This window comes from Vulcanococcus sp. Clear-D1 (genome assembly GCF_014654725.1).
GTDB lineage: Bacteria > Cyanobacteriota > Cyanobacteriia > PCC-6307 > Cyanobiaceae > Vulcanococcus.
The window spans coordinates 55,141-112,241 of the sequence record NZ_JACVZV010000037.1 but is presented as its reverse complement, the minus strand read 5'-3'; the positions used below and the strand labels follow the sequence as shown (position 1 = coordinate 112,241).

At 65.3% G+C, this 57,101-nt stretch carries 54 protein-coding genes (2 of these 54 only partly in view); 28 read left to right on the top strand and 26 right to left on the bottom strand.

Annotated features, from left to right (window positions below; genetic code table 11):
• The 4 genes from H9532_RS14510 to H9532_RS14495 form a co-directional block, all read left to right on the top strand.
• Positions 1-83, top strand: partial view of a hypothetical protein gene (locus tag H9532_RS14510; RefSeq protein WP_296369802.1) — the 3' end only. It extends 400 nt beyond the left edge of the window; the window shows 83 of its 483 coding nt (coding positions 401-483); the start codon falls outside the window, past its left edge; the stop codon is at positions 81-83.
• Between the two features lie 48 nt (positions 84-131).
• Positions 132-632 carry a hypothetical protein gene (locus tag H9532_RS14505; protein ID WP_296369800.1) on the top strand — a complete coding sequence of 167 codons (501 nt, stop codon included), beginning with the start codon at positions 132-134 and terminating at the stop codon, positions 630-632.
• Between the two features lie 65 nt (positions 633-697).
• Complete coding sequence (gene trpS, locus H9532_RS14500; protein ID WP_296369799.1) at positions 698-1,726, top strand: tryptophan--tRNA ligase; 1,029 nt, start codon at positions 698-700, stop codon at positions 1,724-1,726.
• 352 nt (positions 1,727-2,078) lie between these two features.
• Positions 2,079-2,606 carry a glycoside hydrolase family 104 protein gene (locus tag H9532_RS14495; protein WP_296369892.1) on the top strand — a complete coding sequence of 176 codons (528 nt, stop codon included), beginning with the start codon at positions 2,079-2,081 and terminating at the stop codon, positions 2,604-2,606.
• Here the strand turns inward: H9532_RS14495 and H9532_RS14490 are convergent.
• Positions 2,597-2,974 carry a DUF2605 family protein gene (locus H9532_RS14490; RefSeq protein WP_296369797.1) on the bottom strand — a complete coding sequence of 126 codons (378 nt, stop codon included), beginning with the start codon at positions 2,972-2,974 and terminating at the stop codon, positions 2,597-2,599. The genes H9532_RS14495 and H9532_RS14490 overlap by 10 nt on opposite strands.
• Positions 2,975-3,187: 213 nt before the next feature.
• Here H9532_RS14490 and thrS point away from each other — a divergent pair, with 213 nt between their 5' ends.
• From thrS to H9532_RS14460, 6 genes are all read left to right on the top strand, one after another.
• The gene (gene thrS / locus H9532_RS14485; protein WP_296369890.1) at positions 3,188-4,900 is read left to right on the top strand and encodes a threonine--tRNA ligase; all 1,713 of its coding nucleotides are present in this window, start codon (positions 3,188-3,190) and stop codon (positions 4,898-4,900) included.
• Entirely contained in the window at positions 4,900-5,898 is a 999-nt protein-coding gene (locus H9532_RS14480) for a glucokinase (RefSeq protein WP_296369794.1), read from the top strand. The genes thrS and H9532_RS14480 overlap by 1 nt, the downstream gene beginning before the upstream one ends.
• 31 nt (positions 5,899-5,929) lie before the next feature.
• Positions 5,930-6,907, top strand: coding sequence for a homoserine kinase (gene thrB, locus H9532_RS14475; RefSeq protein WP_296369791.1), 978 nt, complete (start codon positions 5,930-5,932; stop codon positions 6,905-6,907).
• A gap of 128 nt (positions 6,908-7,035) precedes the next feature.
• Complete coding sequence (locus H9532_RS14470) at positions 7,036-8,658, top strand: NAD(P)H-quinone oxidoreductase subunit 4 (RefSeq protein ID WP_296369789.1); 1,623 nt, start codon at positions 7,036-7,038, stop codon at positions 8,656-8,658.
• A gap of 65 nt (positions 8,659-8,723) precedes the next feature.
• A complete protein-coding gene (locus H9532_RS14465; RefSeq protein WP_296369786.1) occupies positions 8,724-10,859 on the top strand; it encodes a M3 family metallopeptidase in 2,136 nt (711 codons plus the stop codon).
• Between the two features lie 38 nt (positions 10,860-10,897).
• Positions 10,898-12,298: an arginine repressor gene (locus H9532_RS14460; protein ID WP_296369784.1), complete on the top strand. Its 1,401-nt coding sequence runs from the start codon at positions 10,898-10,900 to the stop codon at positions 12,296-12,298.
• On the opposite strand, the gene H9532_RS14455 is transcribed toward H9532_RS14460, so the two are convergent.
• The 8 genes from H9532_RS14455 to H9532_RS14420 all read right to left on the bottom strand — a co-directional run bounded on the left by H9532_RS14455 (position 12,237) and on the right by H9532_RS14420 (position 22,253).
• A complete protein-coding gene (locus tag H9532_RS14455; protein WP_296369782.1) occupies positions 12,237-13,337 on the bottom strand; it encodes an alpha/beta hydrolase in 1,101 nt (366 codons plus the stop codon). The two genes, H9532_RS14460 and H9532_RS14455, sit on opposite strands and share 62 nt — an antisense overlap.
• A complete protein-coding gene (locus H9532_RS14450) occupies positions 13,334-13,876 on the bottom strand; it encodes a hypothetical protein (RefSeq protein WP_296369780.1) in 543 nt (180 codons plus the stop codon). The genes H9532_RS14455 and H9532_RS14450 overlap by 4 nt, the downstream gene beginning before the upstream one ends.
• Before the next feature lie 24 nt (positions 13,877-13,900).
• Positions 13,901-14,605 carry a DUF6629 family protein gene (locus tag H9532_RS14445; protein ID WP_296369778.1) on the bottom strand — a complete coding sequence of 235 codons (705 nt, stop codon included), beginning with the start codon at positions 14,603-14,605 and terminating at the stop codon, positions 13,901-13,903.
• An 88-nt stretch (positions 14,606-14,693) separates the two neighbouring features.
• On the bottom strand, positions 14,694-15,290 hold the full coding sequence (locus H9532_RS14440; RefSeq protein ID WP_296369776.1) for an alpha/beta fold hydrolase: 597 nt from the start codon (positions 15,288-15,290) through the stop codon (positions 14,694-14,696).
• Positions 15,287-15,661, bottom strand: coding sequence for a dihydroneopterin aldolase (locus tag H9532_RS14435; protein ID WP_296369774.1), 375 nt, complete (start codon positions 15,659-15,661; stop codon positions 15,287-15,289). The genes H9532_RS14440 and H9532_RS14435 overlap by 4 nt, the downstream gene beginning before the upstream one ends.
• A complete protein-coding gene (locus H9532_RS14430) occupies positions 15,658-16,989 on the bottom strand; it encodes a glutamate-5-semialdehyde dehydrogenase (RefSeq protein WP_296369772.1) in 1,332 nt (443 codons plus the stop codon). Before H9532_RS14430 ends, H9532_RS14435 begins: the two co-directional genes overlap by 4 nt.
• Positions 16,990-16,994: 5 nt before the next feature.
• Complete coding sequence (locus H9532_RS14425) at positions 16,995-17,885, bottom strand: ROK family protein (RefSeq protein WP_296369770.1); 891 nt, start codon at positions 17,883-17,885, stop codon at positions 16,995-16,997.
• 9 nt (positions 17,886-17,894) lie between these two features.
• Positions 17,895-22,253 (bottom strand): translocation/assembly module TamB domain-containing protein, encoded by a 4,359-nt coding sequence (locus H9532_RS14420; protein ID WP_296369768.1) that lies wholly within the window; start codon positions 22,251-22,253, stop codon positions 17,895-17,897.
• 138 nt (positions 22,254-22,391) lie between these two features.
• On the opposite strand from H9532_RS14420, the gene H9532_RS14415 reads away from it, so the two are divergent.
• The 9 genes from H9532_RS14415 to H9532_RS14375 all read left to right on the top strand — a co-directional run bounded on the left by H9532_RS14415 (position 22,392) and on the right by H9532_RS14375 (position 31,028).
• The gene (locus H9532_RS14415; protein ID WP_296369766.1) at positions 22,392-22,853 is read left to right on the top strand and encodes a DUF2518 family protein; all 462 of its coding nucleotides are present in this window, start codon (positions 22,392-22,394) and stop codon (positions 22,851-22,853) included.
• A gap of 18 nt (positions 22,854-22,871) precedes the next feature.
• Complete coding sequence (locus tag H9532_RS14410; RefSeq protein WP_296369764.1) at positions 22,872-23,276, top strand: DUF4332 domain-containing protein; 405 nt, start codon at positions 22,872-22,874, stop codon at positions 23,274-23,276.
• A 75-nt stretch (positions 23,277-23,351) separates the two neighbouring features.
• Entirely contained in the window at positions 23,352-23,645 is a 294-nt protein-coding gene (locus tag H9532_RS14405; RefSeq protein ID WP_296369762.1) for a hypothetical protein, read from the top strand.
• A 4-nt stretch (positions 23,646-23,649) separates the two neighbouring features.
• Complete coding sequence (locus H9532_RS14400) at positions 23,650-25,293, top strand: CocE/NonD family hydrolase (RefSeq protein ID WP_296369760.1); 1,644 nt, start codon at positions 23,650-23,652, stop codon at positions 25,291-25,293.
• A gap of 21 nt (positions 25,294-25,314) precedes the next feature.
• A complete protein-coding gene (locus H9532_RS14395; protein ID WP_296369758.1) occupies positions 25,315-26,076 on the top strand; it encodes a DUF3887 domain-containing protein in 762 nt (253 codons plus the stop codon).
• Positions 26,077-26,151: 75 nt separating this feature from the next.
• Positions 26,152-28,422: a 1,4-alpha-glucan branching protein GlgB gene (gene glgB / locus H9532_RS14390; protein WP_296369888.1), complete on the top strand. Its 2,271-nt coding sequence runs from the start codon at positions 26,152-26,154 to the stop codon at positions 28,420-28,422.
• An 89-nt stretch (positions 28,423-28,511) separates the two neighbouring features.
• A complete protein-coding gene (gene hemE, locus H9532_RS14385) occupies positions 28,512-29,570 on the top strand; it encodes a uroporphyrinogen decarboxylase (RefSeq protein WP_010307450.1) in 1,059 nt (352 codons plus the stop codon).
• Positions 29,567-30,571: an NAD(P)-dependent oxidoreductase gene (locus tag H9532_RS14380; RefSeq protein ID WP_296369757.1), complete on the top strand. Its 1,005-nt coding sequence runs from the start codon at positions 29,567-29,569 to the stop codon at positions 30,569-30,571. Before hemE ends, H9532_RS14380 begins: the two co-directional genes overlap by 4 nt.
• A 115-nt stretch (positions 30,572-30,686) precedes the next feature.
• Complete coding sequence (locus H9532_RS14375) at positions 30,687-31,028, top strand: c-type cytochrome (protein ID WP_010307448.1); 342 nt, start codon at positions 30,687-30,689, stop codon at positions 31,026-31,028.
• Between the two features lie 226 nt (positions 31,029-31,254).
• Here H9532_RS14375 and H9532_RS14370 read toward each other — a convergent pair whose 3' ends face one another.
• A complete protein-coding gene (locus tag H9532_RS14370) occupies positions 31,255-31,467 on the bottom strand; it encodes a hypothetical protein (protein WP_296369751.1) in 213 nt (70 codons plus the stop codon).
• A gap of 32 nt (positions 31,468-31,499) precedes the next feature.
• On the opposite strand from H9532_RS14370, the gene H9532_RS14365 reads away from it, so the two are divergent.
• Entirely contained in the window at positions 31,500-31,883 is a 384-nt protein-coding gene (locus tag H9532_RS14365) for a hypothetical protein (RefSeq protein ID WP_296369749.1), read from the top strand.
• Here the strand turns inward: H9532_RS14365 and H9532_RS14360 are convergent.
• Together H9532_RS14360 and H9532_RS14355 are read right to left on the bottom strand one after the other, a co-directional pair.
• Complete coding sequence (locus tag H9532_RS14360; protein ID WP_296369747.1) at positions 31,865-32,590, bottom strand: hypothetical protein; 726 nt, start codon at positions 32,588-32,590, stop codon at positions 31,865-31,867. The two genes, H9532_RS14365 and H9532_RS14360, sit on opposite strands and share 19 nt — an antisense overlap.
• A gap of 116 nt (positions 32,591-32,706) precedes the next feature.
• Positions 32,707-33,720: a hypothetical protein gene (locus H9532_RS14355; protein ID WP_296369746.1), complete on the bottom strand. Its 1,014-nt coding sequence runs from the start codon at positions 33,718-33,720 to the stop codon at positions 32,707-32,709.
• 230 nt (positions 33,721-33,950) lie between these two features.
• Between H9532_RS14355 and H9532_RS14350 the strand changes: the two genes are divergently transcribed.
• The 3 genes from H9532_RS14350 (at position 33,951) to H9532_RS14340 (ending at position 38,641) form a co-directional block, all read left to right on the top strand.
• A complete protein-coding gene (locus tag H9532_RS14350) occupies positions 33,951-34,205 on the top strand; it encodes a hypothetical protein (RefSeq protein ID WP_366664576.1) in 255 nt (84 codons plus the stop codon).
• A gap of 135 nt (positions 34,206-34,340) precedes the next feature.
• Entirely contained in the window at positions 34,341-36,971 is a 2,631-nt protein-coding gene (gene clpB, locus H9532_RS14345) for an ATP-dependent chaperone ClpB (protein WP_296369744.1), read from the top strand.
• Between the two features lie 83 nt (positions 36,972-37,054).
• Positions 37,055-38,641, top strand: a complete 1,587-nt coding sequence (locus H9532_RS14340) for a mechanosensitive ion channel domain-containing protein (protein WP_296369741.1) — start codon at positions 37,055-37,057, stop codon at positions 38,639-38,641.
• An 11-nt stretch (positions 38,642-38,652) separates the two neighbouring features.
• Here H9532_RS14340 and H9532_RS14335 read toward each other — a convergent pair whose 3' ends face one another.
• Genes H9532_RS14335 through H9532_RS14325 form a run of 3 tightly spaced genes read right to left on the bottom strand, consistent with a single transcriptional unit; the run spans position 38,653 to position 39,707 of the window.
• Positions 38,653-38,940 carry a 4a-hydroxytetrahydrobiopterin dehydratase gene (locus H9532_RS14335; RefSeq protein WP_296369739.1) on the bottom strand — a complete coding sequence of 96 codons (288 nt, stop codon included), beginning with the start codon at positions 38,938-38,940 and terminating at the stop codon, positions 38,653-38,655.
• Between the two features lie 30 nt (positions 38,941-38,970).
• The gene (locus H9532_RS14330; RefSeq protein ID WP_296369737.1) at positions 38,971-39,249 is read right to left on the bottom strand and encodes a cupin domain-containing protein; all 279 of its coding nucleotides are present in this window, start codon (positions 39,247-39,249) and stop codon (positions 38,971-38,973) included.
• 8 nt (positions 39,250-39,257) lie between these two features.
• Positions 39,258-39,707: a secondary thiamine-phosphate synthase enzyme YjbQ gene (locus tag H9532_RS14325; RefSeq protein WP_296369735.1), complete on the bottom strand. Its 450-nt coding sequence runs from the start codon at positions 39,705-39,707 to the stop codon at positions 39,258-39,260.
• 119 nt (positions 39,708-39,826) lie between these two features.
• Here H9532_RS14325 and H9532_RS14320 point away from each other — a divergent pair, with 119 nt between their 5' ends.
• Positions 39,827-40,261, top strand: a complete 435-nt coding sequence (locus H9532_RS14320) for a thiol-disulfide oxidoreductase DCC family protein (RefSeq protein ID WP_296369733.1) — start codon at positions 39,827-39,829, stop codon at positions 40,259-40,261.
• Here H9532_RS14320 and H9532_RS14315 read toward each other — a convergent pair.
• Positions 40,235-40,702: a DUF2721 domain-containing protein gene (locus H9532_RS14315; protein ID WP_296369731.1), complete on the bottom strand. Its 468-nt coding sequence runs from the start codon at positions 40,700-40,702 to the stop codon at positions 40,235-40,237. The genes H9532_RS14320 and H9532_RS14315 overlap by 27 nt on opposite strands.
• 48 nt (positions 40,703-40,750) lie before the next feature.
• On the opposite strand from H9532_RS14315, the gene H9532_RS14310 reads away from it, so the two are divergent.
• Genes H9532_RS14310 through H9532_RS14300 form a run of 3 tightly spaced genes read left to right on the top strand, consistent with a single transcriptional unit; the run spans position 40,751 to position 43,353 of the window.
• A complete protein-coding gene (locus H9532_RS14310) occupies positions 40,751-41,152 on the top strand; it encodes an OsmC family protein (protein ID WP_296369729.1) in 402 nt (133 codons plus the stop codon).
• A 42-nt stretch (positions 41,153-41,194) separates the two neighbouring features.
• Entirely contained in the window at positions 41,195-42,721 is a 1,527-nt protein-coding gene (locus tag H9532_RS14305) for a carboxypeptidase M32 (protein ID WP_296369727.1), read from the top strand.
• A 44-nt stretch (positions 42,722-42,765) separates the two neighbouring features.
• Complete coding sequence (locus H9532_RS14300; protein ID WP_296369725.1) at positions 42,766-43,353, top strand: inorganic diphosphatase; 588 nt, start codon at positions 42,766-42,768, stop codon at positions 43,351-43,353.
• A gap of 50 nt (positions 43,354-43,403) precedes the next feature.
• Here H9532_RS14300 and H9532_RS14295 read toward each other — a convergent pair whose 3' ends face one another.
• From H9532_RS14295 to rpoD, 7 genes are all read right to left on the bottom strand, one after another.
• On the bottom strand, positions 43,404-45,392 hold the full coding sequence (locus H9532_RS14295) for a chloride channel protein (RefSeq protein ID WP_296369723.1): 1,989 nt from the start codon (positions 45,390-45,392) through the stop codon (positions 43,404-43,406).
• Entirely contained in the window at positions 45,367-46,320 is a 954-nt protein-coding gene (gene hemC / locus H9532_RS14290; RefSeq protein WP_296369721.1) for a hydroxymethylbilane synthase, read from the bottom strand. The genes H9532_RS14295 and hemC overlap by 26 nt, the downstream gene beginning before the upstream one ends.
• Before the next feature lie 108 nt (positions 46,321-46,428).
• Positions 46,429-46,836: a DUF1824 family protein gene (locus tag H9532_RS14285; protein WP_296369717.1), complete on the bottom strand. Its 408-nt coding sequence runs from the start codon at positions 46,834-46,836 to the stop codon at positions 46,429-46,431.
• On the bottom strand, positions 46,829-47,527 hold the full coding sequence (locus H9532_RS14280; RefSeq protein WP_296369715.1) for a phosphatase PAP2 family protein: 699 nt from the start codon (positions 47,525-47,527) through the stop codon (positions 46,829-46,831). Before H9532_RS14280 ends, H9532_RS14285 begins: the two co-directional genes overlap by 8 nt.
• The gene (locus H9532_RS14275; protein ID WP_296369713.1) at positions 47,527-49,287 is read right to left on the bottom strand and encodes a glycosyltransferase family 39 protein; all 1,761 of its coding nucleotides are present in this window, start codon (positions 49,285-49,287) and stop codon (positions 47,527-47,529) included. The genes H9532_RS14280 and H9532_RS14275 overlap by 1 nt, the downstream gene beginning before the upstream one ends.
• 9 nt (positions 49,288-49,296) lie before the next feature.
• Entirely contained in the window at positions 49,297-50,391 is a 1,095-nt protein-coding gene (locus H9532_RS14270; RefSeq protein WP_296369711.1) for a glycosyltransferase family 2 protein, read from the bottom strand.
• 75 nt (positions 50,392-50,466) lie between these two features.
• Positions 50,467-51,864 carry an RNA polymerase sigma factor RpoD gene (rpoD, locus tag H9532_RS14265; RefSeq protein WP_296369709.1) on the bottom strand — a complete coding sequence of 466 codons (1,398 nt, stop codon included), beginning with the start codon at positions 51,862-51,864 and terminating at the stop codon, positions 50,467-50,469.
• Positions 51,865-52,394: 530 nt separating this feature from the next.
• On the opposite strand from rpoD, the gene priA reads away from it, so the two are divergent.
• A complete protein-coding gene (gene priA / locus H9532_RS14260; protein WP_296369706.1) occupies positions 52,395-54,653 on the top strand; it encodes a primosomal protein N' in 2,259 nt (752 codons plus the stop codon).
• On the opposite strand, the gene H9532_RS14255 is transcribed toward priA, so the two are convergent.
• The 3 genes in view from H9532_RS14255 to H9532_RS14245 are tightly spaced (at most 15 nt apart) and all read right to left on the bottom strand, a layout consistent with a single transcriptional unit that may run on beyond the window.
• A complete protein-coding gene (locus tag H9532_RS14255) occupies positions 54,650-55,774 on the bottom strand; it encodes a DUF3153 domain-containing protein (protein ID WP_296369704.1) in 1,125 nt (374 codons plus the stop codon). The two genes, priA and H9532_RS14255, sit on opposite strands and share 4 nt — an antisense overlap.
• A gap of 7 nt (positions 55,775-55,781) precedes the next feature.
• A complete protein-coding gene (gene argB, locus H9532_RS14250) occupies positions 55,782-56,672 on the bottom strand; it encodes an acetylglutamate kinase (RefSeq protein WP_296369703.1) in 891 nt (296 codons plus the stop codon).
• A gap of 15 nt (positions 56,673-56,687) precedes the next feature.
• Positions 56,688-57,101 carry the 3' portion of a DUF2854 domain-containing protein gene (locus H9532_RS14245; protein WP_296369702.1) on the bottom strand. Its footprint extends 132 nt past the window's final position, so 414 of the gene's 546 nt are visible here — the last part of the coding sequence; its start codon lies off the right edge, out of view; the stop codon is at positions 56,688-56,690.

Here is a 57,101-nt window from a genome sequence, read left to right as displayed (position 1 = left end):
ACGGCCCCACGCCCATCCCCCTGTTGGTGCTCGCTCGCCAAGGCAGCGCGGAACACCACCGGCTGCATTGGTGCTGGCCCTGACCACCAGCCATAGGGCACACTTGCGCCTGACTGTTCAGGTGTGCGGCCATGGCCGACGGCGATTTCCAACCCAGCTCGAACGAACGTTTCCGCGGCGACCGTGGCCCACGCCAGGGCGGTGGTTCCCGTGATGGTGGTGGCCGCGAGGCCGGTGGCTTCCGCATCCGCTTGAGCGACAACGAAATGCGTGCCGCCCGCGCCGTGCAGGAGGCTTTCGGCCTTCGTTCCACCGTGGCGGCCCTGGGCCTTTCGATCCGCACCGTTGCCCAGCTTTTGGAAGACGGCAAACTCGATGAGGTAGTGGCGCAGCACCGCGCCAGCGGCGGCGGTCGCCCCGGCGGTGAGCGGCGTGGCCCCCGGCCTGAGCGTGGTGAGCGCCCCGCCTCCAGCCGGCCGAACCCCTTCGCGCGGCCGGCAAAACCTGTGACAGCAGCACCAGAGGTAGCTGCTGAAGCTGAGGCACCGGTGGAAGCGGCCCCTGAGGCGGCCACCGCTGAAGTGGATTCGGCAGAGACTCCGGCAACCGAAGCGGCAGCCGCTGAAGCCTGATCACTCAGGGCGGGTTCGCTGGAAACGCCTCAAGGCAGAATCCGGCGACTCGCCAGTGATCACAGATGCCAAGGGCCCGGGTTCTCTCAGGGGTTCAACCAACCGGGTCACTGCACCTGGGCAATTGGCTTGGCGCCATCCGCAACTGGGTGGATCTGCAGGACAGCCACGACACGTTTTTCTGTGTGGTGGACCTGCATGCGATCACCGTTCCTCACAACCCGGAGCAGCTGGCGGCCGACACGCGCAGCACCGCCGCGCTCTATCTGGCCTGTGGCATTGATCCCGCCAAAGCCACGGTGTTTGTCCAGAGCCATGTTCCCGCCCACAGCGAGCTGTGCTGGCTGCTGAATTGCGTCACCCCTCTGAACTGGCTGGAGCGGATGATCCAGTTCAAGGAGAAGGCGCTCAAGCAGGGCGATCAAGTGTCGGTGGGCCTGCTCGATTACCCGGTGCTGATGGCCGCCGACATCCTTCTCTATGACGCCGACCTGGTGCCGGTGGGAGAAGACCAGAAGCAACACCTGGAACTGGCCCGCGACATTGCCCAGCAGCGCATCAACGCACGCTTCGCTCCCAAGGATGCCGAAGGGGAGCCGATCCCTGTGCTCAAGGTGCCTGAGCCCTTGATCCTCAAGGAAGGGGCTCGGGTCATGAGCCTCACCGATGGGCGCAGCAAGATGAGCAAAAGTGACCCCAACGAGGGCTCTCGCATCAACCTGCTCGATCCACCCGAACTGATCACAAAGAAGGTGAAGCGGGCCAAGACCGACCCAATCATGGGCTTGGAATTCGGCAATCCCGAGCGCCCCGAAACCGACAACCTGCTGGGGCTCTACGCCCTGCTGAGCGGCAAAGGTCGTGAGGCAGCGGCCAGTGAATGCGGATCGATGGGCTGGGGCAGCTTCAAACCGCTGTTGGCCGAGACGCTGGTGGAAGCACTGCGGCCGATCCAGGAGCGCTACCGCGACCTCAGCAACGACCCCGCTCAACTGGATCGGGTGCTCCAGCAGGGCCGTGAGCGAGCCAATGCAGTGGCCGAAGCCACCCTGGAGCGCACCCGCCAGGCACTCGGCTTCCTGCCACGCCCCTGAACGCCGGCAGCAGCGTGATCAATCCCAAAGGAAACATAAAGACGCCTGATTGATCACGTGGTCGCCGCCACGACCGGCACACATCTCTCTCGCCAGTCCCAGCCCGGTCTCAACCCATTGGGCGATGGTCGAGCACATCTGCGTCTCATTTGTCCAGGTCGGCTGGGATGGGCTCGTACCTGCCCATCGCCGGGCAGCAGGCTGCCCAGACCTTGTCGTGTTGCCCTTGCGTCTGCGTCGCCATCTCCCCTCCTCTTCCCACCCGGCTCCTGCATCGTCTGCTGCCACAGCCCTGGGGCTGCTCCTTCTGGCCGCAGGCCCGCTGGTTTCCCCATCGCAAGGACGTCAGCAACTGAGTGAGGGCAGCCGGACAGGCGATCCACGGCACGCATCGGCAAGTGGCCCCGGCAGCTACACGATCACGCCGCAACGGCGTGCCTTGCTCAACACCATCCGCTACGCCGAAGGCACGTGGAAGCAGGGCAAGGAGGGGTACCGCACCCTGTACGGGGGAGGTCGCTTCAGCAGCCTGGAGCGCCACCCGGAGATTGTGGTGGTGAAGCGCTACACCAGTGCCGCTGCAGGGGCCTACCAATTCCTGCCCGGCACCTGGAGTGAAGCGGCGCGCAAACTGCAGCTCGAAAGCTTCGCGCCCAGTAGCCAAGACCAGGCAGCTCTGTATCTGGTGGATCGGCGCGGCGTGCTCGATCAGATCGATCAAAAGGGGCTCACCCACGAAGCGATGGCCGTGCTGGCGCGCGAATGGGCCTCATTTCCCACCCTCGCTGGCCGCAGCGCCTACGGGCAGCCAGTGAAACGGGCGGAAGACCTGCAGCGCTTCTACAGCAGCAACCTCAAGGCCCTAGGGGTTCAGGCCTGAGGTTCAGCGTCGCCGCGCCCATCCGGCGGCAAAGCCACACCGGCGATCCGGAGCATCGAGGAGAGATTCCACACGCGCATCATCAGGCGATGCCAGGGAGCCATGGCATCCATATCGACAGCCATCGGCGTGGTGCAGGCGGCCCGCAGGGCGCGGGTGGCGGCAATGGCCTGCAGGGCTTCCTCGAGCTTCTGACGCAACGATTGCTGCTCGGAAGCCGGAAGCAGCGCATCAGGTGTGAGCTCCAGCAGCACCAAACCGCGCTGGAACCAGAAGCTGAAGTCGTCAAACAGCGACTGCAGCAACTGATCCAGCAACTGGGCTGGCTCTGAATCCGGTTCAGATGGCGGCGGGAAGGAAGCACTCATCAGGCTCAGCGTAGGAATGAGCCCAAATCCCCTGCGTAGGATCGGGGTTGCTACCCCACAGCCGTGACCGCGACCCGCCCTGCCGCCTCCAGTTCATCCGGCAGCGTCGCAACCACCACGGCCACCACAGCCGCCGGCGAAGCTGGGCAGACCGCCGCGATCCACCTGCCGAAAACCAGCGAAAGCGAGCAGCTGCTGCGCATCCGCCACTCGATGAGCCATGTGATGGCGATGGCGGTGCAGCGCCTGTTTCCCAAGGCCCAGGTCACGATCGGTCCCTGGACCGAAAACGGCTTCTACTACGACTTCGATAGCCCCGATCCCTTCACCGAGGCCGATCTCAAGGCCATCAAGAAGGAGATGATCAAGATCATCAATAAGAAGCTTCCGCTCGAGCGCCTCGAGGTGAGCCGCGCCGAGGCGGAGACGCGGATCAAGGCCCAGAACGAGCCCTACAAGCTCGAAATCCTCGCGGGCATCAGCGAGCCCATCACCCTTTACACCCTCGGTGAGGAGTGGTGGGACCTGTGCGCTGGCCCCCACGTAGCCACCACCGGCGAGCTCAATGCCAAGGCCTTTGAGCTGGAAAGCGTGGCCGGTGCCTACTGGCGCGGTGATGAAAACAACGCCCAGCTCCAGCGCATCTACGGCACCGCCTGGGAAACCCCGGAGCAACTGGCCGAATACAAACGCCGTCAGGAAGAGGCCAAGCGCCGCGATCACCGCCGCATCGGCACCGACCTTGATCTCTTCTCCATCGAAGACGAAGCCGGCGCTGGCCTGGTGTTCTGGCACCCCCGTGGCGCCCGCATGCGCCTGCTGATCGAGAACCTGTGGCGCGAGTTGCACTTTGCCGCCGGCTACGAGCTGCTCTACACGCCCCACGTGGCGGACATCAGCCTCTGGAAGACCTCAGGCCACCTCGACTTCTACAGCGAGAGCATGTTTGGTCCGATGCAAGTGGACGAGCGGGAATACCAGCTCAAGCCGATGAACTGCCCGTTCCACGTGCTCACCTACGCCAGCACCCTGCGCAGCTACCGGGAACTGCCCATCCGCTGGGCCGAACTCGGCACCGTGTATCGCTACGAGCGGCCTGGCGTGATGCACGGCCTGATGCGCGTGCGCGGCTTCACCCAGGACGACGCCCACGTGTTCTGCCTGCCGGATCAGATCAGCGATGAAATCCTGGCGATCCTCAACCTCACCGAGCAGATTCTCTCCACCTTCGATTTCCGCCATTACGAGATCAACCTCTCCACCCGGCCCGAGAAATCCATCGGCGAAGACGCCGTGTGGGATCTCGCTACCCAAGGCCTGATCGAGGCCCTCGATCGCAAGGGCTGGGCGTACAAGATCGATGAAGGCGGCGGCGCCTTCTACGGCCCCAAGATCGACCTCAAGATCGAAGACGCCATCGGCCGGATGTGGCAGTGCTCCACGATCCAGCTCGATTTCAACCTGCCGGAGCGGTTTGATCTCGAATACGTGGCCGCCGATGGCTCTCGCCAGCGGCCGATCATGATCCACCGCGCCATCTTCGGCTCGCTGGAGCGGTTCTTCGGGATCATGACCGAGAACTACGCCGGCGATTTCCCCTTCTGGCTCGCCCCCGAACAGATCCGGTTGTTGCCGGTCACCGATGAGGTGCGTGGCTATGCCGAAGCGGTGCTCAGCCAGCTGAAGGCAGCCGGTGTGCGCGCCAGCATCGATCACTCCGGTGATCGCCTCGGCAAGTTGATCCGCAATGGCGAGCAGATGAAAATCCCGGTGCTTGGGGTGATCGGCGCCAAAGAGGCCGAAACCGGTGCGATCAGCCTGCGCAGCCGCCGCGAGGGCGACCTGGGCAGCGTCGCCCTGGCTGATCTAGTGGCAGCGGCGAGCCAGGCGAATCAGGATCGGAGTGCAGGTCTGCCCCTGGGCTGATGACCACCCTCCTGGCCGGCGACATCGGCGGCACCAAGACCCTTCTGGCCATCTATGCGCTCGAGGGCGATCGGCTCAGCCAACGCCGTGCCGAGCGGTTCGTGTCGGCGGACTGGCCGGATTTTGGGGAGTTGGTGAACCATTTCCTGGCCGCTGAACCCAGCAGCACCAGGCCCACCCACGCCTGCTTCGCCGTGGCAGGGCCGGTGCGTCAGGGCCGGGTGAAGCTCACCAATCTCCCCTGGCTGCTGGAGCAATCGGCCCTCGCGGCGCAATGCGAGCTCCAACAGGTGGACCTGGTGAACGATTTCGCCGTCTTGATCTACGGCCTGCCTCACGTGCAGCCGGATCAGCACACCCTGCTGCGGCCAGCCGTCAGCGGGGCCGATCCCCAGGCGCCGGTGGCGATCCTTGGGGCAGGCACAGGTCTGGGCGTGGCCATCGGGATGCCCACGGGAGCAGGGCTCAAGGCGATGGCCAGTGAGGCCTCCCACGCCGAGTTCGCGCCGCGCAGCGAGGCTGAATGGCAGCTGAAGTGCTGGCTGAAACAAGATCTCCAGATCGAGCGGGTGTCGATCGAGCGGGTGGTGAGCGGCACCGGGCTTGGCGAGGTGATGCGCTGGCTGCTGGCCACCGATCCCAGCGGCGCCGGCCATCCCCTGGCGGATGTGGACAGCACCGATCGCCCGGCCGCCACCGCCACTGCCGCTGCCGCTGGCGATCCCCTGGCCCGCAGCGCCATGGATCTCTGGTTGGGGGCCTACGGCAGCACCGCTGGTGATCTAGCCCTGCAGACCCTCTGCAGCGGAGGGCTTTGGGTGGGAGGCGGCACCGCTGGGAAGTTGCTGGAGGAGCTGCGCTCGCCCGCTTTTCTAGGTCCGCTGCAGCAGAAGGGTCGCCTCAGTGCCGTGCTGGAGCAGGTGCCCGTCTATGCCCTCACCGACCCTGAAGCCGGCCTGTTCAGCGCCGCCTGCCGCGCCCGGATGCTGATGGGCTGAGTGGGACACTGGCCCCAGCAGAACCGACCGTATGGTCCGCCCCCGCATCGGCCAGGGGGTTGTGGTGGATGTTCCCGCCACGACAGCCAACCTGGGCCCCGGCTTTGATTGTCTGGGGGCCGCCCTGGATCTCAACAACCGCTTTGAGATGCGCTGCATCGAAGGAGATGGTGAGCGCTTTGAACTGGTGATCGAAGGGAGCGAGGGCTCCCACCTGCGCGGCGGCCCCGACAACCTCGTGTATCGGGCGGCCCAGCGGGTGTGGAAGGAAGCGGGGGAACAGCCGATCGCGATCGAAGCCCGGGTGCGCCTGGCGGTACCTCCTGCCCGGGGCCTGGGCAGCAGTGCCACAGCGATTGTGGCGGGCCTGATGGGAGCCAATGCCCTGATCGGCGAACCGCTCAGCCGCGAAAAGCTGCTGGAGCTCGCCATCGACATCGAAGGCCATCCGGACAACGTGGTGCCCTCCCTGCTGGGCGGGCTGTGCATGACCGCCAAGGCGGCCTCGCACCGATGGCGCGTGGTGCGCTGTGAGTGGTCGCCGGAGGTGCTGGCGGTCGTGGCGATCCCATCCATCCGCCTCTCCACCAGTGAGGCGCGCCGAGTGATGCCCAAGGCGATCTCCATTGCCGATGCCGTCACCAACCTGGGCTCGCTCACCCTGTTGCTGCAAGGACTGCGAACGGGCAACGGCGATCTGATCGCCGATGGCATGCACGACCGCATCCATGAGCCCTACCGTTGGGGGCTGATCCAGGGCGGGCGCCAGGTACGCGAGGCGGCGCTGGAGGCCGGCGCCTGGGGCTGCGTGATCAGTGGTGCCGGACCGAGCATCCTGGCGCTGACCAACCGGGATCATGCCGGCGCCATCCGCCGGGCGATGGTTCGGGCCTGGGAAAGCGAGGGGGTGGCCTCAAGGGCCGAGGTGTTGCAGCTTCAGCAGAGCGGCAGCCGCTGGAAGACCCTGGCGGACCGCACCACCAGCAACGCCGCCAGCGGCAGCAATTAATCGCGCAAACTTGAGCCCTTGAACCCCCAGGCTTTAGGGCCCTAAGTAGAAATACTCAGCTGCTAGATTCACGCCCTCTCATGGCCTGATCCTGGGGTGGGAGCAGCCATCAACGTGATGAGGTCTTTATGGACGCCCTAATGCCCTTATTGGCCGCGTCCACAGCATTATCGAGCTCGGCCTTCGGCGATACCGCCGTGGCGGAAGGTCTGCTGGCCGGGCCTGCAAGCTTCCCCTGGCTCAGCCTGATCACGCTTCTGCCCGTAGCGGTCGCGCCGCTGTTGATGCTGCTGCCGGGCGACGGAACAGACCCCAAGCTGCCTCGCACCATTGCCCTGGTCACCCTGCTGGTGGATCTGGGGTTGATGCTGTTCGTGTTCAGCCAGCACTACGACGGCTCCATCGCCGGGCTGCAGCTGGTGGAGCGCTTCGCCTGGGTGCCGGCCATCGGCCTGGAGTGGTCGCTGGCCACTGATGGGCTCTCGGCACCGCTGGTGGTGCTCTCCGGGCTGGTGACGCTGCTCTCCGTGGCCGCCAGCTGGAACATTCAGAAGAAGACTCGCCTCTATTTCGCGCTGCTCCTGGTGCAGGCCTCTGCCCAGGCAATGGTGTTTCTCTCTCAAGACTTCCTGCTCTTCTTTCTGGCCTGGGAACTGGAGCTGGTGCCGGTGTACCTCCTGATCGCCATCTGGGGCGGTCAACAGCGCCAATACGCCGCCACCAAATTCATCCTTTACACGGCAACAGCCTCGCTGCTCATCCTGGTGAGCGGCCTGGCCCTGGCCCTCAACGGCCCCTTCACCCTCAACCTCAGCGAACTGATCGCCCGCTCCCCGGGCGGCACCTTTGGCCTGCTCTGCTACTTGGGCTTCCTGGTGGGCTTCGGCGTGAAGCTGCCGATGTTCCCGCTGCACACCTGGCTGCCGGATGCCCACGGTGAGGCCAATGCGCCGGTGTCGATGCTGCTGGCGGGGGTGCTGCTGAAGATGGGCGGCTATGCCCTGCTGCGCTTCAACGTGCAGATGCTGCCCGAAGCCCACCTGGTGCTCGCCCCAGCGCTCGTGGTGCTGGGGATCGTGAACATCGTCTACGGCGCCCTCAACGCCTTCGCTCAGGACAACGTGAAGCGGCGCATCGCCTGCAGCTCGGTGAGCCACATGGGCTTTGTGCTCCTCGGCATCGGTGCCATCGACAGCCTCGGCATGAGCGGCGCGATGCTCCAGATGATCAGCCATGGCCTGATCGCCGCGGCGATGTTCTTCGTGACCGGTGTGTTCTACGAGCGCACCAAAACCCTCTCGATCCCCAACATGGGCGGCCTGGCCAAGGTGCTGCCGATCACCTTCGCCTTCTTCCTGGCCAGCTCCTTGGCTTCCCTCGCACTGCCGGGCATGAGCGGCTTCGTGAGTGAGATCACGGTGTTCCTCGGCCTCACCAGCAACGCCGACTTCACCGTGGGCTTCCGTGTGATCGCCGTGGTGCTGGCAGCGATCGGGGTGGTGCTCACCCCGGTCTATCTACTGAGCCTCTGCCGGCGTGTGTTCTTCGGTCCGAGGATTCCAGCTCTTGCTGTGCTCGGCGATATGAAGCCCCGCGAGCTGGTGATCGGCCTCACCCTGCTGGTGCCCACCCTGGTGATCGGCTTCTGGCCGCGGGTGGCCATTGATCTGTATGAGGCCTCCACCACCGCCCTCTCCGACAACCTGGCACAGGTGGCTGTTGTGGCCCTTCGGCTTCCCGCCCTCGGCTGAGCAGCGGCTGAAGCCATCGGCAAGCTGGAATGGGCGTCGGTAAACCCGAGCCCAGTTCCGGCCCCATGAGCAGCTCCACCGCAGCCCTCCCTGAGATCCTGCGGGGCGAGGGCCTCCCTGAATTTGAAGCGATCACACCTGAGGCGGTATCCGCCCACATCCCCCAGCTGATCCACGAGCTCGATGGCGACCTCACAGCTCTGGAGCAACAGCTGGGCACTGCCCTGGAGAGCGGCGATCCCCTGAGCTGGAGCGCGGTGATGGATCCGCTGCAGCGGCTGGGCGAGCGCTTGCGCTGGAGCTGGGGCGTTGTGAGCCATCTCAACGGGGTGTGCAACAGCCCGGAGCTGCGCGAAGCCCATGCGGCCCAGCAGGCCGCGGTGGTGCAGTTCGGCAACCGCGCTGGCCAGAGCCAGGTGATCTACAAAGCGCTGGAGCAGCTGCAGCAGCAGAGCGCTGAGCTCGATGGAGCCCAGCAACGGATCCTCGCGGCGGAGTTGCGGGATATGCAGCTGCGCGGTGTGGGCTTAAGCGGCAGCGAGCAGGAGGCCTTCAACAGCGCCAGCCAGGAGCTAGCAGAGCTCTCCACCCGCTTCGGCAATCAGGTGCTCGATGCCACCAATGGCTGGACCCTGAAGCTCAGCGAGCGCGAGCAGGTGGATGGCCTGCCCGCCAGCCTGCTGGATCAGCTGGCGCAAGCCGCCCGCCAAGCCGGAGACAGCGAGGCCACAGCAGAGGCGGGCCCGTGGCTGCTGGGGCTGGATATGCCCCGCTACGCGCCCTTCCTCAAGTACAGCCGCCGCCGCGATCTACGGGAGCAGGTGTATCGCGCCCACGTGAGCCGCGCTTCCGGCCAGGAAGGCAGTGAGCTCAACAACTGGCCCTTGATCGAGCGCATCCTCACGCTGCGGGGCGAACAAGCCCGGCGCCTCGGCTATGCCAACTGGGCCGAGGTGAGCCTGGCCGCCAAAATGGCCGACTCCGAATCCGCCGTGGAAGCGCTGCTTGAGGAGCTGCGGGCAGCGGCTTACCCCGTGGCCCAGCAGGAATTGGAGGCCCTGACCGCCTGCGCCAGCCGCCATGGAGCCGTTGAAGCCGACGACCTTCAGCCCTGGGATGTGAGCTTCTGGGCCGAGAAGCTGCGCCAGGAGAGCTTCGAGCTCGACAGCGAAGCGCTGCGCCCCTATTTCCCCCTGCCCCAGGTGCTGGAGGGCCTGTTTGCCCTGTGCAGCCGACTCTTCGGGATCACGATCGAGGCCGCTGACGGCGAGGCACCGGTGTGGCACGGCGATGTGCGCTACTTCCGCATCCTGGAAGGAGCACAGGCGGGATCCAGCGCCGGCACACCCTTGGCCGCCTTCTACCTGGATCCCTACAGCCGGCCCGGCAGCAAGCGTGGTGGCGCCTGGATGGATGAATGCCTGGTGCGCTCGCGCCGCGCCGATGGCACGGCCGTGCTGCCCGTGGCTTACCTGATCTGCAACCAGAGCCCACCGGTGGGCGCAACGCCAAGCCTGATGACCTTCGAGGAAGTGGAGACCCTCTTCCACGAGTTCGGCCACGGCCTGCAGCACATGCTCACCACGGTGGAGCGTCCCCAGGCGGCGGGCATCAACGGCGTGGAATGGGATGCCGTGGAGCTACCCAGCCAGTTCATGGAGAACTGGTGCTACGACCAAGCCACCTTGATGGGCATGGCCCGCCACTGGCAGAGCGGCGAGGCGCTGCCCGAAGCGGAGTTTCGCAAGCTCCTAGCGGCTCGCACCTTCATGGGTGGTGCCGCCACCCTGCGCCAGGTGCACTTCGCCCTGGTGGATCTCAAGCTCCACAGCCAGTGGCACCCTGGCAGTAGCCAAAGCCCTGAAGAACTGCGCCGCCAGATCGGTGCCAACACCACCGTGCTGGCACCGATCGATGAAGACGCGTTCCTGTGTTCCTTCGGCCACATCTTCGCCGGCGGTTATGCCGCGGGCTACTACTCCTACAAGTGGGCCGAGGTGCTCAGCGCCGATGCTTTCAGCGCCTTTGAAGAGGTGGGGCTGGAGAACGAGGAGCAGATCCGCGAGACGGGTCGCCGCTTCCGCGACACGGTGCTCAGCCTGGGGGGCAGCCTCGATCCCAAACAGGTGTTCGAAGCCTTCCGGGGCCGCCAACCCAGCAGCGAAGCACTGATCCGCCATTCCGGCCTGGTAGCCGTCTGAGCTGAACCGGCGCAGCATGGGTAGAGCTTCAGGGCGGCATGGCTCTGCGTTGGCCCAACAGCGATCCCCTCGCCCTGGCTGATCAGTGGACCTGCCCAGTGCCACTGGTCGGGTTCGAAGCAGCGCTGGAGCGCAGTGTGTTCCGCTCGGGCCTGAGCCGCTCCGACTGGCTCAAGCGATTGGCGAACGATCTGCACAAACCGCAGCTGCTGCCCCTGCTCTGGCTGCTGCCGCGGAGCTGGACGCTCTCGCCGGCGCAACTGCCGCCCAAGCTTCAGGCTCTGGCAGGAGTGCTGGAACGGGGCCTGCTCACCCCGGCGCTGCTGGCGGCCCTGGCCGACGATCTCCCCCATCTGCTGCCGCCACCCAGCCCCGATCAACCCGATGCCCTGAGCCTGTGGAGCAATCGCCACCGGCCGCCGCTTCCCCAAGATCTTGAGGCGCTGCAGCAGGCCGCTTCAGCCGTGCCTGATCCCGCATCCAACGTCAAGACAGCCCCCACCGGAGCAGCCCTCAGTGGCGGGCTGGTGTGGCGCAATGTTGGGCTCGGCTTTGAGCAATCGCCCCCGGAAAGGCAGCTCAACACCCTGGTGGCCCGGGTGCTGAACCGGTTGGCGGCCAATCGCCTCGGCGATGATCCCTGGAGCTTTGAAGGTTGCACCACCAGCAGCCGCTGGCTGGCACAACTGCAAGCCAGCGGCTGGCAGACCCGGGCACAACTGCGCTGCAGCGTGGCCAGCTTCGGCCTCGGGGCCAGCCTGCCCCTGGAGGGAGGGGGCTGGAGCCAGGTGCCGCTGGCTTTACCGATCCGCACCGGCCTACTTGGTGCGAATGGCGAGGAAATGCAATCGCTGCTGCCCCACAGCTGCCTGGAGCTGGAGCTGCGCCGCTCCAACCAACTCCTGCGGTTGCAGTACTACCAGGGCACCGAAGGGCTCTGCGGCTGGGAAGCCCTGAACGATCTGCAGCGTCCCTGGCAAAACGATCGTCACAACGGCACCGTTCACTACCTCGGAGAGCCCTATGAAGGCGAACGGCTCCAGCGGCTGTTTGATCTGTTGGAGCTGATCGCCCTGGTGCACAACCTTGAGGCCAGTGAACGGCAGCTGCTCCAGGGCGGCTATGGATCCCTGGGCTTCTGCATCGACAGCTCAGCGCTGATCCAGCAAGTGATGGAGGGCCGCTGCCAGTTATTCCCGGTGCTGATGGGAGGGATCTGGCGGGAACGCCTCCTGCGCCGGGTGAACCAGCTGGGATCAGCGACAGATCCCTGGCTGGAGCCGTACCGGCAGGCGCTGCACGACCTACCCCACGACGGCAGCCTGCACGGAAGCGCTGCAGCCAGCGCCCAGCAACGGCTGTTGGCCTGCCAGCCGCTCAACAGCCCGTTTGTGTTGGTGCAGCAATTGGCGCATCCAGTGCAGCCAGAATCGCCTTGATCACGCGCTGGCGGAAGGCTTCGGAAAACGGGCCGTGGCTGCCGTTGTGATTCATTCCCTCGATCAGCGAACGCTGGATCTGGCCTGCAGCAAGAGCTTTGTTCCAGTTGGAGAGGGGCAGCAGGGGTGATCGACCCGGGTAGGCGATGCGGCCAAAGGCCGCAACGGGATCCTTGCTGCCCACAATCGTGGTGATCCCTGCGAGCTGATGCAGCTCCTGATTGCCACTGAACACACCGCAGAAGCTGATGATGCTCACCGGTGCCCGAGTAATTCGGCGCAAGTAATCAGCCACACCCATAGCCATCTCGGCTCCGCCGCTGTAGCCGGTGAGCACGATGCGGCTGCCGGCATCCGGGCGGAATCCAGCCTCGGCCAATCGCAAGCTGATTTTCAACGCAAGCTCGTAATTGAGGATCGGGCCGTAGCGCCGATCCGAGGAAATCCCCACCTTGATCACGTTGTTGGCCTGCACCAGCACCGCAGCCAACAGCTGCACCAGGCCATTGGGATGTTGTTCCTGCAGGGCAAACAGCCGCCGCCAGAACCATTCGCTGCCGGCATCTTCAGCCAAGGCCACCGGCATCACGGTGTAAGTTTCCAGGCCACGCACCAGCAGGATTTCAGCGGCCAGCTGCTGCTCCAGCAGTTCCAGAAAGGCGGAGACCCGCGGCGGGTGATCACGCTCCAACTGGTGGATGCCATCGAGATACACCAGATAGCAACGATGCGAGCCTGCTGCCGGTGGCCCGCGATCAAAGAGTGTGCCTGGGGCGGGTAAGCCCTGCAGCCACCCTTCCCAGAAAGCAAATTCGCTCACCAGCGAATAGATCCCGGCTGCCGCGATCAAGACCATCAGCAGCAAACCGATCAGCTGCAGCAACAGCAGCAGATCCGCGGGCGACAGGGCGGAGCGCACAACCAGGGCTAGATGCCCCAGGCCCACCAGGTTGATGCCGAGGCCAATCGCCAGAACGAGCAGCAGCAGTTTGAGGTTGAAGCGCTGGCTCCAAGGATGCAGGCGAGCGGCGGCCTTCATGGTTCAGCCAGCTCCGAGGCGAGCATCGCGTAGCCCCGTTGCCAGCTCTGACGAAACAGCAAGGCCACCAGCAGAAGCGCCAAGAGATAGCCGGGCGTGGTGAGCCCAAGCGCCTGATCCCACGGGAGATCGAAGCGCACGTGCACAAAGGTAACCACATTGAGATGGGTCAACACCCAGATCACCAAGCCAATGGTTTCGCCGATGTAAGGAGCGGCGACGCACACATAGAAACAGGCTGGTAGCAAACAGCTGGCGATTCCGTCCACAAAAGCACTGGGGTGAACCGGGTTGGATCCATAGAGATTGAGCAGCACCATGTCGATGGAGCTGCTCAACAGAAAGGCCGAGGCCAGCACCAGCGCATCAAACACCAGCCGCCAGAGGATCTGCCGAGCACCCAAGCGGTTGGCGAACAGGCCAAACACATGGGAGAGCGACATCGAGATCCCCACCACGAACAGCAGGCCAAGGCCCAGGTCAGCACGGATCAGCCAGCTGCCCAGGCCATTCAGAACACGCTCCAGTTCCAGCAACATCGCGGCGAGCCCTCAGGCGCCCGATCAAACCTGAGGCGAGCTGCGCAGATGAGGACGGTTGACAATCCAGATCACAACAATCGAGAGGACCGCGCAATAGAAGCACCAGACCGAATTAAAGGTGGCGCTGTAGGTGAGCCAGGTGAGGAAGATCGACACGAAGATCAGCACACCGAACAGCTTCACCGCCTGATCAGCAACAGCAATCAATGGCAGAACAATGAAGCCCCAGTAAACGAGCTCACCGACAGGCTCGGTGTTCACAAAGTTGTGAACAATGCTGTGCAAATTGGAAACGTCGTAGAGCAGTCGCCCAGTGCTGTGGACCGCCGGCTGAACGGCAGGAGGATTGAACAGCACCGGCAGGTAGAAGGCGATGCCAAGCACCGTGCTCACGATCGCCACCCAACGCAGCCGGTTTTGCAGGCCGCGGGAATCGGTGCTACGACTGATCGACCAGGCACTCCAAGGGATCCAGACCATCCAGAAGCAATAGGCAAAAAACAGAAATCCCAAACCCGCCAGCGTTGTGAGCGGCTCGGTGCGGCCGTGATCGAGGGCCGTCCACTCCAGGCCTTCAATGAACTGCTGAACACCGAAGAAAAAAGGAACCAGCGCCAAGGGAACGTAATTAGGCTGCCGATTCGTGCGGGCCAGGTGGGTGCTGTAAAGGCCCAGGGGCATCAGCACTGCGGAGGCTGTAAAGCTGGCAGAGGCCGAAAAGCACATGGCTTGCGTGTAGTGATAAGCGCACTGTTAATTCCGAGGCAGCCTCGAGGCAAGTGATCAGCCGGGAGCGGTAAGGATCTGTTGCCGATTAGGGAGCCAGGAGAATGTCAGCCACAGCGCACACGGCCCTTGGGTGAATGATGAGCTGGCGGTGGGTGAACACCGGCAACGGCCGACGAGTGCCCAGCGGCAACACCGCCCGCCAACCGGGGAACACGGTGATGTCGGTGGGGGTGAACAGGCTGTGGCACTCCAGTGACGCAAGCAGAACCTGATCCCGCTGCAAATCGCGCAGCAGTGCACTGCCGATCTTCATATCGGCAATGCCTGCCAACAGGGAGCGCGGCACCAACTGAGCCGCAAGCGTGCCGTTCTGAGGACTACCCAGGCAGACAAAGCGACGGGTGCGCTGACAGCCCCGGTGCTCCTGGAGCCAGGTGCGACCGATCACCCCGCCCATCGAAAATCCAAACAGATCCAACGGAGTGTCGAAGCCGAACCGGGCCTCGATCAAAGAAGCCAGCTGAGCCGCGAGTTCACGGATCGGCACCGCCCCGAACCGATGGGGCAGATGGGGAGCAAACAACTCCAGCGCAGGGCTGCGCCGCAGCAGCTCTTCTTCAAGGCGCCGGAATAAGCGTGGCGTGTCCCACAGCCCATGCAGGAGCACAAGCGGACGGGTCATGTCGGCCAGCGCCGCGAGCGTTGCACCGCCACGATGCCGCAGAAGCCAGGCACTGGGGCCTGACATTTACGCAATTCCAGCCAGATCGGCACGTCGCCGTAGATCTCCTCCAGCAGGCTGAAGATCTGATCACTCCAATGTTCCAAGGTGAGGCAACGGATCATGCGGGCCTGACGTTGCAGGTCCTGGATCGCCAGGCTGTAGTCGAGGCTGTGCTCGAGCGCATCCGCGGCGGCGGCGACACTGAGGTTGCAGCCCAAGCTGAAATCCAGCTCAAACCACTGGCCTGTTACCCGCTCGCGCTCGAGCACCCCCACATGGGCCCAGAGGCGCAGGCCCCGCACCAGCACACGATCCGCCGGAGCGCTCACAGCGGCAGATCGCGGTGGGTGAAACTGCGCACGCCACTGGCGTAATCGGCGGCGATATGGCCATCGCCGCGCATCAAGTAGCGATAAGTGACCAAACCCTCCAACCCCACAGGGCCGCGGGGAGGCAGGGTTTGGGTCGAGATGCCCACCTCAGCGCCGAAGCCGTAGCGAAAGCCATCGGCAAAACGGGTGGAGCAGTTCACATACACACCGGCGCTATCCACACTGCGGAGAAATACCTCCGCCGTGGAGGCGTTGGTGGTGCAGATGGCATCGGTATGGCGGGAGCCATAGCGGCTGATGTGATCCAGAGCCTGCTCGAGCGAATCCACCACCCGCACGGCGAGCACCAGATCGGAGTATTCGCTGCGCCAGTCGTCGTCGCTGGCGGCTTCACTCACACCAAGCGCCTGGGCAGCGGCATCGCCGCGCAGGGCCACACCGGCTGCGGCCATGGCCGGCAGTGCAGCAGCCAGAAAGGCTGGCGCAGCCTCGCGATGCACCAACAGCGTTTCGATGGCATTGCAAGCAGCGGGGTATTGGGTTTTGGCATCGATGGCTATGCGCAGGGCCTGCTCGATGTCCACCTCCCGATCGACATACAGGTGGCAGATCCCATCGGCATGGCCCAGCACCGGAATGCGGGTGTTGTCTTGGATGAACCGCACCAGCTCGTTGGATCCGCGAGGAATGATCAGATCCACCAGACCATCGAGCTTGAGCAGCCCAAGGCTCTCTTGGCGGGAGGTGAGCAGCTCAAGCGCCGCGGGATCCACGGCACTGGTGGCGAGCCCGGCGCGCAAGGCTTCCAGGATGGCCGCGCAGCTGTGGCTGGCTTCCCGGCCACCCTTCAGCATCGCGCCGTTGCCCGAGCGAATCGCCAGCGAGGCGATCTGCATCACCGCATCGGGGCGGGCTTCGAAAATCACCCCAAGCACACCGAGCGGAACACTGACGCGCTCGAGCATCAAGCCTTGATCCAGCTCGCGGTGCAACTGACGCACCCCCAGGGGATCAGGCAGCTGAGCCACCTGGCGCACACCCTCGATTCCACCGGCCAATTTGCCCGCATCCAGCTTCAGGCGAGCCACCAGTGCCGGTGCCAGACCATCAGCGGCGGCCGCTTCAAGATCCGCCTGATTGGCAGCAAGGATCTGATCCGCAGCAGTCTCGAGTGCCGCAGCCATGGCCTCTACGGCCTGCCGGCGCATGGGATCACTGAGGCGACCGAGCCCCATGGCCGCTCGACGCACAGCGGCGGCCCGTTGCAGCAGATCGGGGGTGGGATCGGGAACGCTCACAGGCGCGGCGGGCACTGGGCGCATCATCCCAGCTAGGCGTTGAGCAGCCGATCAAGAGCGAGGCGGGCAGCACCGAGACGGCCGGCCCCATTGCCCAGGGCGCAGCGACGCAGCTCCAAGCCCTGGCGGCTCTCACGCTGCACCCGCTGCTCCACTTCCGCCAGTGCTGCAGGCAGAAAATGCTCACTCGCGGCACTGAGGCCACCGCCGATCAACACCAACTCGGGGGTGAGCACATAGATCAGCGAGCTCAGCCCAACCCCCAGATGCCGGCCGTAACGCCGCCAGATCGCCAGGGCTTCTGCATCGCCGTTGCCGGCAAGACGGCAGAGCTCCTGAGGGGTCAGGGGAGATTCGCGAGCCAGCGCGCCGATGCTGCAGAACTGCTCCAGGGATCCACGGTTGCCGCTGTTGCAGGCAGGCCCCTCAGGATCGATGCAGATCAGACCAGGCTCAGCCGCCGCACCGCCGTGCCCCGTGAACAAGCTGCCGCCCAGCAACACCCCACCGCCCACGCCCGTGCCGAGGGTGAGCAGCAGCACATCGCGGTAGCCCCTGGCTGCGCCCTGCCAGGCCTCCCCCACCACGGCGCAATTGCCGTCATTGGCGAGGGTGACGCGCCGCTGCAGCTGCGGCTCCAGCCACTCGGCCAGGGGAATCTGCTCCCAACCCGTCAGGTTGATGCAAATCCGCGCCACCCGGCCCGCCCCATCCATCGGGCCCGGTAGGCCAACCCCCACACAGGTCGCGAGGCCATCGGGATCGAGCTGCTGCACGGCCTCCACAAGGGCGATCACCACCGCGCCGGGCATCGGCGGCTGGGGCGTGGGCACCTCCAGCTCAGCCAGCAGCTGCCCCTCCACCGTGAAGCGGCCCAGCTTGATCGCCGTGCCGCCCAGATCCACACCGATCAACTGGGCCATGGCAGCAACCTAAAAGCGGAAGAGCAACTGCAACTGGCTTTGCCAACGGCCCTGGGTATCAATCGAGGTCTGTACGCCCACCCGATCACTGGCTTGATAGCGGAGCGTGACCTGAGGAGGGATATCGCTGCGGTTGGGCGCTGCCAACACCGAGAAATTGAAGCGCTCGGTGACATCCAGACCGATCTCCGAGCCCAACACCAGCTGCGAAGGCAAGCGGCGGGAGCGGTTCTCGGAAGCCACCACCTCCTCCGGCGCGAAGTAGGTGGGATAGAGCGCAAAGGTGAGCCTTTGGCCGAAGGCATCGCTGAGGCCGCCCACCACAGGCGAGAGCAGCGATTGGCCCAGCACCGTGGCCAGGGCCGCACCGGCATTGCCCCCGGCCAGACCCACCAGAGAGTTGCCACCGATCAACGCCACCAACCGCTCCTGCGGCAGCGGCGGTGAACTGGTGAGGCGAATGTTGTCAGCGAGGCGATCAGCCGGACCGGAGGCCTCCACCCGCACCTTCACCAGGCGCAGCTGATCGATGGAATTGGCCGGCGCATTCACGTTCCAGTCGTAGAGATTGGAGCGATTGGTTTCGTTGGCCACGAGCGTGTCGGAAACCCGGGTGCGCAGGGCGATGTCGACGTAGGGAATCAGGCCAAGACTCGGGGTAAACACCGCCACGTTGGGGGCGTCGGGATCGAGGCTGAAGTTGGTGGTGAACAAGCTGAGGCGGCCGTTGAGCAGCCGCACCACACCGCTCACCTGCAGCGATGGATCGAGAGCACCGCGCAGGGTGAGCACCCCACCGGTGTTGAAGTTGAGCACGTTGGGTACGCCCACCTTCAGATCAGGCCCCAGCCGCAGGCGCAGGGCGTTGAAGCGGAGGAAGGGCAGATCCGGCACCGCCGCACGAAGGTCCTGGCTGGCAGAACTTTCCAGCTGCTGGCCCATCACCAGCAGCGGTTGCTTGAAGTCCCACTTGGCTTCCACCAGCTCCCGCACCGTCACGGGTCGGGTGGGCTCGTCTTCGGTGGAGAGCTGGCCGGGTTGCACATTCAGGCTGCCGCGGCTCAGTTGCAGCTCACCCGATAGCTCCGGCGAGCGCAAGGAGCCCCCCACCTGCACCTCGCCGCTGGCGATGGCCTGCATGCGCGGCACCTTGAACGGGGCCTGCTGCACCTGCAGCGCCAGCCGGCGCTTGGGTTGAGCCAACGGCTCGATCAACCCGAGCTGGCCGCTGCCACTGATCTGCCCCTGATCGCCGATGCGGGCGGTGAGCTGTTGCAGCTCCAGCTCACTGAAATCAAACAGAACCGTGGCCTCCAGCTCGCGCATGGTCTGCCCGGCCACCTGCAACACGCCGTCGCGGAAGCGCAGGAAGCCATTGGCTACCGGGGTTTGCAGGGAGCCCCGCACGAGCAGCTGCAGGTCGACACTGCCCTGCTGCCACTGGACCCCGGGCCCCCCAAGCACCGAGAGGAACTGCAACCCATCGCCGCGGCTGGCCACCCGCAACTCCAACGCGTCGCTGGTGGGCTGCAGCGGCAGCGTGCCCTTCACATCAACGCTGTTGGCGGCTCCGTCGCTACGCAGCGACCAATCGATGTTGATGTTGCCGTTGTCCAGGGCCAGATCACCCCGCTCCAGCCGCAGCGGTGCACCTGCCAAGGAGGCATCCTGCAGGGCGAGGGCGAGTTGAAGCTCGGGGCGGCGGCGGCCATCCCCGAGGGCAAAGCGGCCGCTTGCGGCCAGACCACCACTGAGGCCGTCGGGAACGGTGGTGAAGAGGGCCAGGAGCGCCAGCGGCAGATGCTCCACCGAAAAGGTGGTGGCACCGCCGAGGGGCCCCCGCAGAGTGAGTTGCACCGGAGCCGCCGTGAGGGCCTGGTCGCGATCGGTGCCCCGCAACCACAGGTGGCCACTGGCCTCAAGATCCAGCGAGAGCCGCTCGATCGATGGCCCCGTGAGGGTGAGGTCGGCATCCACAAGGCCCTGCAGCTGGCGTGGATCGAGGCGTTCAGAGGCGCGGCGCTGGCGGGCCAACGCCGCGGCGACCTGGAGCTGAGCCTGCTCCAGAGCCTGCAGCTGATCGTTGAGGCTCAACCCAAGGGTGTCGATCACCAAGCCCTGGAGATCAGCAGAGGAGCCCGCCAGGCGAGGCGGCCCACTGCGCCAGAGCTGGGCTGATCTCCAGAACTCCTGCAGGGTTTGGGAGCCGAAGCGGCGCGCTTCAAAACGAGCCCAGAGCGGACCACCCTGCTCGCCCCGCAGGCGCATGGCCACGCTGTCGTCCTGTTCGCCCTGCCAGTTCCCCTCGGCGCTGTAGCGGCCCTGGCGGTAGGTGCCGCTGGCGGTGAGGCGGCGGCCGTAAAGACCCAACACGTGAGGGCGATCCAGGCGGATCTCGCCCCTGATCCAAAGCGGTTGGAGATCCAGCTGTCCCGTACCGCTCAAGGCACCGCCCAACGGCTGGAAGCGACCGCTGGGCCCCAGGGCAAATTCCAGGCCCGCCAGGGGGAACGCGTCAGCGCTCCAGCGGTAGCGGCGTGGATCACCGGCAAAGCGCAGCGAACCGCCCTCACGCTGCAGGCTCACGGCCTGGGGCAACCAGCGGCGATCCAGCTGGGCCTGCAACTGGCCAGGCTGAGCCGGCGCCAGCGCCTCAAGCGCCAGGTTGCCCCCGCCAAGGCGTGAGCCCTGGAGCACACCTCGCCAGCTCTCCAGCAACTGCAGCGGCCCAACACCTGGATCGCGCACGAGCAGCTGCAGATTGGGGTGCAGCTGCGCCAAAGGACCCTCCACTGTTCCCCAGGCATCCAGCTGCCCGCGTAAACGGGTGCCCAACAGTGCACTCAGCCGCTCCAGGGGATAGCTGCGCAGATCGAGCTGAAGCTGCAGGGCACCGACGCTCCAACCCGAGCGCGAGGCGGAGCGCAGAGGCAGCCTCCCTGATGCCTCCAAAACAGGGGATTGGAAGTGCTGCAGTTCCACCAACTGCGGCTGCAAGCGCAGTTGGGCGAGCCAATCGCCCAGCAGCGGATTGGCCTGCTGGCGCAGATCCAGCAGCAACTGCGGGCGAGTCCAACCGCCCTGCTGTTGCAACAGAGCGCTCAGACGCGGCGCATCTCCCAGCAGGGGAGCCAGAACGGGCTTGAGCTCACGGCCCAGCTGCAGCGCCCCGCTGCGCAGCTCAAGCAGCGGCCAGAGTGCCCCACTGGCCTGGAGGCTGGCATCGCCGTAGCGCAGCTGCAACCGCGGCACCGTGAGCCGGAATGTGGGCTGACTGCGAATCGCGATCAATGACTCCAACCGCAGGGGCTGGGCTGGCCGCTGAGCAAGACGTAGCCCCTGCACCGCGGCGGACAGTTGCAGGTTGGGCTGTTGCCACGGCCCCCGCAACAGTGCCTGCAGCTGATGCCCTGCACGGGGCTCTCGGGCCTGCAGCTGCAGCTGCAGCGTTCCGTTGGGCAACGCCAGCTGACCCTGCAGCCGTCCGCGCCAATCACCCCAGGTCAGGGCCGAGGGTGCCAGCCGCAAACCACGCTCGGAACATTGCAGCGGCAGTGCCTGCGCCGTCAGCGGATCAGGAAGGCCCTGGGGGCGCCAGTGCACAGCCGTGGCCTTCAGGCCACCGGAGCAGCTGCCAACTCCGGAGCGGCGCTGCAGCAGCAGCTGCCCCTCCACCAAGCCATCGAGGCGTCCCACCAGCTGGCCATGCAGACCCACCGGCAGCAGAGGCACCAGGGGCTTGAGCGGAAGCCGCTGCGGCTGAAGTTGCAGGCGCCAAGAACGCTGCTGCCAATTGGCCTGCAACTGGAACGGCAACTGCCCGCCAGCCTGCGGGCTGAGCGTGCCACGCAGATCAACCTCACGGCGCCACAGCGGCAGATCGGCTTCACCCCGCAGCGTGAACGGAATGGATCCCGCCAGGCTGTGAAACACGCCCCGCCCGGGCTGGGGCACCTGAATCCGCAAGGCCACCCTCGGTGGTTCCCGTCCGGGCTTCTGGGTGGGCAACTCCCAGAAGGCACCGCGGGCATTGCGGCGCAGCTCCACGGTGGGCCTCAGCACCCGGATCTGCAGCACCAAGGCGCGTTGCAGCAGGCTGCCGAGGGGATCCAGCGCCAGTTCCACCGCCGGCGCATCCACGCTGGAGGGGTTGTTGGGCGCTGGCAGAAAACGGCTACGGCCCGCCGCCAAGCCCAGGGGGCGCAGGCCCGCGTAAGGCCCCAGCTGCAGCGGCTGCCCGAGAGCGCCACTCACAATCCGCTCCAGCCAGGGGCGCTGGGCGTTGTAAAGGCGTTCAGCCAGACGGTCGGCGCCGATCCAACCAGCAGTGGCCAGGCCGATCAATCCGCAGCCAGCAAGCACTAACACCGGCCGCGATGCGGCCAGCGATGGAACGCCAACAGGGCGGCCTGATCGGCGAAGGGATCGGTGGATCCGGCGGCCCGTGGGTCTCAGCGGCTGAGCAGGCCGCAATATAAAGGTGATCTTTCGACCCGCCGAGCCCCCATGCGCGCTGATCCCCTGCTGCTCACCGCCGGCGAGTGGCTGGGTGTTGCATCGGCTGCGCTGCTGCTGCTCACCCTGGTGGCTTTCGTGGTGCGCTGGGGCATCCGCTTCCGCCTGGTAGGGGTCACCAGCTTCACGGTGCTGCTGTCGCTGTCGTGTCTGGCCTTTGCCGTGAGCTACGCACCGCGCCAGCTGGTGGAGGGTGCGGTGAGCGTGCCGGTGGTGTTCGACAACGGCACCGATCTGGTGATCGCTGCAGCACCGGCAGACCTCGACCCTGCAGCCTTTGGGCCTTCGGTGCAGCAGGTTGCCCTCAATCTGCGGGGCAGCGGCCGCGGCACCCAGCTGGTGGAAGTGCGTCTGCGCCGGGTTGAGGCCACTGCACCAGGCACAGACACTCCCGTGGTGCTCGCCACAGCCATTCGCAACCTGGCCGATGGCAGCGTCAGCCTCCAGGGCTGAACAGGGAGCCGTGGGCCGTTGAGCCATCCTCTAGGCCCACTGCCGAACCACTTCCGCAAGGAAGAGCAGGTGCTGCAGCAACACGGTGTAGCCAGCTGGGAAGAGCTGGCCGCCCTCAGCGATGCCCAGCTGCGGGTGCTCTCCAGCCAGGGCGGTGCCCTGGAGCGCCAGCTGCGCAAGCTGCGCGGCCAGGCTCAGCTGGTGGTGGAGCTGCAACTGCAACCCCATGAAGCCGCGCTGTTGCTCTATGCCGGTATCGCCTCCAGCCGGGGTTTGGCGCAGGCCTCGCCGCAGCAGCTGCTCACGCAACTGGGGCGGTTGGAGCGTTCGCTCACCGGCATGGCCCCGGCCAGGATTGATGCCAGCACGGTTCGGCTCTGGATCCAACGGGCCCAGCAGGCTTCCGGTCGCTCGGGGAAGTGACCCCAACAGCCCGGCAGGGGGCGACAGCATCCTTGAAATGGAGTTGGAACCTTCTGCGCCGACGGCTGCACTGCCATGACCCCAATCCGCCTGAGCGGCCCAGGGCTGGCGATCGCCCTCGCCCTGGCCTCACCGCTCCTGATCGCGGCCCCTGCCCTTGCCAATTCACCGCTGCTCGAATCGGTGAAAAACAATCCCCAGCGGGCCAAGGCCCTCTGCAGCGAACTCAAAGCGCTCAACGCCCAGGGGCTTTCCTACACATCCCCTCAAGCTGTGGCTCAGATCGCCTCACGGCAGGGATTAAGCAACACAGACGCTGAAATTCTCTCGACCTACGTGGTGGGCCTCTACTGCCCCGACGTGCGTTGAGGTCGTGCGCACCAGCGGGGTGAGCGACCACTGGATCCAGACGGCCGACGGTTTGAACCTCTGCTGCCGGGTGTGGACGCCCCCAGGCCCAGGCCCCTGGCCCGTGCTGCTGATGCGGCAGCCCTATGGGCGAGCCATCGCCTCTACGGTGACCTACGCCCATCCGCAGTGGTACGCCGGGCATGGCTTTGCCGTGGTGGTGCAGGACGTGCGCGGACGCGGTGACTCCGATGGCGAGTTCCGCGGATTCCGCCAGGAGGCCGCCGATGGCAGCAGAACCCTCGCCTGGCTCCGGGCCCAGAGCTGGTGCAATGGGCGGGTTGGGAGTTATGGCTTCTCCTACCAAGGGCTCACCCAGCTGCTGCTGACCGATGAGCAGCACCTGCCGGATGCCCTGGCGCCGGCCATGGCCGGCCTGGATGAGCGGCGGCACTGGGCCAGTGAAGGGGACTGCCACTGGTGGGCCCTCGGCCTGGGCTGGGGGCTGCAGCTGGCGGCCCAGGCCTGCCAACGCCGGGGCGATCAGCAGGGCTGGCGGGAGATTCGCCGCAGCCTGGAGTGCGGCGACTTCGTGCGGGATGGCCAGGCGCTGCTGGAGCGGCTGGATCCCGAAGGCATGGCGGCGGCTTGGCTGCAGCTCGATCCGGCCGAACCGGGGGGTTGGAGGCGGCATGAGCCGCCGCCGGCGATCTGGCGCAAGCCGATGCTGCTGATCGGCGGCTGGCACGATCCCCATCTTCTCGGTGTGCTGGAGCTGTGGCAGCGGGCCCGCGCCGCCGGCGCTGAGCCTTGGCTGCGGCTGGGGGCCTGGAGCCATCTCCAATGGAAGGGGGGCCTCGATCAGCTGCAGCTGGCGTTTTTCCGCCGCCACCTGATCGAAACGCGCGAAGCCAAGACGGCGAGCCCCGGGCCCCTGCAACTGCCGCTGCCGCTGCCGCTGCCGCAAAACCCTGAGATCACCACGGCGTTACAGGACCTTGGCCATGAGGATTGGCAGCCGCTTGAACCCTCGGATTGCAGCGATCAGCGCTGGGTGCTGAGCAGCGGGGGCCTGGCAGCGGTAGACGCAACGGAGGGACAACTGATCCCATCCGATGCCAGCGCGGTCAGCCGCGCGGGCGGCCGCATCACGGTCGTGCATGATCCCTGGCGCCCGCTGCCCGGGCGTGGTGGGCATCTGGGCCTCGATGCCGGCGCAGTGCTGCGCACCGACCTGGATCAACGCACCGATGTGGCCTGTTTCAACAGCGCGGTGTTGGATCAGCCCCTGATGCTGCTGGGCCGCCCCGTGCTGGAGCTGGAGGCGATGGCTGATCAGCCGGGCTTCGACCTCTGCGCCGCCTTGTCGGTGGTGCAACGCGATGGCCAGGTTCGCCAGTGCAGCACCGGCGTGGCCCGCTGGCTGGGTGAAAACTGCCAGACGATGGCCCGCCGCATGGTGGAGCTGCAGCCCCTGCTGCTCACATTGCAGCCGGGTGAACGCTTGCGCCTCTCGCTGGGCCTGGCGGCCTGGCCTCAGATCGCGGTCAATCCCGGCGATGGCACCCAGCCCCGTGGTGCCGCCGGGCCGCAGCATCGGGTGATCAGCGTCGAGCTTGAGCTACGCACGGCCAGCCTCAGCATCCAGCCGATGGTTGGGGCAAACTGAGGCCCACTGTTGCTTCCTGAGATGCTGCGCCCGCTGCGCTCCGCCCTGCCGGCTCTGCTGGCCGCCAGCTTGATCGGTGCCGCTGCCACCGCGCCTCTGCTCCCGGCCCAGGCGGGCGCTGCGGGCAAACCTGCAGCATCGAACAGTGGCACCGCACTCTCTGTGGAACAGGCCCGTGCTGCAGCGGTGCGCATCCTGAATGCGGTGAAAGATGGCGACGCGAAGGCGCGCTTTGCCCAGTTTTCACCGCAGCTTCAGGCGGTCACCAGCCCGTCGATGATCGCGGCCACGATGCGCACCCAACCCAAGGTGCTCAGCTACGAGCTGCTCAGCGTGCGCAGCGGCATGAGCGGCAGCACCGTGGAAGCCGAGCTCACCACCAAGGCCGGCAAACGCGTGGTGTTCATGGTGCTGAACAACAGCGGCAAGATCGATCGCTACTACATCGATCGCGCCGACGATGCCAGCAGCCAGGTAGCGCTCCAATTCGTGCAGGCCGTCAGCACAGGCAATTTCATCACCGCCCAGAGCTTCCTCAGCCCTGGTGTGCAGGAAGACCTCACTCCAGCTGTGCTGCAGAGCAAGTGGCTGGAGCTGCAGCGTGAAACCGGCACCTTCGTGAAAGTGGGCCGCGCCGTGGAGGCAGAAACCACCCCCGACACCCGCCTGGTGCTGGTGAATGTGCAGTTCAACCGCCTCGCCGACAACCTCTACGTGATCCTCAACAGCGAGAACCAGATCACCGGTGTGGACTTCCCTGAAAACCCCGCCGGACCGAGCTGATCGGGGAAGGGAAAACGGCCTTAAGCTCCCAGCCACGCTCTTGCACTCACGCCTGTGCTGGCTCAGCTCGACTGGATGGTGGACGATGCCCAGCGCTTGGCGGAATGCCGGCACGACCACCCCTTCGCCGTGTTGGGGCCCCAGCCACTGGACAGCGGCAACTGGGTGGTGCGGGTGTGGATGCCCGAGGCCGAGCGGGTTGAGCTGATGACTGGCGGGGTGGCGATGCCGATGGCCACCCCCCATCACCCCTGGATCTTCGAAGCGGAACTGCCCAGCGACCCCGGCAGCGGTTACCAGGTGCATGTGCTGCGCGGCGGCATCGAGCACGTGGCCCACGATCCCTGGGCCTTCCGCGAGGAGTGGATGGGCGAGATGGATCGCCATCTCTTCGCCGAAGGCAACCACCACCACATCTGGGAGCGCATGGGCGCCCATGTGGTGAGCCGCAACGGCGTGGCCGGTGTGATGTTCTGCCTGTGGGCCCCGAACGCCCGCAGCGTGTCGGTGCTCGGCAACTTCAACGGTTGGGACGGGCGCCATCACCCGATGCAGGCCCGGCTGGGTGGCGGCTGGGAGTTGTTCATCCCAGGCCTGAAGGCCGGCGAGATCTACAAATACGAGATCCGCACCCAGGAGGGGCACTGTTATCAGAAAGCCGACCCTTACGGCTTCCGCCACGAGGTGCGCCCCAACAACGGTTCGATCGTGGAAGCCCTGGAGGGCTACAGCTGGAGCGATCTCGCCTGGATGCAGGAGCGCGACAGCCGCAACCCGCTCGATCAGCCGATTGCGGTGTACGAGATGCACCTGGGCAGCTGGATGCACGCCAGCGCCGATCAGCCCTACATCGAGCCGGACGGCACGCCGCGCGTGCCCGTGCCCGCCGCCGACCTCAAGCCCGGCGCCCGCCTGCTCACCTACCCCGAACTGGCGGATCGGGTGATCCCCTACGTGAAGGCGCGCGGCTTCACCCACATCGAGCTGATGCCCATCTCGGAGCATCCCTTCGATGGCTCCTGGGGCTATCAGGTCACGGGTTGGTACGCCCCCACCAGCCGCTTCGGTACGCCCGATGAATTCCGCGCCTTCGTGGATCGCTGCCATGCCGAAGGCATCGGCGTGATCCTCGACTGGGTGCCAGGCCATTTCCCCAAAGACGCCCACGGCCTGGCCTTCTTTGATGGCGCCCATCTGTATGAGCACGCCGATCCGCGCATCGGCGAGCACAAGGAATGGGGCACGCTGATCTTCAACTACAGCCGCAACGAAGTTCGCAACTTCCTGGTGGCGAACCTGGTGTATTGGTTCGAGCAATTCCACATCGACGGCATCCGCGTGGATGCGGTGGCCTCGATGCTCTACCGCGACTACCTGCGCCCCGACGGGGAGTGGATCCCCAATGAGCATGGCGGCCGCGAGAACACGGAAGCCGTGCGCTTCCTGCAACAAGCCAACCACGTGCTGTTCCAGCACTTCCCCGGCGCGCTTTCCATTGCCGAGGAATCCACCACCTGGCCGATGGTGACCAAGCCCACCGACATGGGCGGCCTGGGCTTCAACCTCAAATGGAACATGGGCTGGATGCACGACATGCTCGATTACTTCGAGCTGGATCCGTGGTTCCGCCAGTTCCACCAGAACAATGTGACGTTCTCGATCTGGTACGCCTACACCGAGAACTTCATGCTCGCCCTCAGCCACGATGAAGTAGTGCACGGCAAGAGCAACCTGCTGCACAAGATGCCGGGCGACGACTGGCAGAAGTTCGCCAATGTGCGAGCCCTGCTGGCCTACATGTGGACCCACCCCGGCAAGAAAACCATCTTCATGGGGATGGAATTCGGCCAGCGCGGCGAATGGAACGTATGGGGCGACCTGGAGTGGGACCTGCTCCATTACGAGCCGCACCAGGGCCTGCAGCGCCTCGTGGACGACCTGAACGTCTTTTACAAATCCGAGCGGGCGCTCTGGGGCGATGACTTCAGCGACTTCGGCTTTCAGTGGATCGATTGCAACGACAACCGCCACTCGGTGATCAGCTTCATGCGCCGCGAGAGCACCACCGGCCGTTGGGTGGTAGTGGTTGCCAACTTCACCCCCCAAAGCCACTCCCACTACCGCATCGGTGTGCCGGTGAGCGGCTTTTACAGCGAGGTGTTCAACACCGATTCCGAGCGCTACGGCGGCAGCAACCTCGGCAACCTGGGCGGCAAATTCACCGAGGAGTGGGGCATTCACGGCTACGAGCACTCCCTCGACCTCTGCCTACCCCCCCTCTCTGTGCTGGTGTTCCAGCGCGATGAGAAGCGCAGCCAGGAGCTGGAGGCAGCCGCCGCTCTCTAGCTGTGTGACGAAGCGGCAGAACCCTGCCGCCGGCAGGTCTTGAACGGGGGCGCCTTCGGGTAAGTTCGCGCTTCGCGTCCCCATCGTTCATGACCGAAACCGCCCCCCTGCTGCTGCGCGCCGCCCGAGGTGAGCAGGTGGAGCGGCCCCCGGTCTGGATGATGCGCCAAGCCGGTCGCTACATGAAGGTCTACCGCGACCTGCGCGACCGCCATCCCGGCTTCCGCGAACGCTCCGAGAACCCGGATCTCTCCTTTGAGATCTCGATGCAGCCCTTCGAGGCCTTCAAGCCCGATGGCGTGATCCTGTTCTCCGACATTCTCACCCCGCTTCCGGGGATGGGGATCAATTTCGACATCGTCGAGAGCAAGGGCCCGCTGATCCACGACCCGATCCGCTCGATGGCCCAGGTGGAGGCCCTGCGCCCCCTCAACCCTGCCGAGAGCATGCCGTTCGTGGGTGAGGTGTTGACCCGTCTGCGCAGCGCCGTTGGCAACCAGGCCGCTGTTCTTGGTTTTGTGGGAGCCCCCTGGACCCTGGCCGCCTATGTGGTGGAAGGAAAGAGCAGCAAGAACTACGCGGTGATCAAGGCCATGGCCTTCCGCGAGCCCGAACTGCTGCACAAGCTGCTCGATCATTTCGCCGAATCGATCGCCGCCTACCTGCGCTACCAGATCGATTCCGGTGCCCAGGTGGTGCAGATGTTCGATTCCTGGGCCGGTCAGCTCAGCCCTGCCGACTACGACACCTTTGCGGCGCCCTATCAGAAGAAGGTGGTGGATCTGGTGAAGCAAACCCACCCAGACACCCCCTTCATCCTCTACATCTCCGGCAGCGCTGGTGTGATTGAGCGCATGGCCCGCACCGGTGTCGACATCGTGTCGCTCGACTGGACCGTCGACATGGCCGAGGGCCTGGCACGCCTGCCGGAGCACGTGGGCGTGCAGGGCAACGTGGACCCCGGCCTGCTATTCGGCAGCAAAGAAGCGATCCAGGCCCGCATCGATGACACCGTGCGCAAAGCCCGCGGCCGTAAGCACATCCTCAACCTGGGCCACGGCATCCTGCCCGGCACGCCTGAAGAGAACGGTCAGTTCTTCTTTGAAGCCGGTAAGAGCGTGATGGAGCGCCTCGGAGCTGCCGCTTGAGCCCGCAGGCGTCGCCAGCCCGGATCCTGATCACCGGCGCCTCTGGCTGCGTTGGTCAACACATCGCCGAGCAGCTGCTGCGGGAAACCGATGCCCAGCTGCTGCTCTGGCTGCGGGATCCCGCCAAGCTCACCGCGGTGCCGGCTGACCATCCGCGCATCACCTTGCTGGTGGGCGACCTGCGCGATCCCGAACCCCATCGCGCCGCCATCGCCTCAGCCACGCGCATCATTCATACGGCTACGGCCTGGGGCGATCCCGAACGGGCCCAGCAGGTGAATGTGGTGGCGGTGAAGCAGATGCTGGCCGCCACCGATCCGGCCGTGCTGGAGCAGGTGGTGTACTTCTCCACCGCCAGCATCCTCAATCGCGATCTGGAACTGTTGCCGGAGGCGATGGCCTACGGCACGGAATACATCCAAACCAAAGCCCAGTGCCTGGGAGAACTCGAGCAGCACCCGCTGGCCAAGCGGATTGTGGCGGTGTTCCCCACCCTGGTGTTCGGAGGGCGGGTGGATCGTGGCGGCCCCTTCCCCACCAGCTATCTCACCGAAGGGCTGAAAGAAGGCGCCCGTTGGCTGTGGCTGGCCAAATGGCTGCGGGCCGATGCCTCCTTCCACTTCATCCACGCCGCTGACATCGCGCGGGTGTGCGTCCACCTGGCCACAAGCCCCCACCAAGCCAATCCCGAGGTGGGTCAAGGTGCGGTGCGGCGTTTGGTGCTCGGCCAACCCGCCGTCACCGTGAATGACACAGTGAAACGGCTCTGCCGCTGGCGCCGCAGTTGGTTACCGCCCGTGGGCGTGGACTTGCAGGGGTGGCTGATCGAAGGACTGATCAAACTCCTTCGGATCGAAGTGAACGCCTGGGATCGCTTCTCGATCCGCCAACGCCACTTTGTGCATGATCCGATCAGTCCGCCGGAGCGGTTTGGCCTCGTGAGCCATGCCCCCACGCTCGAAGCGGTGTTTGAAGACGCTGGACTGCCCCATCGGGGTTAGTCCCAATAGCTAGCAACCCTGACAGCAGCAGACGTTTCAAATGTTGCGAACCTCTGCAGCATCCCGCACACAGGGAACAGTGGCCTTCTAATTTGGCCAGGTTGCACGAGCTCCAATGCGCCGTCTTCTCTCTGTCATTGCCCTTTGCCTGGCGCTGGTGCTGGGTGCTGCCCCCAGCTTCGCCGCTGATGCCGATCACGGTGCTCAGGTGTTCTCCGCTAACTGTGCTGCTTGCCACATGGGCGGCGGCAACGTGGTGAACGCTGAGCGCACCCTCAAGAAAGATGCCCTCGAGGCCTACCTGGCCAACTACAGCGCTGGCCACGAAGAGGCCATCCAGTACCAGGTGACCAACGGCAAGAACGCCATGCCCGCCTTCGGCGGCAAGCTCAGCGCCGATGACATCGCCGATGTGGCTGCCTACGTGGAGTCGATGAGCCAGAAGGGCTGGGCCTGAGTCTTTCGGCTCTCCCACTCACTCAAAAGCCGCCCCGAGGGGCGGCTTTTTTGTGCCCCGATCTGCTTGTCAGCGGCAGGATCGAGCGTCATGGTGAAGACCACCGCCCTCATCACCATGCCGGGCTCCCCCCAACGGCCCACACCTGCCGAAGCATCCACGCAGCAAGCCGCGGCGGCGGCTCGCTTTCTGCGGCAGTCGGCTCTGCCGGCTATCGCTCCCCTGATCAGCTGGCCGAAAGGGCCCGCCGCTCGTTGAGCACCTCGAGATAGAGCTCCTCATCAATCTCGCGGATGTCGTATTCACTCGGCAGCACACCATGGATATGCCGATGCACCACCAGCCAGCAATTGCGTTCTGGATCGCTGGCGGTGCCATCAAACGCAAACGATTCCTCGGCGAGTCGCCTCAGCAGTTCCAACCGTGATTCCTGATCCATCCGCCACACTGGGGCCGCACTGCAGCGCCATCATGGCGATCGCATCCCAACACCTGGGCAAACTGGCACTGCCGCTGCTGTTGCTCGGCAGCAGCGTGAAGGCTCAACCCGCGGTCAACGATCCCGCGCTGCAATTGATTCGAGGCGGTGGAACGCCAGCGGTGTTCAAACCCGGGCAGCCAATCCTGCCTGCCAGCAGCTGCCCGGCGATCGTGGGTGTTGGCAACGTGCAACCCATGCGCCTCGCGCCGTCGGAGGTAGCCGCGAAGAACAAGCTCGGCTGCCTATCGCCCAACGACGCCATTTACGGCAAGGATGGGTGTCCCACACGGCTGTGTGGTCAATCCAGCGGTGCCGTCCCCCTGCCGCTAGCAGGGGGATCAGCTAGCCAACAACCTCAGCTGCCTGAGCCGTAAGCCACCTGGCACACAGCGTTGAGCAACTGGGCTTGATCGGCGGTGCCTGGCACCTGACCGTTGAGCAGACCCTGCTGGCAGTTGGCTGCACCCATCAGGCTGCTGCCATCTACGTTGTAGTTGAAGCTGACGCCATAGCTGCCCACCCCTTCCACGGAGCCGTAGTTGAGCTCGTAGCTGGTATTGGGCACCACGATCACCGGTGAACTGTTGTTGGAAGCGGCATCCACCAGACCGGTGATGGCAGCTCCGGTGGCCAGGCCAGCGACACCCCAGGCTGCAGCGTTGGCGCCCCACCAGCCCCAGCCACCCCAGCCATTGTTGTACCAGCCGTGGTTCCAGGGGCGGTTGTTCCAATAGCCGCCATTGCGCCAGTTGTTGTTCCAGCCGTTGTAATCACGGCGATAGAAGTTGTTGTTGACATTCACCCGATCGTTGTTGAAGCTGTCGCGGGTGCCAGGTCCATACATGGGGTGATCGCCCTTGTAACCGCGATCCACATCGTTGTTCTGGAAGTGGTAGTCGCCACCACCCCAACTGCGGCCATCACGACCAGCACCACCCCAGTCGCGGCCCCCGCCGCCATGAAAGCCACCGCCCCCGCGGCCACCACCGCCGCCACGGGCCTCGGCCACCAGTGGCGAGGCCAAGGTGCCAAGCAATAGGGCCGAAAGAACCGCAGCAGACAGGCGTGAAGATCGATGCATCGAATCGAGCTGTGGAACCAGCACAACAACCCCCCAATCGTGGACACCAGTGATGCAGATCGGGGAGATTGCTGCAGTGGACTGTCACACAACAGCCTTGGCTCAGAGGATGCGCTTCAGGTGGCTTTGCGCGTGTGCTTGAACAGGGCATAACCACCAAAACCAATGCCCCCTCCCAGCAGAAGAATCAGCCACTCCCGCACCGCCGGCGACGGCGACCACAGCCTTGGCAGAGGGCTGCCCTGGGGATCGGGGCCGTAAGCCACCTGGCAAGCCGCGTTAAGCAGCTGCGCCTGAGCAGCGGTGGAGGGAACCTGGCCATCCAGGAGACCCTCCTGGCAGTTGGCGCCGCCCTGCACCGGCGGACTGCTGGCCCCCGAGGAATTGGCACCACCCTGCTCCGGTGAGCTGCTCGCCACGGAATAACTGAAATTGGCACCGCTGTTACCAACGGCGTCCACCGTGCCGTAGTTGAGCTGATAGTTGCTATCGGGAACGTCAATCACCGGCGATTGCTGATCGCTGGCGTCGTTCACGAGATCCGTGATGGCAGCACCTGTAGCCAGACCCGCCAGGCCCCAGGCGGCTGAGTTGTTCCCCCACCAGCTCCAAGTGTTGGGCTGCCAGTTGTACCAGCCATAGCTCCACTGGCGATCGCCCCAGAAACCACCGTTGTTCCAGTTGTTGTTCCAACCGCCATTCCAGCGGTTACCCCAGTTGTTGTAGCCCCCGTTATCCCCGCGCCAGTTATTGCCACCCCAATTGCCGCCACGCCAGTTATCACCACGCCAATCACCCTGATTCCAGTTGCGATTACCCCAACCGAGGCGGTTGGCATCAAAGCGATCGCGGCCACCGTTGGTGGCGCGGTTGTAGTCGTCGCGGCTGATGTTGTGGTGGAGAGCAGGCGTGCGCGACCCACCGCCGTACTCATGGTGGTAGCCGCCACCCGCGCGGACGCGATCACCACCGCCATGCCCGCCGCCACCGTGAAAACCACCGCCACCTCCGTGGCCTCCTCCACCATGGCCACCGCCACCATCACGCGCCAGGCCAGCTACCGGAAGCAAAACAGCGAGCACTAAGGCCGGAGCCAAGGCACGAAGGCCACGCCGGCGGATCGGGGACATTCCCATCACGGGTGAATAGCTGATCACGCGTGTAGTGGTAGCAGTTGCGTAACGGGGTGCGTCATGGGCGCTGCAGAAGCTGCAGCAGATCGCCACAGTGGACAAGCGTGAACGATGCCGTGATGGCCATCAAACCTCTGCGTTTCACTCTCATGGCAGCTGCCACTGCCGCACTCTCCGCAGGTGCCGCACTGGCTCAGGTGAGTGATTCCAATGTTCGAGCTGTGAACTTGGCCCGCAACTGGGCGGTGAATAACAACGGTGGTCTGTCGGTGTATCGCCCTGCCGCCTGCATGTTCAACACCAGCGACGGCGGCGGCTCCTGCCTGATTCAGACCAACAACCCCGGCTACACCTTCCGCTTCCTCGGCGGTGCCCCCGGCTGGCAGCAGGAAGGCCTGCGGCCCACCACCGAAACCGAAGTCACCGTCTCTCCAGACGGCCGCACCATCACCAACGTTGGCTACAACGGCACGCCGCGCTGACGGTTAACCGGCAGCGCGTGCCGGTCTGTACCACTACAGGGAGGAGGACCGTCTGAAGCGATTCGGTTCTCCTCTCCTCCGGCGTCGAACAACGGCCATACGGTTCTGGCAACCCACCCAGAGAGGGAGGTCTTCATGCACCCAACTGCCGAGCTGTTTACGGAAAAAGCCTGGGGCGCCGTTGTGGCTGCTCAACAGCTGGCGCAGCAGCGCCGCCAGCAGCAGATGGAGAGCGAGCATTTATTCGCAGCGCTGCTGGCTCAACAGGGACTGGCCGGGCGCATCCTGGAGAAGGCGGGTGTGGATGTAGGCACCCTCAGCCAGCGGGTTGATGCCTTCATCTCTACCCAGCCCAGCCTGAGCGCCTCGCCCGACAACGTCTACCTGGGCAAGGGGCTCAACAGCGTTCTCGATCAGGCGAACGCGCTCAAAGACACCTATGGCGACAGCTACATCGCCATCGAGCACCTGCTGCTAGCCCTGGCCATCGATGATCGCTGCGGCAAGCAACTGCTCTCGCAGGCTGGCACTGATGCAACCAAGCTCAAAGACGCCGTGCAGGCGATCCGTGGATCCCAGACCGTGACCGACCAGAACCCCGAAGGCACCTACGAATCGCTCGAAAAGTACGGGCGCGACCTCACCCAGGCCGCCCGCGACGGCAAGCTCGATCCGGTGATCGGCCGCGACGAAGAGATCCGCCGCACCATCCAGATCCTCAGCCGCCGCACCAAGAACAACCCGGTGCTGATCGGGGAACCCGGCGTGGGCAAAACCGCGATCGTGGAGGGTCTAGCCCAGCGAATCGTCAACGGCGACGTGCCGCAGGCGTTGCAGAACCGTCAGCTCATCGCGCTCGACATGGGTTCCCTAATCGCCGGTGCCAAATACCGCGGTGAATTCGAAGAGCGGCTCAAGGCGGTGCTGAAGGAGGTGACCGCCTCCGAAGGCCAGATCGTGCTGTTCATCGATGAAATCCACACCGTGGTGGGTGCCGGTGCCACCGGCGGCGCCATGGATGCCAGCAACCTGCTCAAGCCGATGCTGGCCCGCGGCGAATTGCGCTGCATCGGTGCCACCACCCTCGATGAGCACCGCCAGCACATCGAGAAGGATCCGGCCCTGGAGCGCCGCTTCCAGCAAGTGTTCGTGGATCAGCCCACGGTGGAAGACACGATCTCGATCCTGCGGGGCCTGAAGGAGCGCTACGAAGTGCACCACGGCGTGCGCATCGCGGACAACGCCCTCGTGGCTGCCGCCGTGCTCAGCAGCCGCTACATCGCCGATCGCTTTCTGCCCGACAAGGCAATCGATCTGGTGGATGAATCGGCCGCCCGCCTGAAGATGGAAATCACCTCCAAGCCGGAGCAGATCGATGAACTCGATCGCCGCATCCTGCAGCTCGAGATGGAAAAGCTCTCGCTGGGGCGTGAATCCGATGCCGCCAGCCGCGACCGGCTGGAGCGCCTGGAAAAAGAGCTGGCGGATCTGAGCGAGCAGCAGAGCACCCTCAATGCCCAGTGGCAGAAGGAAAAGGGCTCGATCGATGAACTCGGCTCCATCAAAGAGGAGATCGAGCAGGTGCAGCTGCAGATCGAGCAGGCCAAGCGCAGCTACGACCTCAACAAGGCCGCCGAACTTGAGTACGGCACCCTGGCGGGGCTGCACAAGAAACTCGCGGCCAAAGAAGAGGAGCTCAGCGCCGGCGGTAGCGACAAATCACTGCTGCGCGAAGAAGTCACCGAAGACGACATCGCCGAGGTGATCGCCAAGTGGACCGGCATCCCCGTGGCCAAGCTGGTGCAGAGCGAGATGCAGAAGCTGCTGCATCTTGAAGACGAGCTGCACACCCGCGTGATCGGTCAGGCCCAGGCCGTGACGGCCGTGGCCGATGCGATCCAGCGCTCCCGCGCCGGGCTGAGCGACCCCAACCGCCCGATCGCCAGCTTCCTGTTCCTCGGCCCCACCGGTGTGGGCAAAACCGAGCTCTCCAAGGCCCTGGCTTCCCAGCTGTTCGACAGCGACGAAGCGATGGTGCGCATCGACATGTCGGAATACATGGAGAAGCACGCCGTGAGCCGCTTGATCGGAGCGCCTCCCGGTTATGTGGGCTACGAGGAAGGCGGCCAGCTCACCGAAGCCGTGCGGCGCCGGCCCTATGCGGTGATCCTGTTCGACGAGGTGGAGAAGGCCCACCCCGATGTGTTCAACGTGATGCTGCAGATCCTCGATGACGGCCGCGTGACCGATGGGCAGGGCCGCACTGTGGATTTCACCAACACGGTGCTGATCCTCACCAGCAACATCGGCAGCCAGTCGATCCTCGATCTCGCCGGTGATCCAGCGCGACATAGCGAGATGGAAGCGCGGGTGAATGACGCCCTGCGCGGCCACTTCCGGCCCGAATTCCTCAACCGCCTGGATGAAACGATCATCTTCCACAGCCTCAAACAGGAGGAGCTGCGGCAGATCGTGGAACTGCAGGTGCAGCGCCTGGCCAAGCGCCTCGAGGAGAAGAAGCTGGGGCTGCAGCTCAACGCCGATGCCCTCGATTGGCTGGCCGGCGTCGGCTACGACCCGGTGTACGGCGCCCGCCCACTGAAGCGGGCCATCCAGCGCGAGCTGGAAACACCGATCGCCAAGGGAATCCTCGGCGGCCAGTTCATCGGAGGCCACACCGTGGCCGTGGATGTGGAGTCCGTCGGCGAACAACGGCAGCTGCGCTTCCAGCAGATGGATCCCAGCAAGTTGCCGGTGCTGGTGTAGCGGCCTGAAACAACCGCAACGATCCCTGGCCAAGGGCACCGGGCGTCATCAAGGTGGAAGCGACGGCTTCCACCTTGACGTCGATGGGGCTCTGGCTAACAGGGATCATTGTGGTGCTGCAGCTGCTGTGGGCCCCTCCACTGCAGGCAGCTGTTGAGCAACCTCAGGGCGGCGTTGTGCGGCTGGGGGGGGAAGCCATCTTGGTGGTGCAATCAGCGGCCGGAGCCCAGAGCCCTGAACGGCTGGCCGGCCATCTCTCCAACGAGATCACCAGCCTGGCGGAGGACTACAGCTTCGATCCCGCCCGCATCACCACCAAGGCTGATCCTCCCTACGTGATGGTTGGCATCAGCAATGACGACGGCACGTTCAAGGCGCTGATGGCCGTGGATGAGCGGGCTGCTGCCCTGGCCAAAACCAGCCAGAGCGAACTTGCCAAGCGCGATGCCCGCGCCATCCAAACCGGCATCAAGCGCTACAGGGTGCAACGCACACCGGGAGCCTGGCTGCGCGGCACCGCGATTGCCCTGCTGGTGCTGCTTGGCTACGTGCTGTTGCTTCAACTGGAACGTCGCCTCAATCAACGCGCGCGCCGTTGGTTGGGGATCGAGGCCAGCCGCAGACTTCCCGACATCAACTTGGCGGGCAACCGCTTGATCAGCAGGGTGCACATCCAGCGCGGCCTGCAGCTGGGCCGCACCGCCCTGCACTGGGCAGCCCTGGCAGCCATCAGTTATCTGATGCTGCCGCTGCTGTTGAGCTTCTTTCCGCCAACGATGGGCTTGGCGGCTGATCTGCGCGAACAGATGCTGTTGGCCGTTGAGCAGCTGTGGAATGGCGTGCTCAATGTGGTGCCCAACCTGATCGCCCTCGTGGTGATTGGTGCTGTCACCACGGCCTTGTACAAGCTGAATCAGCGCGTGTTCAAGGCGCTGGAGACGGAGCAAATCCGCTTCGAATGGTTCTATCCCGAATGGGCTCTGCCCACGGCGCGGATCACCACGATCTTGATCACCGCTGCAGGCTTAGCCCTTGCCCTTCCCTACATTCCCGGCTCCACCAGCCGCGCCTTTCAGGGGGCCGGTGTGTTTCTGGGCATCCTGGCTGCGCTGGGTTCCAGCGCCATCACCACCAATATTCTCAGCGGCCTGATGTTGATTTACACGCGTGGATTCAGGGAAGGAGATCGCGTGGAGATCAACGGCATCGTGGGCACGGTGCAAGAGCGGGCGTTGCTGGTGACGCGCATCCTCACGCCACGCCATGAACTGGTGAGCATCCCCAACGCGATGGTGATCGCAAACCCAGTCACCAACTTCAACCTGGCCAGCCGTGAACTGGGGCAGCCCGTTGCGGTGAGTGCCTGCATCACCATCGGCTACGAGGTGCCCTGGCGCCAGGTACACGCGTTGCTACTGCAGGCCGCCTCAACGGTTGACGGCATCTGCCAAGAACCGGCGCCCAGCGTAGTGCAAACCAGCCTGAATGATTGGCATGTGAGCTACGAACTCGACGCCAGAATCCACGATGCCAATCAATACCGCACGATTCTCTCGCTGTTGCTTGCTGCCATCCAGGACAGCTTTGCCGACGCCGGCGTTGAGATCCTCTCCCCGGCCTATGAAGTGCAACGCGAAGGCATCGGTTTAACGATCCCGCCCCGTGGGTGATGCGTGGAAGCTCAGCCGGCCAGGGCATCGATGCGATGCGCCAGTTGAAGATCGAGATCGGAGAGGCCACCGGTGTCATGGGTGGTGAGCTCAATCGTCACCCGGTTCCACACGTTGCTCCACTCCGGATGGTGCCCCATCGCCTCCGCGATCAGCGCCACCCGGGCCATGAAGCCGAACGCCTCCACAAAGTCGACAAAGCGCAGCTCACGCCGCAGCTTCCCGCCCACCAGACTCCAATGCGGGAGTTGCTCGGGCAAAGCCGCGATCTGATCGGCGGTCAGGGGAAGGGCAGCCATCAGCCTGCGCTGAACTGCAACCAGCCTGGCTCAACCGAAGCGATAGTGCTTACGCACGGCGACGTGCACATCCCAGCTGCAGCTCAGGCCAGCAGCGAACGTCACCAGATCCCCGGCCCCAAAGCGAACGGGCGGACCGCCATCGGGCGTCACCGTCACGTCGCCCTCCAACAAGAGGCATATTTCCCGCTCGTCGTAGGTCCACGGGAAGCAGCTGACGCCACAGCTCCAGATCGGCCAATCCACCACGCCCAGCTGCTGCAGGTGAGCAGCTGATGGGTTGTGGACGAAACTGATGGGGCTGGACATAGCTGGGTTCACTCGCCGATGAGATGAAGGCTGAGCCGACGCTGATGGGCGCTCGCCCGGTGCTCCCACAGATAAACGCCCTGCCAGGTCCCTAGGAGCAGGCGGCCCTTCACCACGCTGAGGGTCATGGTCTGGGCCGTCAAAGCAGTACGGATGTGGGCCGGCATGTCGTCATCCCCCTCATCGTCATGCCGATAACGGCTGCGCTGGCCGTGTCCATCGAGAGGTCCCAGGCCGTCCTGCGGAACCACGGCATCCATCCATGCCTGAAGATCTTGCAACACCCTTGGATCTGCATTCTCGTTGATGGTGAGGCTGGCGCTGGTGTGGAGACAGCTCAGATGAAGCACGCCCAGGGTGAAGCCCGTGCTGGCAATCCAGCGGTTGAGCGCTTCGTTTAAGCGCGTGAACCCCTGACCGCTGGTTGTGAACTGCAGTTGGTCGAGAACTTGCCGCACGACAGCCAAGGCCCGTTGCGTCCATAACTAGCAACCCCCATCGCCAGACCAGAGCCCGCAGGCTGAACGCATGGTCTGCAGGATGGCTCAACACCTCAATGGCTTCCCTCCTGCAAGACATGAGCCAAGCCCCACGTCCAGAACTGACCCTCCTCTACGACGGTGGCTGCCCGCTCTGCCTGCGGGAAGTGACCTTCCTACGCGGGAGGGATCAGCGCTTGCACCCCGGGTCCGAGCGGCTGGCCTTTGTGGATATCGATGCCACCGACTACAACCCGGCCCTGCATGGGGGGATCAGCTACCGCGAAGCCATGGGGCGGATCCATGCGCTGCGCGCCGACGGCACCGTTCTGCACGACGTGGAGGTGTTCCGAGCTGCCTATCAATTGATCGGCCTGGGTTGGCTCTATGCGCCAAGCGGCTGGCCTGGTTTGCGGCAGGTTGCCGATGGCTTGTATGGCCTCTGGGCGCGCTGGCGATTGCCGCTCACCCGCCGGCCCGATCTCGATCAGCTCTGCCGCTGTCGATCAGAAGCGACGCCGGATCATCCGTGAAGCCACGCGGGTATCGAGCAAGAGCAACACCAGGCCGAGCATCAAAGCGAGCATCGCTGTGACGAACAGCGGCACCACAATCGCCGCCAGATCGATCACGGCGATGGCACTGATGAAGGTCACCGCCACCACGGCCGACACGAGCACCCCAGTGACCGTGACCGTTTCAATCGCCCGCGACAACAACACCATGCGCCGGCGCAGCAGCAGCAGTTCCTGGCTGTCGCTGGCCTGAGCGCTGGTATCGCGGGCTCGATCGAGCACACGGGCCAACCGGTTGCTGATCACCCCCAGCACCCCGGCAATGGCGGTGAGCAAAAACACCGGAGCCACCGAGAGCTGAATGGCCTTGGCCAAACCCAGCACGGGCGAACCGGCACCGGGGGTGGAGATCACTGCAAGCAAGGCCACACCGATCGAGGGCACCGAAGCCTCACTCAAGCGACCCGAGCTGAAACTGCCAAGCTGCCAGCACTGATCCCAGAGGCCGTGACCGTCATCAACAGCCGCTACGAGGGACAACTGCGCTGCCAGGCCAACCATGAGCCTTCCGGCACGCTGCTGGAAACCGATGCCCCCATCGACAACCAGGGCAAGGGCGAGCGCTTCTCCCCCACCGATCTGGTAGCCACGGCCCTGAGCACCTGCATCCTCACGATCATGGGCATCGTGGCCGAACGCCACGGCTGGGATCTGAGCGGCTGCTCTGCCCGGGTGGAGAAATCGATGACCCAGGAACCACCCCGGCGCATTGCGCTGCTGGAGGTGTGGATTGAGCTGCCTGCACATCTCGATGAAAAGGCGCGCAAAGTCCTGCAGAAAGCAGGGGAGACCTGCCCGGTGAAGCTGAGCCTGGAGGGATCCGTGCCGATGCAGCTGCACTGGCACTGAGGGCAAACGCCGTAGGGTCCGCCCACTGAACAACCCACGACTGTGGCTGCAGGACAGGCCTACTCACAGCTGCGCGATCACCTGCACACCACCCAACTGTTGGGAGGGATCCAAAGCACCCTCTACTACGACCAGAACACCGCCATGCCCTCAGCCTCAGCGGGCTGGCGCGGTGAACAACTGGCCCTGCTGGCGCTGCAGCTCCACGAACGGCAGACCTCCGCGGCCTATGCGGAGCTGCTGGCTGCTGCCGAACAGGAGCTGCCGGCGGGAGCTCCAGGCCAGCAGATCCGCAATCTGCAGCTGCTGCGTCAGCAGTTCGAGCGTGAATCGAGGCTCGACCCAGCCCTGGTGGGGCAGTTAGCCCAGGCGCAGGCGCAGGGGTATGCCCTCTGGCAAGAGGCGAAGCGCACGAACAGCTTCCAAAGCTTCGCGCCGGCCCTCGAGCAGCTGATCACGCTGCGCTTGGAGCAGGCGCAGCAACTGGCACCGGTGGAGCGCAACGGCAGCGGAGCCGAGCGCAGCCCCTGGGAAATCCTGGCCCAACCGTTTGAACCGGACATCAGCAAGGCGCAGCTGAGCCAGTGGTTGCTGCCGCTGCGGCAGGCCCTGCCGCCCTTGCTGGAGCAGGCCAAAACCATCCCCTCCGGCAGCCCATCCGCCTGGGATCTCAGCGACGAGGCCCAGGAGCGGCTCTGCAGCTCCCTGTTGGAGGACTGGGGCTACAGCAGCGAGCGCTGCAGCCGAGCCCGGTCCCCTCATCCCTTCTCCAGCACCCTCGGCCCCAACGACTTCCGGATCACCACCCGGGTGGTGCCAGGGCAGCCCTTCTCAGCCTTTCTGGCCACAGCGCATGAGTGGGGCCACAGCCTCTACGAACAGGGTCTGCCGCGCCGCGGTGATCACTGGTTCCCCTGGCCCCTGGGGGAAGCCACCTCGATGGGGGTGCATGAAAGCCAAAGCCTCTTCTACGAAAACCGCCTCGGGCGTAGTGCTGCGCTGGCCAAGCGCTGGTATCCCCGCTTTGCAGCTGCCCTCGGCAGCGATGTCTGGGGCGATGCTCAGCGGTTCTGGAGGGATCTCAACCCGATCCGCGCCGGCCTCACAAGGGTGAAGGCCGATGAGGTGAGCTACGGGCTGCACGTGCTGCTGCGCTACGAACTGGAGCTGGCACTGGTGGAGGGGGGCATGCCCGTGGCGGAGCTACCCGAGGCCTGGAACCGCGGCATGCAGGAACTCCTCGGCGTGACACCCACCAACGATGCCGAGGGCTGCCTACAGGACGTGCACTGGAGCGAGGGCCTGTTCGGCTACTTCCCGTCCTATGCCCTGGGCCACCTGATCAGTGCGCAATTGAGCGAAACACTCGAATCAGAGCTCGGGCCGATCGAGGCGATCCTGGAAGCCGGCAACGATGCGCAGCTCGGCAGCTGGTTGCAGCAGCGGGTGTATCCCCTTGGGCGCAGTGTGAACGCCGCGGAACTGGTGGAGCAGGTGAGCGGACGCCGCCTCAGCCACGAGCCCTTCGTGGGCTACCTGCACCAGAAGCTGGAGCGACTGGCGCGCTGAGTGCGATCCGTAGGATGCCGCCCACATCCCTTGCCGCTGCCCTGATGGCGAACATCGACCACGCCCCGAGCCGCACGATGCTCAACCTGCTGCACGTGCTGCCGGCCTTTGCCGATGAAGCCGAGCTGCGCCTCAACACGATCGTGGAGCTCAACAGCAACACGATCAATAAGTACGAGCTGATCACCGAAACCGGTCACCTCAAGCTCGATCGCGTGGGCTACTCCTCGCTGGCCTACCCCTTCGCCTACGGCTGCATTCCCCGCACCTGGGACGAAGACGGCGACCCGCTCGACATCGAGATCGTGGGTGTCACCGAACCCCTGGTGCCCGGATCCCTGGTGGAGGCCCGCATCATCGGCATCATGAAATTCGACGACGGCGGTGAAGTCGACGACAAGGTGATCGCCGTGCTCGCCGATGACAAGCGCATGGATCACATCACCAGCTACACCCAGCTGGGCGACCATTGGCTGAAGGAAACCCAGTACTACTGGGAGCACTACAAGGATCTGAAGAAGCCCGGCACCTGCCGCGTGAACGGCTTCTTCGATTCCGCCGAAGCCGTGAAGATCATCAAGGAGTGCGAAGCCCGCTACATGGAGGTCATCGACCCCAAGCTGGTCAACTGAGCTCGGCTGCAGAAGCGATCCACCGGCGAGATCGATCCCCCAGGCCCCCGTCAGGGGGCTTTTTCATACGGTAGCGCCGCCGCCCTAGCCAGGGCACGGGCCATGCCATCGCGGCTGGCGAGGCCTTGCAGGGCCACCAGCGGTAAACCGGAGCTCGGGATGCCAACGGGCAACTTGGGCAGGGCCTGATCCTCCAGGCGAAACACCGGCACCTGGCGCAGGCCATTGGGCTGGAGCTGATCCTCGAGCTGGGAGAGATTGGCGTCCATCGAGAGCCAGATCAACTCGGAGCGGCGGCAGTCGCGCAGTGGTTGCTGGGCCAGGCCAGCGGAGATCGGCCGCTGCAGATCCTCCAGGGTGACCAGTGCCAGCACCCAGCCCTCCTCCTCCACCACCAGGCAATGGCCATGGGCAGCCAGCAGCTGCTGCAGGGCAACCTCCGCCGTGGTGGAGGCCGCCAACACCAGGGGAGATTCCGGCTCGAGCGCGTCTATTACAGCGATGGAGGCCAGCCGCCCGCGGCGCTGCTCCTCCTGCACATCCGGGCCCACTAGGCCCGGATCAGCCATACCGTGCCAGCGCTCCACCAGCAGTGCACTCAAACCGGCGGCCGCCATCAGCGGCAGCACAATCCGGATGTCGTGGGTGAGTTCAAACAGGAGCAGCAGGGCTGTCAGCGGGGCGCGGGCGCTGCCGGCCAAAACCGCCGCCATACCCACCATTGCGTAGGCGGGGGGCTCGGCCACCGGCAACTGCAGGCCGCCCTCTCCCAGCAACTGGCCATACACATTGCCGAGCACAGCACCGAGAAACAGCGACGGGGCAAAACCACCACCCACAAAGCCCGTGGCGCTGCTCAGGCCGGTGGCCAGCAGCTTCACTGCCAGCAACCCCAAGAGGCTCACCAGGGCAATGCCGCCATCACGACCCAGCAGGGCACCGATGGTGTCGTAGCCCACGCCCAACACCTGCGGGAAGCCAAGGGCCATCAACCCCACCGCCAGACCGCCGAGGCCGGTGACCAAACAGGTGGGCAACCGCCCAAGCTGACGCTGCACGGGCTCGCTGCGCCCGAGCGCAAACAGGTTGAGCAAAGCCAGCGACATGCCGCTGGCCACCAGACCAAGCCCCAGATAGAGCGGCAGCTCCAAGGGAGAGCGCACCTCATAGGCCGGCAGGCGGAAGATCGGCTCATCCCCCAGCGACAGCTGGGTCACCAGCGAGGAGGCCACGGCGGCCACCAGCACGGCCCGCACGCTGGGGCGACCGGGGATCGTGCTGTAGCTGCCCTCAAAGGCAAAGAACAGACCTGCGATCGGCGCCTTGAAACCTGCGGCCAGACCCGCCGCCACACCAGCAGCCACCAGGGCCTTCTGGGAATCGGGCGACAGCCCACCCTTCCCCGCCACCCACAGGCCGATGTTGCCGCCGCTCTCCACGCTCGGGCCCTCCGGGCCAAGCGACGCGCCGCTCCCCAGGCTGAGGGAGGCGGTGATCAGGCGCAGGAAGGGAAGCTTGGGCGTGGGCTGCACGCTGCCATCAGCCATGGCCATCAAGCTCGGCAGGCTCGGGCCCAGGTCGCGGCCCCACTGGCGCAGAGCACCCACCGCCAGACCACCCAACAGCGGCACCAGCACCACGGGCCAGGCCGACAGCCACAGCGGCAACGGATCACCCGGCAGCGGGATCGGCTCCGGCGGTGGGGGGGGCGGTGGCAGAAAAGCAAGGCCGCCAAGGCCGATCTGCAGCAGGGCACCGAGGGGTGTGCCAGCTGCGGGTGCAGGTTCCGGCAGCGGTGGCGGTTCAGGCGGAGCAGAGGTGAACAGACCAACCAGGCCTTCCACCACCGGGCCATAGAAAAAGTTGTTGATGAAGCCCAGCAGGTAGTGGAAGCCCACCACAGCCAGCCCGGTGAGCGCACCCACCAGGGCTGCCCAGGCGAGCAGGCTCCACTGAAACGGCAGAACCCGCGGCTCAACCGCCGCAGGCTCGTGGCTGACCTCAGCGGGCGAATCAGGCCTCAGGCCGGACGGTGGCAAAGATCTCCTCCAGGATCTCGCCAGCACCCTGGGCCCGCAAGGCGTGGGCCAGGGTGATGCCGATGGCTTCCGGATCGTTCTGATCGCCGCGGGCCTCATCGCGGATTAGGCGCTGGCCATCGAGGCTGGCCACCATGCCGGTGAGCACAAGCTCATCGCCCTCGAAACGGGTGTTCACGCCGATGGGCACCTGGCAACCACCCTCCAGTTCCCGCAGGAAGGCGCGCTCCGCCAGGCAACGGCGGGCGGTGGGCAGGTGCTCAAGCACCTTGATCTGCTCCAGCACAGCTGCATCGCCGTCGCGGCACTCGATGCCCAGGGCACCCTGCCCTACGGCATGCAGGGAGATCGAAGGATCAATCAGCTCATGAATGCGGTCGCCCAGGCCGAGGCGGCCCAGGCCGGCAGCAGCCAGGATCAGGCAATCGAACTCGCCGGAATCCAGCTTCTCCAGGCGCGTGATCACGTTGCCGCGCACATCTTTGAAGGTGAGGTGCGGGAAGTGGTGGCGGAGCTGAGCCAGGCGACGCAGGGAGCTGGTACCCACCACCGCACCCTCGGGCAGGGTGGCGAGGGTCTTGTCCTTGTGCTTCTCGTGCACCACCAGCGCATCGGCGGGATCTTCCCGTTCGGTGATGCAGCCGAGCATCAGGCCCTCAGGAAGGTTGGTGGGCAGATCCTTGAGGCTGTGGACGGCGATGTCGGCCCGATCCACCAGCATCTGAGCCTCCAGCTCCTTGGTGAACAGGCCCTTATCGCCGATCTTGGCCAGGGCGACATCCAGGATCTTGTCGCCCTGGGTGGCCATCGCCTCGATCGTGATCTCGAGGCCGTCGTGGGCCTTGGCCAGCTCATCGCGCACCCAGTGGGTCTGCACCATGGCCAGCTGGCTGCGGCGGGAGGCAATGCGCAGTTGGGAAGCGGCCATCGGAAGCGGGAGGAGGCAGCGCTGGGCCGCCGAAGTACAGCCGCCAAGCCTAAGGATCGGTGTGCCTGGGCCGGTTGAGAACGGCCAAGTCGTGATCAGTCGTCGTGATCAGGCAGCAAAAAAGTTGAGGGGCAGTGGGCCCCAGGTGTCTTCCGCCTCGGGATCTGCGGGGCTATGGCCCGTGATCAACAGCCCTTCACCTAGGCCAGCCTCCCGGCGCACCAGGAAACGCCCGCTGTTCTGATTGGCCTTGAGGAAGACGGGCCCCTCGATGCTGCCGAGGGCTTCCCCCGCCGGATCGAGCTCATGGGCTGGCCAGCCCAGAGCGCTTTCCAGAGCGCGCAGTGCCAGAACCGCGGCATCCGCCGAGGGAGCCATCACGCCCACGGTGAACCAATCGCAACGCTCGATCAGCGGCATCAACGCCGCGCGTAGGGCTTGGCGCCCAGCGGCATCGAGCTCGGGAGCCGAGCGCAGACCGCGCAGGTCGGCCAGAGAAACCGAGGCGTCAGCCATGGGGGGAGGGAGGCGAAGAGGGTCGGCAGCGCTGCTCCCAGACGGTGAAGCCCGCCAGGCAGAAGCTCAGCCACACATACCCCACGGCGGCTCCGGCGGCGATGTCGCTCAGCCAATGGGCACGGCAGTAGAGGGTGCTGAGCCACACCAGAGCCACCCAGCAGCTGGAGAACACAAACAATGGGCGTCGCAGCCTCGGGTAGTGGGCGGAAAGCAGGCAGCAGGTCAGGAAATAAAAGACCACCGAGCCGGCTGCATGACCACTGGGAAAGCTGCGGCCGCTGATGTCATCGAGGAGCCGGCCACTGGGACGGCGCCGATCAAACAGCGGTTTGAGCCAGCGATCCACGATGAGGAGAATGCCGCCGGTGCCCACCATCAGGCAGATCAACTCAGGCCAGAGGCGCTTCAGGCTGAGGAAGATCAGCACCGCCAGCACCAACACAGCGGTGAGATGCACGCCACTCATCTGATACACCCGCAGGAGCAGGTTGCCGAGCGACTCGGGAATCAGGCCATGCACGCCATCCAGCAACTGCTCATCAAGGCGCGGGTGGCGAATCGCCGCCAGCTGAGGACCAGCCCAGCCCAGCAGCAGCGCTGTGAGCACCGCGAAGCCAAGGCGCCAGGGGCCCAGAGCGACCAACCAGTGGGCCAGCCAACCTGGAAACCGATGGAACACGGGAGTCATCAGCGCGGCTCCAGTTGCTGAAGGCGCTCCAGCGGCAGCCGGAGCAGGCGATGGGCATCTCGCCGACCGAGGGGAGTGCCATCTCCCGGACCCAGCCCAAACTCGAGCAGTTCAGCGTCGCTGCCCAGCAGCAGCACACTGGCCGGCTGAGACGTGTTCTGACCCTGACTGAGGGTGCGGCTCGCCTTGCGTGGAGAGCTGACAAACAACACAGGGCGACCGCTGTAAAACACCACGCTGTAGCGCTTGTAGCCCACCACCAGCAGCGGCTCATTCGGCAAGGCCTGTTCACCCGCCAAACGAGCCAGCGCGCGAATCGGCAACTGGCGCTCGCGATCAACTAGGGGAACCAACACGGGCAACACCAGAGCCAGTGCAGCGGCCAACCCAGCGGCATTCGGAACCCACAACCAGCTCAGGCTTGAGCAGGAGCGCCACAGCAACACCACCAGCGCACAGGCCGCCAGAAGCAGCGGCAGGGCCAACAACCACGGCAACCCCGAGGCCCGCACTGCATCGGCAAATGCTGGATAGGCGGGATCGGTTTCCATCCATCGGGGCGCCAGAACAGCCGCCAGAGCCATCAGAGCGAGCAGCGCCGCATTGCACCAGCCGGTGATGCGCTGGCCAGCCGCCAGGGGGTGGGTTGCCGGCTGCAGAGGCAGGAACAGCAAGGCCACCAACAGGCTTCCTCCCGGGAGAGCAGGCAAGATGTAACCCGGCAATTTGGTAGCAGCCGCTGAGAAGAAGGCCACCATCAACACCAACCACAGCAGGGCCAGTAGCGGCAGGTCGGCGCCAGGAGGCGTTTCGCGCCAAACATGGAGCCGCCAGAAGCGCAGGCGAATCGCTGCCACTGGCAGATACAGCGACCAGGGCAGAAGCAATAGGAGCACCCAGGGCAGATAGAACCACGGGGGGCCGGGGTGGTCGTAGATCACTGAGGTGAAGCGCTCCAGGTTGCTGAAGCCCAGGAAGCGGCCCAGAAATTCACTGCCGTTTGCGGCGGTGGCCATGCCATACCAGGGAGCCGCCACCCCGAGAAACAGCAGCACCAAAGGCAGCCAGGGGGTGCGGCGCAGGTCCTGAACCAGGGTTCCCTTCAACACCCAGAAGCTCAACATGACAAGCCCCGGCAGCAGGAGACCCACCGGCCCCTTCGCCAGCACGGCGATGCCGCAAAAGACCGCCAGGGCCACAAAGCCCAGTGGGCGCTGCCAAGGCCGCTCAGGTGGGGCGCTGTGCGCCAGCACAAAACCGAGCAGGGCGAGCGTGATGCCACTGGCCAGAAACATGTCGGTAACCGAAGAACGCCCCCAACCCAGCCAGCCTGGGCTGAGGGCCAACACGGTGGCTCCGAGCAGCGAACGGCCCAGGCGCTGATGGATGGCTTCGGCGGCCGGGGCCACCAGCAGCAACACGGCAAACACGGCATACACGGTGGCGCTGGCGGCCAGGGCCACCGGCAACCGAGCAGCCCATTCGCTCACCCCGAAGAGACGGAAGCTCAGGGCCACCATCCAATAGCCCCACACGGGGTAATCGAAGAAGAGCTCACCGTTCCAGCGGGGAGTGACCCAGTCGCCGCTGACGAGCATCTCGCGAGGGATCTCCACGAACAGACCCTCGGTCTTGTCCATCAGGCCCAGCGCGCCGAGCTGCTGACCAAACACCAAGCCGCAGAGGGCTGCCAAAGTGAGCAGGGCCAGCAGCAGGCTGCGGCGTTCGTCCCGGTCAAGCCAGGCGTTGAAGCGTTGCATGGCGAGAAATTAGGGGGTGTTCCACACGAAACGGCTACTGGCGGCGTAGTTCCACACGAACACCACCAAGATTCCGGAGAGTTGCGCCCAGAGCGTGTCGCGGGCGACAAGGCTGTAGAAGGCCGAAGCCAGCCCCACATTGGCCAGCACCGGCAGCGACGCCACCAGCAGGAACTTGAGCAAGCCGCGGAACAGCGCCAACCCCTTCAGGCGCTGAAAGCGGAAGGTGAGGGCGTTGTTGATCAAGTAGTTGGAACTGGCCGCCGCCACCACCGCGAACGGCAGAGCCTGCTCAAAACCCAGGCCGCTGAGCATCAGCAGCTGGGTCACCACCAGCTGCACAGCCACACCGCTGACGCCCACCAGGCCGAAGCTGATGGCCCGGCGAGGCAGCAGCCGCAAGCTGAGACTGTGCAGGATCGAGATCAGAAAGTCCCAAAAGATGGCGAGATCAAGCTTGGAGCTGCCGTAGGTGCGGGGCTGGAAGCTCAGCGGCACCTCCGCCGTGCGCAGCCGGCCCTTGCTCACAGCGAGGAGTTCATACAAAAACTTGAATCCGTTCACATCCACAGCACGAATCAACGGCAACACCGCTTCAAGCCGCAGGGCGAAGAAGCCGCTCATGTAGTCGGAGAGGCCGGCGTAGCCCCGCGGCAGGCTGAAGCGCGCGCTGGCATTGGCCCAGTTGGATCCGCGTTCACGCCGGCCGCTCAAACCGAGAATTTCTGCCTCAGGGTGAAAACGGCTTCCGATCACCAGATCAAGATCACCCTGCACCAGTGTGTCGATGGCGCGTCGCACGGACGCGGGCTCGTGCTGACCGTCACTGTCCATCACCACAGCCACATCCCCAGTGGCATCCAGCAATCCCTCTTTGATCGCGCTGGCCAGGCCAGATCGCCCCACGCGCCGGATTAAGCGCAGGCGCGGTTCCGTGTGAGCGAGGCGCCGCACCAGCTCAGCTGTGCCATCGACGGAGTCATCGTCCACCACCAGGATTTCGAGGTTGTAGTGCTGCTGAAGCGGCAGCAGTTGCTCCAGCAACGGCTCGATGTTGCCCCGTTCGTTGTACGTGGGCAGCACGATCGAAACCCTCAGCACCATGGCTTGCCCAAGAGAAAGCCGGCGGTCCAGCCGCCGGCACTGAAACCGTAGGACGCAGGGCTGCGGGAGCCGGCCCTACTTGATGTACTCCTTGAGCACGCCGTTGCGGTTGGGGTGGCGCAGCTTGCGCAGGGCCTTGGCTTCGATCTGGCGGATGCGCTCGCGGGTCACATCGAAGATCTGACCAATCTCCTCGAGGGTCTTCATGCGGCCGTCATCGAGGCCGTAACGCAGGCGCAACACGTCGCGTTCGCGGGGGCTGAGGGTGGCCAGCACGCCTTCGAGATCTTCACGCAGCAGGTTCTTGGCCACGTCCTGCTCAGGATTCTCGATGTCGGCTTCGATGAAGTCGCCGAGGCGAGAATCTTCCTCCTTACCGATCGGGGTTTCCAGGGAGATTGGCAGCTGGGCGCTCTTGGCGATGAAGCGCAGCTTCTCGATGGTCATTTCCATCGATTCAGCAATCTCCTCCTCAGTGGGCTTGCGGCCGAATTCCTGGGAGAGGGTTTTGGTGGTTTTCTTGATCCGCGAGATGGTCTCGTAGAGGTGCACCGGCAGGCGAATGGTGCGCGACTGGTCGGCAATGGCGCGGGTGATGGCCTGACGAATCCACCAGGTGGCGTAGGTGGAGAACTTGTAGCCCTTCTCGTGGTCGAACTTCTCGGCGGCGCGGATCAGGCCGAGGGAGCCCTCCTGAATCAGATCCTGGAAGCTCAGGCCCCGGTTCATGTATTTCTTGGCGATCGACACCACCAGGCGCAGGTTCGACTGCACCATCTTTTCCTTGGCCCGGCGGCCGAGCATCAGGCGGCGACGGAACTTGATCAGCGGCATGTCCACCAGGGCCGCCCACTCCTTGGTGTCGGGGTAGTGGCCGTGATCGGTCTCGAACTGGGCCGCCAGCTCCTCCAGCTGCAGCAGATCGGCAATCTTGCGGGCCAGCTCGATCTCTTCGTCGGGCCGCAGCAAGCGAATCCGGCCGATCTCCTGGAGGTAAACGCGGATCGAGTCTTCGGTGTAGACGCCCTTAGGGCCCACCTTGATGCTGGCCAGAGCCTTGGCCTTGGCATCCTTTTCTGAGGGCTTGGCATCAGCGCCCTTGGCCTCCGCGGCAGCCAGCAGCTGATCGGCCGCGTCATCAAGGTTGGCCGGGGCGGCACTCTTGGCTGAGGCCTTGGTGGTGGTTTTGCTGCTGGTGCTCTTGGCGGCAGCCTTGGCCTTGGGAGCGGCCTTGCTCTTGGCAGCAGCTTTGGCCTTGGTGGGGGTCACCTTGTTGGCCGCTTCGCCGGCCACGCCCTCCTCCTCGGCCTTGGCCTTGCTGCGGCTGGCCTTGGGCTTCGCCTTGGCCACAGCGATGGTTTCGCCTGAGGCGTTTGCCACCATCAGGATTTCAGGCTTGGCAACTTTGGGAGCAGCGGCCTTAGCGGCTGAAGTTTTGGTGGTAGTGGTTTTGGATGCAGCAGCAGGGCTCATCGGGATCGGGGAGGTAGGCGAGGCGATCAACAGGACAAACCCGAATCAGAAGCCAAGGGAGTGGTGCGTCCAAACAGGATTCACACCAAACGGTTCGTTCAACTGCCGAATACAGCGTTCGGCAGCTCCAAGGACAGATCGGGCAACAACGGGACGGGATCGCTCAGCCTGGTGCTCTCAACGGTTGTCACCTGTTGGACGATGAGCCAAACGACTCAAAAGCGGACAGGTGGTCAGATTCAGGGTTGAAGCAAGCAGGAGGAGCAGAGCCCCGGGAAATATCAGTGCGGTGGGCGTGGAAGCGGGCTGACGGAAGCTGGAACGGGCGGGCAAAAGCCCAGGCATCGCTGTCAGGGGTGGTCGCAGACCGGGCGCTCAGGAGAAAGCCTGGCGAACCTCGGATCTTCCCGCTGGACGGAACTCTGCCGGGTTCCGACTACAGCCCTCAGGACTGTTCAACAATCCCATCTTAAGAAATGACTGTCAGCTCTGCAAGCCTGGGCGACAGTCGAGCGAGCGAGCCACCGCCCTTGAACCCCCAGCAGGATCGCAGGGCCGCCGAATGGCTGCAGGTGTGGCTTGAAGCGGGCCGGGAGGGGCAGGTGTTCACCTACACCAATCCTCGAGCCCTTGAACTGGGCTGCGGCGATCTGGTGCAGGTGCGCCTGCGGGGGCAGCGCCACATCGGTCTTGTGGTGGAGCTCCTCAATGAACCACCGCCTGAGCTCTCCAGCCGCCAACTCCAGCCCATCGAATCCCTGCACCAGCCGGCCGCCGTGGATCCCGGCTGGCAGCAGTTGATCCAAACGGTGGCCGAGCAGTGCCGCACCAGCCTGTTTCGCACGCTCAAAACAGCCCTCCCGCCAGGCTGGCTGGGGCAGCGCAAGGCCGGCAAAGCCCGCGGTGGCCGCCAGCAGTTGTGGCTTGAGCTCACCGATCCCGGCCGCAGCCAGAACCTCAGCGACCTCAGCCCCAGCCAGGCTCAGCTCCTGGAACACCTCCAACACCACAACGGTTGCGGCTGGCAGCAGCAGCTGTTGAGCCAGGTGGGTGTGGGCCGCAGCGTGGCCGACGCGCTGGTGAAGCGGGGGCTGATCAGCCGCGCCTCTCGCCCCTTCAGCGGCCGGACGGCCAGCGGCCTGTTGGCGAGCCAGGTCCTGGAGCCACCGCAACCCCTCACGGCCGACCAGCAGCTGGCCTTGCGCGCCCTGAATGCTGCTGGCCCCGGGCAACAGCTGTTGCTCTGGGGCGTGACTGGAGCCGGCAAAACGGAGGTGTATCTCCAGGCCGCCACCCAGCACCTGAACGAGGGGCGGTCGGTGATGGTGCTCACCCCCGAAATCGGCCTCATTCCGCAGTTGCTGGATCGCTGCAGCCGTCGCTTTGGCGATCGGGTGGTGGAGTACCACTCGGGCTGCAGCGACGGCCAGCGCATCGACACCTGGCGCCGCTGCCTGCAGGAGGGCGAGACGTTGGTGGTGGTGGGGACCCGCTCCGCGGTGTTTCTGCCCCTCAACAACCTGGGCCTGATCGTGCTGGATGAAGAGCACGATCGCTCCTACAAGCAGGACAGCCCGATGCCCTGCTACCACGCCAGAGATGTGGCAGCGCTGCGGGCCCAGGCCTGCGGGGCCCGCCTCCTGCTCGGATCGGCCACGCCAAGCCTGGAAACCTGGATGGCCTGTGAGGGGCCGCAACCGCGCTGCCAGCTGCTGCAACTGCCGCAACGCATCGGCGGGCGGCCGCTGCCGCCCGTGCACGTGGTGGACATGCGCCAGGAGCTGGCAGAGGGGCACCGGCGCCTGGTGAGCCGCCCCTTGATGGAACGCCTGGAGGCCCTGCCCGGCAGCGGCGGCCAGGCGGTGGTGCTGGTGCCCCGCCGCGGGTACAGCAGCTTTCTGAGCTGCCGCAGCTGTGGTGAGGTGGTGCAATGCCCCCACTGCGATGTGGCGCTCACGGTGCACCGCCAGCGGGAACGGTCCTGGCTGCGCTGCCACTGGTGTGACCACCGCGCTGAGATCAGTTCACGCTGCACAGCCTGCGGCTCCACGGCCTTCAAGCCTTTTGGAGCCGGCACGCAACAGGTGTTGGAGCACCTGGAGCAGGAGCTCGAAGGGCTGCGGCTGCTGCGCTTCGATCGCGACACCACCCGCGGCCGCGATGGCCACCGGCTCCTGCTGGAGCGCTTTGCCGCCGGCGAAGCGGATGTGCTGGTGGGCACCCAGATGCTGGCCAAGGGGATGGATCTGCCCCAGGTCACGCTCGCAGCAGTGCTGGCCGCCGATGGCCTGCTGCATCGGCCCGACCTCAGGGCCGCCGAGGAGTGCCTGCAGCTGCTCCTGCAACTGGCGGGCCGGGCCGGGCGCGGCGAAAGGCCCGGTGAGGTGCTGGTGCAGACCTACAGCCCGGAGCACCGGGTGATTCGCCACCTGGTGGACGGACGCTACGAGGCCTTTTTGCGAGAGGAATTGGCGGAGCGGCGCTCTGCTGCGCTGGTGCCCTTCAGCCGGGCCTGCCTGCTGCGCTTGGCGGGACCCTCAGCCAGCCGCACGGCCACAGCCGCTTCCCTGCTGGCTGAGCACATCCGCCCCCGCAGCGAAGGGCTGGGCTGGCTCATCATCGGGCCGGCGCCAGCGCCGGTGGCACGGGTAGCCGGGAACTGCCGTTGGCAGCTGCTACTGCATGGGCCTGCGGACGGCCCACTGCCGGTGCCGATGGAGAGCGAGCTCCGGGCACTGCTGCCGCGGGATGTGTCGCTGGCGATCGATCCTGATCCGCTGGAGCTTTAGGCGGGCAGCTGGGGCAAGCCGAAGCCAGCTGCCAGCTTGAGCCGTTGCAGCAGAGCCACCAGGCCCAGCAATAGGGCAATCACCAGCGCTCCCACCCCCAGACGGCTCCAACGCCAGCAAGACAGCTCCAACTGGTTCAGCGCACCGGGCTGCACATGCCAAACCAAGGTGGAGGGTCGACCCTGACGTGCTGGCAAGGCCTCCACCGCAAGCGGTTCGGCCTTGCGGATGGCCCGCTGGGGCCAGGGTTCGAGCGTCAGCTTCAAATCCAGCCCAGGCAAGGCCTGCAAACCACGCAGATCGAGGCTGCCGTGGAAGTCCTGCCTGACCCCCAGCAGCCAGTTGCGCTCCTGCAGGCTGAACTGCGGCGTGGGCAGATCAACCGCGGCGAGAGTCGCCCCCTGCTCAACGGTGGCGGCGAGCAGATCGAGGGCCTGCTGGGCCGGCAGGGCCGGTGCCTTAAGGCTGAGCTGGCCATGGTCCTGGCGCACACTCCACGGGGTGAACTGCAGCGCAGAGGCCAGCTGCCGCTGCCACGGCAGCGGATGACCGGTGCTCGATTGGCTGGTCTGGCTGATCTGCAGGCGTCCCGGCGCCGTGAAGCGCAGCGAGGTGTCCAGATCCACGCAGCCCCCTAGGAGGGCGGTGATCAGCAAGAGCACCACAGCCACCAGGGCAAAGCCGAGGGGGGCCGTGGTTGGTCCGGTGGGGGGCGCCGGCGGTGGAGGCGGGAGCCGGCGGCGACGGCGCGCCAGGGCCTGCACCTGCCCTTCCAACGGCTGCACCTCCCCTAGTGACGGCAGGGTCATCGACCACTCGCGCGGGCGCTCGAGCGCCGGAGCCTCCAGCACCTCTTGTAGATCCTTGGCCTGGCTGCGCAGGCTGGCATCTCGGCAGGCCCGCAGACTGCGGCAGGTGGCAGCAGCAGCGGCGCTGTTGCCCTGCCCCATCTGCGCCGTGGCCAGCAACAACCGCAGCTGCCCTCCGAACGGGCTGCTGGCGGGATGCTGCTCAAGCAGGGGAGCAAGCAGCTGCTGGCAGCGCCCGTAGTCACCACGCTCCAGCGCCTGGCGGGCTGGTTCGCTGAGCGCTTCGAAGGAGTCGAACTCAGGCTGCTGCACGGGCCGGCTAGCGGGGCTGGGTGCTGCCCACCACCATGGTGCCGATGCCGGCGTCGGTGAACACCTCCAGCAGCAGGGCGTGGGGGGTGCGGCCATCCACGATGTGGGCTGCCGACACGCCCTGGGCCAGGGCGCGGATGCAGCATTCTGTTTTCGGAGTCATGCCACCGGCCACCACACCGTTGGCAATCAGCCCGCGGGCCTCGGAGAGGGAAACGGAGCGGATCAGCGAGGCGGGATCCTCACGGTTCTGCAGGATGCCGGGCGTGTCGGTGAGCAGGATCAGCTTCTCGGCCTGCAGGGCTGCAGCCAGCTCACCGGCCACGGTGTCGGCGTTGATGTTGTGGGCCTGGCCAGCGGCATCCGCGGCCACCGAGGAGATCACGGGGATGTAGCCCGCATCCAGCAGCGGGAAGAGCACCGATGGATCCACCGCCGCCACATCACCCACCAGGCCATTGCTGCCGTCGCCATAGGTGCGGGCCCGCACCAGGGAGCCATCACTGCCGCACAGGCCCACGGCCCGGGCACCCAGGCGATTGAGCCCATTCACGATCTGCTTGTTCACCCGGCCCACCAGCACCATCTCCACCACATCCATGGTTTCGGGGGTGGTGACCCGCAGGCCATTGCGGAACTGGGGCTCGATCTGCAGCCGGCCGAGCCAGTCATTGATTTCGGGGCCGCCGCCGTGCACCACCACGGGCTTCACACCCACGGAGCTGAGCAGCACCAGATCGCGGTACACCGCATCGCGCAGATCCGCGCGCACCATGGCCGCCCCGCCGTACTTCACCACCACGCGGCGGCTGGCAAAGCGCTGGATGTAGGGGAGGGCTTCGCTGAGAACCGACACCCTCAGGGCATCGCTGTGATCGTGCTCGACGGACATGGACATCAACAGGGCATCAAGTCAGGCGGGCTGCACAGGCAGCAGTTCCAGCAGCAATTCACCACGGGCAGGCTGGCTGAGGCGAGCCTCAAGGCCCTTATCGAAGAAGCGGCCAAGGCGCTCGCGCTTCTCCTGCCAGCGCTCGAACGGAACGCCCTCGGTGCGGAAGCGCATCGCCAAGCCATAGCGCCCCTCCACGGCCAGTTCGGTCACACTCTCCAGCTGGGGCGGGGCATCCTCATCCCAAAGCTTGAGGGCCTCCAGGGAGCTCTCGAGATGGGCCTTCTGCCCGTAGCGCCAGCGGGTCACGTCCTTCACCAGCTTGCGCAGGGTTTGACTCGCGGGTGCATCGCGCAGAGCCGTGGCTTCAGCGGAGGGGGGAACCAACTGCGCCGGAGGCAACTCGGAGGACTTGAGCGCCAAGCCCCCCAGCAG

Excerpts from the sequence above, each read along its gene's own strand:
- H9532_RS14505 (WP_296369800.1), top strand. The coding sequence starts at position 132 with ATGGCCGACGGCGATTTCCAACCCAGCTCGAACGAACGTTTCCGCGGC.
- trpS (WP_296369799.1), top strand. The coding sequence starts at position 698 with ATGCCAAGGGCCCGGGTTCTCTCAGGGGTTCAACCAACCGGGTCACTG.
- H9532_RS14490 (WP_296369797.1), bottom strand. The coding sequence starts at position 2,974 with ATGAGTGCTTCCTTCCCGCCGCCATCTGAACCGGATTCAGAGCCAGCC.
- thrS (WP_296369890.1), top strand. The coding sequence starts at position 3,188 with ATGAGCCATGTGATGGCGATGGCGGTGCAGCGCCTGTTTCCCAAGGCC.
- H9532_RS14480 (WP_296369794.1), top strand. The coding sequence starts at position 4,900 with ATGACCACCCTCCTGGCCGGCGACATCGGCGGCACCAAGACCCTTCTG.
- thrB (WP_296369791.1), top strand. The coding sequence starts at position 5,930 with ATGGTCCGCCCCCGCATCGGCCAGGGGGTTGTGGTGGATGTTCCCGCC.
- H9532_RS14470 (WP_296369789.1), top strand. The coding sequence starts at position 7,036 with ATGGACGCCCTAATGCCCTTATTGGCCGCGTCCACAGCATTATCGAGC.
- H9532_RS14465 (WP_296369786.1), top strand. The coding sequence starts at position 8,724 with ATGAGCAGCTCCACCGCAGCCCTCCCTGAGATCCTGCGGGGCGAGGGC.
- H9532_RS14460 (WP_296369784.1), top strand. The coding sequence starts at position 10,898 with ATGGCTCTGCGTTGGCCCAACAGCGATCCCCTCGCCCTGGCTGATCAG.
- H9532_RS14455 (WP_296369782.1), bottom strand. The coding sequence starts at position 13,337 with ATGAAGGCCGCCGCTCGCCTGCATCCTTGGAGCCAGCGCTTCAACCTC.
- H9532_RS14450 (WP_296369780.1), bottom strand. The coding sequence starts at position 13,876 with ATGTTGCTGGAACTGGAGCGTGTTCTGAATGGCCTGGGCAGCTGGCTG.
- H9532_RS14445 (WP_296369778.1), bottom strand. The coding sequence starts at position 14,605 with ATGTGCTTTTCGGCCTCTGCCAGCTTTACAGCCTCCGCAGTGCTGATG.
- H9532_RS14440 (WP_296369776.1), bottom strand. The coding sequence starts at position 15,290 with ATGACCCGTCCGCTTGTGCTCCTGCATGGGCTGTGGGACACGCCACGC.
- H9532_RS14430 (WP_296369772.1), bottom strand. The coding sequence starts at position 16,989 with ATGATGCGCCCAGTGCCCGCCGCGCCTGTGAGCGTTCCCGATCCCACC.
- H9532_RS14425 (WP_296369770.1), bottom strand. The coding sequence starts at position 17,885 with ATGGCCCAGTTGATCGGTGTGGATCTGGGCGGCACGGCGATCAAGCTG.
- H9532_RS14415 (WP_296369766.1), top strand. The coding sequence starts at position 22,392 with ATGCGCGCTGATCCCCTGCTGCTCACCGCCGGCGAGTGGCTGGGTGTT.
- H9532_RS14405 (WP_296369762.1), top strand. The coding sequence starts at position 23,352 with ATGACCCCAATCCGCCTGAGCGGCCCAGGGCTGGCGATCGCCCTCGCC.
- H9532_RS14395 (WP_296369758.1), top strand. The coding sequence starts at position 25,315 with ATGCTGCGCCCGCTGCGCTCCGCCCTGCCGGCTCTGCTGGCCGCCAGC.
- glgB (WP_296369888.1), top strand. The coding sequence starts at position 26,152 with ATGGTGGACGATGCCCAGCGCTTGGCGGAATGCCGGCACGACCACCCC.
- hemE (WP_010307450.1), top strand. The coding sequence starts at position 28,512 with ATGACCGAAACCGCCCCCCTGCTGCTGCGCGCCGCCCGAGGTGAGCAG.
- H9532_RS14375 (WP_010307448.1), top strand. The coding sequence starts at position 30,687 with ATGCGCCGTCTTCTCTCTGTCATTGCCCTTTGCCTGGCGCTGGTGCTG.
- H9532_RS14370 (WP_296369751.1), bottom strand. The coding sequence starts at position 31,467 with ATGGATCAGGAATCACGGTTGGAACTGCTGAGGCGACTCGCCGAGGAA.
- H9532_RS14365 (WP_296369749.1), top strand. The coding sequence starts at position 31,500 with ATGGCGATCGCATCCCAACACCTGGGCAAACTGGCACTGCCGCTGCTG.
- H9532_RS14360 (WP_296369747.1), bottom strand. The coding sequence starts at position 32,590 with ATGCATCGATCTTCACGCCTGTCTGCTGCGGTTCTTTCGGCCCTATTG.
- H9532_RS14355 (WP_296369746.1), bottom strand. The coding sequence starts at position 33,720 with ATGTCCCCGATCCGCCGGCGTGGCCTTCGTGCCTTGGCTCCGGCCTTA.
- clpB (WP_296369744.1), top strand. The coding sequence starts at position 34,341 with ATGCACCCAACTGCCGAGCTGTTTACGGAAAAAGCCTGGGGCGCCGTT.
- H9532_RS14340 (WP_296369741.1), top strand. The coding sequence starts at position 37,055 with ATGGGGCTCTGGCTAACAGGGATCATTGTGGTGCTGCAGCTGCTGTGG.
- H9532_RS14335 (WP_296369739.1), bottom strand. The coding sequence starts at position 38,940 with ATGGCTGCCCTTCCCCTGACCGCCGATCAGATCGCGGCTTTGCCCGAG.
- H9532_RS14330 (WP_296369737.1), bottom strand. The coding sequence starts at position 39,249 with ATGTCCAGCCCCATCAGTTTCGTCCACAACCCATCAGCTGCTCACCTG.
- H9532_RS14320 (WP_296369733.1), top strand. The coding sequence starts at position 39,827 with ATGAGCCAAGCCCCACGTCCAGAACTGACCCTCCTCTACGACGGTGGC.
- H9532_RS14300 (WP_296369725.1), top strand. The coding sequence starts at position 42,766 with ATGGCGAACATCGACCACGCCCCGAGCCGCACGATGCTCAACCTGCTG.
- hemC (WP_296369721.1), bottom strand. The coding sequence starts at position 46,320 with ATGGCCGCTTCCCAACTGCGCATTGCCTCCCGCCGCAGCCAGCTGGCC.
- H9532_RS14285 (WP_296369717.1), bottom strand. The coding sequence starts at position 46,836 with ATGGCTGACGCCTCGGTTTCTCTGGCCGACCTGCGCGGTCTGCGCTCG.
- H9532_RS14280 (WP_296369715.1), bottom strand. The coding sequence starts at position 47,527 with ATGACTCCCGTGTTCCATCGGTTTCCAGGTTGGCTGGCCCACTGGTTG.
- H9532_RS14275 (WP_296369713.1), bottom strand. The coding sequence starts at position 49,287 with ATGCAACGCTTCAACGCCTGGCTTGACCGGGACGAACGCCGCAGCCTG.
- H9532_RS14270 (WP_296369711.1), bottom strand. The coding sequence starts at position 50,391 with ATGGTGCTGAGGGTTTCGATCGTGCTGCCCACGTACAACGAACGGGGC.
- rpoD (WP_296369709.1), bottom strand. The coding sequence starts at position 51,864 with ATGAGCCCTGCTGCTGCATCCAAAACCACTACCACCAAAACTTCAGCC.
- argB (WP_296369703.1), bottom strand. The coding sequence starts at position 56,672 with ATGTCCATGTCCGTCGAGCACGATCACAGCGATGCCCTGAGGGTGTCG.